At 62.1% G+C, this 56667-nt stretch carries 56 protein-coding genes and 2 pseudogenes (1 of these 58 only partly in view); 41 read left to right on the plus strand and 17 right to left on the minus strand.

From position 1 onward, the window contains the following. From AC5RT3_RS10625 to AC5RT3_RS10635, 3 genes are all read left to right on the plus strand, one after another. On the plus strand, nucleotides 1–534 hold a 534-nt coding region (locus tag AC5RT3_RS10625; RefSeq protein ID WP_494124106.1), incomplete at its 5' end, for a class F sortase. 53 nt (nucleotides 535–587) lie between these two features. Beyond that, on the plus strand, nucleotides 588–1235 hold the full coding sequence (locus AC5RT3_RS10630) for a hypothetical protein (protein WP_494124107.1): 648 nt from the start codon (nucleotides 588–590) through the stop codon (nucleotides 1233–1235). Nucleotides 1236–1297: 62 nt separating this feature from the next. Further along, entirely contained in the window at nucleotides 1298–1738 is a 441-nt protein-coding gene (locus tag AC5RT3_RS10635; RefSeq protein WP_494124108.1) for a cupredoxin domain-containing protein, read from the plus strand. Here the strand turns inward: AC5RT3_RS10635 and AC5RT3_RS10640 are convergent. After that, nucleotides 1725–2084: a sigma factor-like helix-turn-helix DNA-binding protein gene (locus tag AC5RT3_RS10640; protein ID WP_494124109.1), complete on the minus strand. Its 360-nt coding sequence runs from the start codon at nucleotides 2082–2084 to the stop codon at nucleotides 1725–1727. The two genes, AC5RT3_RS10635 and AC5RT3_RS10640, sit on opposite strands and share 14 nt — an antisense overlap. 318 nt (nucleotides 2085–2402) lie before the next feature. Here AC5RT3_RS10640 and AC5RT3_RS10645 point away from each other — a divergent pair, with 318 nt between their 5' ends. Continuing rightward, entirely contained in the window at nucleotides 2403–2582 is a 180-nt protein-coding gene (locus tag AC5RT3_RS10645) for a CsbD family protein (protein WP_494124110.1), read from the plus strand. 115 nt (nucleotides 2583–2697) lie between these two features. On the opposite strand, the gene AC5RT3_RS10650 is transcribed toward AC5RT3_RS10645, so the two are convergent. From AC5RT3_RS10650 to AC5RT3_RS10660, 3 genes are all read right to left on the minus strand, one after another. Further along, the gene (locus AC5RT3_RS10650) at nucleotides 2698–3249 is read right to left on the minus strand and encodes a hypothetical protein (RefSeq protein WP_494124111.1); all 552 of its coding nucleotides are present in this window, start codon (nucleotides 3247–3249) and stop codon (nucleotides 2698–2700) included. A gap of 354 nt (nucleotides 3250–3603) precedes the next feature. Continuing rightward, nucleotides 3604–4119: a hypothetical protein gene (locus AC5RT3_RS10655; protein ID WP_494124112.1), complete on the minus strand. Its 516-nt coding sequence runs from the start codon at nucleotides 4117–4119 to the stop codon at nucleotides 3604–3606. Between the two features lie 90 nt (nucleotides 4120–4209). After that, on the minus strand, nucleotides 4210–4776 hold the full coding sequence (locus AC5RT3_RS10660) for a recombinase family protein (RefSeq protein WP_494124113.1): 567 nt from the start codon (nucleotides 4774–4776) through the stop codon (nucleotides 4210–4212). A gap of 754 nt (nucleotides 4777–5530) precedes the next feature. On the opposite strand from AC5RT3_RS10660, the gene AC5RT3_RS10665 reads away from it, so the two are divergent. Then, on the plus strand, nucleotides 5531–5827 hold the full coding sequence (locus tag AC5RT3_RS10665; protein WP_494124114.1) for a hypothetical protein: 297 nt from the start codon (nucleotides 5531–5533) through the stop codon (nucleotides 5825–5827). Between the two features lie 548 nt (nucleotides 5828–6375). Here the strand turns inward: AC5RT3_RS10665 and AC5RT3_RS10670 are convergent. The 5 genes and pseudogenes from AC5RT3_RS10670 to AC5RT3_RS10690 all read right to left on the minus strand — a co-directional run. Further along, nucleotides 6376–7071 (minus strand): ParB family protein, encoded by a 696-nt coding sequence (locus tag AC5RT3_RS10670; protein WP_494124115.1) that lies wholly within the window; start codon nucleotides 7069–7071, stop codon nucleotides 6376–6378. Then, nucleotides 7068–7892: a ParA family protein gene (locus AC5RT3_RS10675; protein WP_494124116.1), complete on the minus strand. Its 825-nt coding sequence runs from the start codon at nucleotides 7890–7892 to the stop codon at nucleotides 7068–7070. The genes AC5RT3_RS10670 and AC5RT3_RS10675 overlap by 4 nt, the downstream gene beginning before the upstream one ends. 1527 nt (nucleotides 7893–9419) lie before the next feature. Continuing rightward, a complete protein-coding gene (locus AC5RT3_RS10680; protein ID WP_494124117.1) occupies nucleotides 9420–11243 on the minus strand; it encodes a MarR family transcriptional regulator in 1824 nt (607 codons plus the stop codon). Between the two features lie 236 nt (nucleotides 11244–11479). Next, nucleotides 11480–11950 carry a hypothetical protein gene (locus AC5RT3_RS10685; RefSeq protein ID WP_494124118.1) on the minus strand — a complete coding sequence of 157 codons (471 nt, stop codon included), beginning with the start codon at nucleotides 11948–11950 and terminating at the stop codon, nucleotides 11480–11482. Between the two features lie 52 nt (nucleotides 11951–12002). After that, nucleotides 12003–12123, minus strand: a pseudogene (locus tag AC5RT3_RS10690) (SDR family oxidoreductase); the annotation flags it as partial. 233 nt (nucleotides 12124–12356) lie between these two features. On the opposite strand from AC5RT3_RS10690, the gene AC5RT3_RS10695 reads away from it, so the two are divergent. The 3 genes from AC5RT3_RS10695 to AC5RT3_RS10705 are packed head-to-tail and all read left to right on the plus strand — an operon-like array spanning nucleotide 12357 to nucleotide 14174. Then, complete coding sequence (locus AC5RT3_RS10695; RefSeq protein WP_494124119.1) at nucleotides 12357–12809, plus strand: hypothetical protein; 453 nt, start codon at nucleotides 12357–12359, stop codon at nucleotides 12807–12809. Continuing rightward, complete coding sequence (locus tag AC5RT3_RS10700; RefSeq protein WP_494124120.1) at nucleotides 12810–13259, plus strand: hypothetical protein; 450 nt, start codon at nucleotides 12810–12812, stop codon at nucleotides 13257–13259. Nucleotides 13260–13262: 3 nt separating this feature from the next. Then, nucleotides 13263–14174: a hypothetical protein gene (locus AC5RT3_RS10705; protein WP_494124121.1), complete on the plus strand. Its 912-nt coding sequence runs from the start codon at nucleotides 13263–13265 to the stop codon at nucleotides 14172–14174. A gap of 8 nt (nucleotides 14175–14182) precedes the next feature. Here AC5RT3_RS10705 and AC5RT3_RS10710 read toward each other — a convergent pair whose 3' ends face one another. Continuing rightward, a complete protein-coding gene (locus AC5RT3_RS10710) occupies nucleotides 14183–15325 on the minus strand; it encodes an alpha/beta hydrolase family protein (RefSeq protein ID WP_494124122.1) in 1143 nt (380 codons plus the stop codon). 178 nt (nucleotides 15326–15503) lie between these two features. Here AC5RT3_RS10710 and AC5RT3_RS10715 point away from each other — a divergent pair, with 178 nt between their 5' ends. From AC5RT3_RS10715 to AC5RT3_RS10765, 11 genes and pseudogenes are all read left to right on the plus strand, one after another. Continuing rightward, complete coding sequence (locus AC5RT3_RS10715) at nucleotides 15504–16583, plus strand: CHAP domain-containing protein (RefSeq protein ID WP_494124123.1); 1080 nt, start codon at nucleotides 15504–15506, stop codon at nucleotides 16581–16583. After that, the gene (locus tag AC5RT3_RS10720) at nucleotides 16580–17089 is read left to right on the plus strand and encodes a hypothetical protein (RefSeq protein WP_494124124.1); all 510 of its coding nucleotides are present in this window, start codon (nucleotides 16580–16582) and stop codon (nucleotides 17087–17089) included. The genes AC5RT3_RS10715 and AC5RT3_RS10720 overlap by 4 nt, the downstream gene beginning before the upstream one ends. A gap of 41 nt (nucleotides 17090–17130) precedes the next feature. After that, complete coding sequence (locus AC5RT3_RS10725) at nucleotides 17131–18582, plus strand: MinD/ParA family ATP-binding protein (protein WP_494124125.1); 1452 nt, start codon at nucleotides 17131–17133, stop codon at nucleotides 18580–18582. A 36-nt stretch (nucleotides 18583–18618) separates the two neighbouring features. Beyond that, nucleotides 18619–19221, plus strand: a complete 603-nt coding sequence (locus tag AC5RT3_RS10730; RefSeq protein ID WP_494124126.1) for a DUF6668 family protein — start codon at nucleotides 18619–18621, stop codon at nucleotides 19219–19221. Between the two features lie 11 nt (nucleotides 19222–19232). Next, nucleotides 19233–19496, plus strand: a complete 264-nt coding sequence (locus AC5RT3_RS10735; RefSeq protein WP_494124127.1) for a hypothetical protein — start codon at nucleotides 19233–19235, stop codon at nucleotides 19494–19496. A gap of 27 nt (nucleotides 19497–19523) precedes the next feature. Beyond that, nucleotides 19524–20276, plus strand: a complete 753-nt coding sequence (locus AC5RT3_RS10740) for a DUF8175 domain-containg protein (RefSeq protein ID WP_494124128.1) — start codon at nucleotides 19524–19526, stop codon at nucleotides 20274–20276. A 109-nt stretch (nucleotides 20277–20385) separates the two neighbouring features. After that, complete coding sequence (locus AC5RT3_RS10745) at nucleotides 20386–21555, plus strand: TrbL/VirB6 family protein (protein WP_494124129.1); 1170 nt, start codon at nucleotides 20386–20388, stop codon at nucleotides 21553–21555. Next, entirely contained in the window at nucleotides 21542–23050 is a 1509-nt protein-coding gene (locus tag AC5RT3_RS10750) for an SCO6880 family protein (RefSeq protein ID WP_494124130.1), read from the plus strand. Before AC5RT3_RS10745 ends, AC5RT3_RS10750 begins: the two co-directional genes overlap by 14 nt. A gap of 26 nt (nucleotides 23051–23076) precedes the next feature. Continuing rightward, nucleotides 23077–24636 carry a helicase HerA domain-containing protein gene (locus AC5RT3_RS10755; RefSeq protein ID WP_494124131.1) on the plus strand — a complete coding sequence of 520 codons (1560 nt, stop codon included), beginning with the start codon at nucleotides 23077–23079 and terminating at the stop codon, nucleotides 24634–24636. Continuing rightward, the gene (locus tag AC5RT3_RS10760; RefSeq protein ID WP_494124132.1) at nucleotides 24633–26402 is read left to right on the plus strand and encodes a type IV secretory system conjugative DNA transfer family protein; all 1770 of its coding nucleotides are present in this window, start codon (nucleotides 24633–24635) and stop codon (nucleotides 26400–26402) included. Before AC5RT3_RS10755 ends, AC5RT3_RS10760 begins: the two co-directional genes overlap by 4 nt. A gap of 11 nt (nucleotides 26403–26413) precedes the next feature. Continuing rightward, nucleotides 26414–26854: pseudogene (locus AC5RT3_RS10765) on the plus strand (DUF4913 domain-containing protein). An 86-nt stretch (nucleotides 26855–26940) separates the two neighbouring features. On the opposite strand, the gene AC5RT3_RS10770 reads toward AC5RT3_RS10765, so the two are convergent. The 3 genes from AC5RT3_RS10770 to AC5RT3_RS10780 form a co-directional block, all read right to left on the minus strand. Next, nucleotides 26941–27273, minus strand: coding sequence for a histone-like nucleoid-structuring protein Lsr2 (locus tag AC5RT3_RS10770; RefSeq protein ID WP_494124133.1), 333 nt, complete (start codon nucleotides 27271–27273; stop codon nucleotides 26941–26943). A 711-nt stretch (nucleotides 27274–27984) separates the two neighbouring features. Beyond that, nucleotides 27985–28539 carry a flavin reductase family protein gene (locus tag AC5RT3_RS10775; RefSeq protein ID WP_494124134.1) on the minus strand — a complete coding sequence of 185 codons (555 nt, stop codon included), beginning with the start codon at nucleotides 28537–28539 and terminating at the stop codon, nucleotides 27985–27987. Between the two features lie 154 nt (nucleotides 28540–28693). Further along, nucleotides 28694–30169: a DHA2 family efflux MFS transporter permease subunit gene (locus tag AC5RT3_RS10780; protein WP_494124135.1), complete on the minus strand. Its 1476-nt coding sequence runs from the start codon at nucleotides 30167–30169 to the stop codon at nucleotides 28694–28696. A gap of 219 nt (nucleotides 30170–30388) precedes the next feature. Between AC5RT3_RS10780 and AC5RT3_RS10785 the strand changes: the two genes are divergently transcribed. From AC5RT3_RS10785 to AC5RT3_RS10795, 3 genes are all read left to right on the plus strand, one after another. Beyond that, nucleotides 30389–30973 carry a TetR/AcrR family transcriptional regulator gene (locus tag AC5RT3_RS10785; RefSeq protein WP_494124136.1) on the plus strand — a complete coding sequence of 195 codons (585 nt, stop codon included), beginning with the start codon at nucleotides 30389–30391 and terminating at the stop codon, nucleotides 30971–30973. A 51-nt stretch (nucleotides 30974–31024) separates the two neighbouring features. Further along, nucleotides 31025–31333, plus strand: a complete 309-nt coding sequence (locus tag AC5RT3_RS10790; protein ID WP_494124137.1) for a hypothetical protein — start codon at nucleotides 31025–31027, stop codon at nucleotides 31331–31333. A gap of 146 nt (nucleotides 31334–31479) precedes the next feature. Further along, entirely contained in the window at nucleotides 31480–32829 is a 1350-nt protein-coding gene (locus tag AC5RT3_RS10795) for an NtaA/DmoA family FMN-dependent monooxygenase (RefSeq protein ID WP_494124138.1), read from the plus strand. Between the two features lie 244 nt (nucleotides 32830–33073). Here the strand turns inward: AC5RT3_RS10795 and AC5RT3_RS10800 are convergent, their stop codons facing one another. Beyond that, nucleotides 33074–34270: a PucR family transcriptional regulator gene (locus AC5RT3_RS10800; protein WP_494124139.1), complete on the minus strand. Its 1197-nt coding sequence runs from the start codon at nucleotides 34268–34270 to the stop codon at nucleotides 33074–33076. A 115-nt stretch (nucleotides 34271–34385) separates the two neighbouring features. On the opposite strand from AC5RT3_RS10800, the gene AC5RT3_RS10805 reads away from it, so the two are divergent. From AC5RT3_RS10805 to AC5RT3_RS10850, 10 genes are all read left to right on the plus strand, one after another. After that, nucleotides 34386–35189 (plus strand): amino acid ABC transporter ATP-binding protein, encoded by an 804-nt coding sequence (locus AC5RT3_RS10805; RefSeq protein WP_494103648.1) that lies wholly within the window; start codon nucleotides 34386–34388, stop codon nucleotides 35187–35189. Then, entirely contained in the window at nucleotides 35186–35851 is a 666-nt protein-coding gene (locus tag AC5RT3_RS10810) for an amino acid ABC transporter permease (protein WP_494124140.1), read from the plus strand. Before AC5RT3_RS10805 ends, AC5RT3_RS10810 begins: the two co-directional genes overlap by 4 nt. Beyond that, nucleotides 35848–36519: an amino acid ABC transporter permease gene (locus AC5RT3_RS10815; protein ID WP_494103646.1), complete on the plus strand. Its 672-nt coding sequence runs from the start codon at nucleotides 35848–35850 to the stop codon at nucleotides 36517–36519. The genes AC5RT3_RS10810 and AC5RT3_RS10815 overlap by 4 nt, the downstream gene beginning before the upstream one ends. Before the next feature lie 18 nt (nucleotides 36520–36537). Beyond that, on the plus strand, nucleotides 36538–37392 hold the full coding sequence (locus AC5RT3_RS10820) for a substrate-binding periplasmic protein (RefSeq protein WP_494103645.1): 855 nt from the start codon (nucleotides 36538–36540) through the stop codon (nucleotides 37390–37392). Continuing rightward, complete coding sequence (locus AC5RT3_RS10825) at nucleotides 37389–38216, plus strand: SDR family NAD(P)-dependent oxidoreductase (protein WP_494103644.1); 828 nt, start codon at nucleotides 37389–37391, stop codon at nucleotides 38214–38216. Before AC5RT3_RS10820 ends, AC5RT3_RS10825 begins: the two co-directional genes overlap by 4 nt. Continuing rightward, nucleotides 38216–38566 carry a Zn-ribbon domain-containing OB-fold protein gene (locus AC5RT3_RS10830; protein ID WP_494103643.1) on the plus strand — a complete coding sequence of 117 codons (351 nt, stop codon included), beginning with the start codon at nucleotides 38216–38218 and terminating at the stop codon, nucleotides 38564–38566. Before AC5RT3_RS10825 ends, AC5RT3_RS10830 begins: the two co-directional genes overlap by 1 nt. Continuing rightward, the gene (locus AC5RT3_RS10835) at nucleotides 38563–39714 is read left to right on the plus strand and encodes a thiolase family protein (protein WP_494124141.1); all 1152 of its coding nucleotides are present in this window, start codon (nucleotides 38563–38565) and stop codon (nucleotides 39712–39714) included. Before AC5RT3_RS10830 ends, AC5RT3_RS10835 begins: the two co-directional genes overlap by 4 nt. A gap of 12 nt (nucleotides 39715–39726) precedes the next feature. Beyond that, nucleotides 39727–41262, plus strand: a complete 1536-nt coding sequence (locus AC5RT3_RS10840; protein ID WP_494124142.1) for an AMP-binding protein — start codon at nucleotides 39727–39729, stop codon at nucleotides 41260–41262. Between the two features lie 2 nt (nucleotides 41263–41264). Further along, nucleotides 41265–41699, plus strand: a complete 435-nt coding sequence (locus AC5RT3_RS10845) for a hypothetical protein (protein WP_494124143.1) — start codon at nucleotides 41265–41267, stop codon at nucleotides 41697–41699. A gap of 86 nt (nucleotides 41700–41785) precedes the next feature. Continuing rightward, the gene (locus AC5RT3_RS10850; RefSeq protein ID WP_494103639.1) at nucleotides 41786–42307 is read left to right on the plus strand and encodes a gamma carbonic anhydrase family protein; all 522 of its coding nucleotides are present in this window, start codon (nucleotides 41786–41788) and stop codon (nucleotides 42305–42307) included. 428 nt (nucleotides 42308–42735) lie between these two features. Here the strand turns inward: AC5RT3_RS10850 and AC5RT3_RS10855 are convergent, their stop codons facing one another. Next, complete coding sequence (locus AC5RT3_RS10855) at nucleotides 42736–43461, minus strand: GntR family transcriptional regulator (protein WP_494103638.1); 726 nt, start codon at nucleotides 43459–43461, stop codon at nucleotides 42736–42738. Between the two features lie 146 nt (nucleotides 43462–43607). Between AC5RT3_RS10855 and AC5RT3_RS10860 the strand changes: the two genes are divergently transcribed. The 7 genes from AC5RT3_RS10860 (at nucleotide 43608) to AC5RT3_RS10890 (ending at nucleotide 51189) form a co-directional block, all read left to right on the plus strand. After that, nucleotides 43608–44990 (plus strand): MFS transporter, encoded by a 1383-nt coding sequence (locus AC5RT3_RS10860; protein WP_494103637.1) that lies wholly within the window; start codon nucleotides 43608–43610, stop codon nucleotides 44988–44990. Next, complete coding sequence (locus tag AC5RT3_RS10865) at nucleotides 44987–46012, plus strand: L-idonate 5-dehydrogenase (protein WP_494103636.1); 1026 nt, start codon at nucleotides 44987–44989, stop codon at nucleotides 46010–46012. The genes AC5RT3_RS10860 and AC5RT3_RS10865 overlap by 4 nt, the downstream gene beginning before the upstream one ends. 62 nt (nucleotides 46013–46074) lie before the next feature. Then, nucleotides 46075–47286, plus strand: coding sequence for a D-mannonate dehydratase ManD (gene manD / locus AC5RT3_RS10870; protein WP_494103635.1), 1212 nt, complete (start codon nucleotides 46075–46077; stop codon nucleotides 47284–47286). Nucleotides 47287–47297: 11 nt separating this feature from the next. Then, the gene (locus AC5RT3_RS10875; RefSeq protein ID WP_494103634.1) at nucleotides 47298–48263 is read left to right on the plus strand and encodes a PfkB family carbohydrate kinase; all 966 of its coding nucleotides are present in this window, start codon (nucleotides 47298–47300) and stop codon (nucleotides 48261–48263) included. Between the two features lie 38 nt (nucleotides 48264–48301). After that, complete coding sequence (locus tag AC5RT3_RS10880; RefSeq protein ID WP_494103633.1) at nucleotides 48302–49717, plus strand: mannitol dehydrogenase family protein; 1416 nt, start codon at nucleotides 48302–48304, stop codon at nucleotides 49715–49717. Beyond that, nucleotides 49710–50339, plus strand: coding sequence for a bifunctional 4-hydroxy-2-oxoglutarate aldolase/2-dehydro-3-deoxy-phosphogluconate aldolase (locus tag AC5RT3_RS10885; RefSeq protein WP_494103632.1), 630 nt, complete (start codon nucleotides 49710–49712; stop codon nucleotides 50337–50339). Before AC5RT3_RS10880 ends, AC5RT3_RS10885 begins: the two co-directional genes overlap by 8 nt. A gap of 319 nt (nucleotides 50340–50658) precedes the next feature. Next, entirely contained in the window at nucleotides 50659–51189 is a 531-nt protein-coding gene (locus AC5RT3_RS10890) for an ester cyclase (RefSeq protein ID WP_494124144.1), read from the plus strand. 15 nt (nucleotides 51190–51204) lie between these two features. Here AC5RT3_RS10890 and AC5RT3_RS10895 read toward each other — a convergent pair whose 3' ends face one another. After that, nucleotides 51205–51675 carry a MarR family winged helix-turn-helix transcriptional regulator gene (locus AC5RT3_RS10895; RefSeq protein ID WP_494124145.1) on the minus strand — a complete coding sequence of 157 codons (471 nt, stop codon included), beginning with the start codon at nucleotides 51673–51675 and terminating at the stop codon, nucleotides 51205–51207. Nucleotides 51676–51861: 186 nt separating this feature from the next. Between AC5RT3_RS10895 and AC5RT3_RS10900 the strand changes: the two genes are divergently transcribed. Further along, on the plus strand, nucleotides 51862–53682 hold the full coding sequence (locus AC5RT3_RS10900; RefSeq protein WP_494124146.1) for a flavin-containing monooxygenase: 1821 nt from the start codon (nucleotides 51862–51864) through the stop codon (nucleotides 53680–53682). A gap of 185 nt (nucleotides 53683–53867) precedes the next feature. Beyond that, on the plus strand, nucleotides 53868–54644 hold the full coding sequence (locus AC5RT3_RS10905) for an SMP-30/gluconolactonase/LRE family protein (protein ID WP_494124147.1): 777 nt from the start codon (nucleotides 53868–53870) through the stop codon (nucleotides 54642–54644). Between the two features lie 137 nt (nucleotides 54645–54781). Here the strand turns inward: AC5RT3_RS10905 and AC5RT3_RS10910 are convergent, their stop codons facing one another. Then, on the minus strand, nucleotides 54782–56667 hold the 3' portion of the coding sequence (locus tag AC5RT3_RS10910) for a hypothetical protein (RefSeq protein WP_494124148.1). It continues 127 nt past the right edge of the window; only the last 1886 of its 2013 coding nucleotides appear in the window; its start codon lies off the right edge, out of view; the stop codon is at nucleotides 54782–54784.

The raw sequence follows: 56667 nt of genomic DNA on the forward strand, positions 1-56667 counted from the left end.
GCTCCCCCGGCTGCGTCCGCACCGGCCCCTGCTGCCCCCGCGGCGGTCCCGCCAACACAGGCGCTTCCGCCTGTCATGGCCGCGTCGGCCCCTGTCACCCTGACCATTCCCTCGATCACAGTCCAATCCGAGCTTATTCACTTGGGGCTGGAGGAGAACGGCTCCCTGAAAGTCCCGGAAGACACCGGAAGCGGAACACCCGCCAGCTGGTACGACGGCTCCCCCACCCCGGGTGAACGCGGCCCTTCAGTGATCCTGGGCCACGTCAACGCCCTGGGCGGCAACAAGGGCGTGTTCGCGGACCTGCGGAAACTCACCCCCGGCGCTGAAATCAACGTCACACGGGCTGACGGCAGCACCGCTGTCTTCACCGTTGACCGCGGCGCCCTCTATCCCAAAAACAGCTTCCCCACCCTCGAGGTCTACGGCAACACCGACACCGCGGAGCTGCGGCTCATCACCTGCGATGGCTACGACCCCGCCACCGGGGAGTTTGACGACAACTACGTCATCTACGCCACCCTCAAAACCTGACAACGCACCGCCGGTTCCCACTCATCGGGACGGCGGCAAGGACGGACAGAGTTATGAAACAGCGCAAGCCTTTGCTGGCCTCCCTGGCACTGACCGCCCTGCTGCTCTCAGGCTGCGCATCAGCGGCCAGCAGCTCCGTCACCGCACCATCGGAACTTTCCACACCGGCCCCCTCGGCCGCTTCACCCGAAACCGGGCACACCGGCGGTCACGGCGGCGGCCATCACGGGGACAAACCCTCATCCACCGGGGCCACCACCGCTGACGGGCCCAGCGACGCGGCCCTGATGGTCTGCGGGGACCAACCAAAGGACCGGCTCACCGCCATCCTTAACCTCGAGCAGGCCCCGCACACCATCAACGACTGGGCGGACAGCACCTTCACCTGCACCTACCACCTGAACGAAGGCGACCTGGTCATTTCCGTCCAGGAAGCCAAAGACCAGGCCACCGCCTTGAACTACTTCGATGCGATGCAGGCCCTGGCGAAAGACGCCACACCCATTGAAGGGCTCGCGACCCTCGGCTTCCCCGCCTACGAAACCGCCGACGGGTCAGCGGTCTTCCAAAAAGACAACTTCATCCTCCAGGTGGACGCGACCGACCTCCCAACAACACTGGGACCGGACGACATCACCCGAAACGCGCTGGCATACCAGCTCTCCACCACCATCCTCGCCTGCTGGATTGAACACCCCTGACACGCCGGCTTTCGCCGACCAAGGCAGCCGGCACACCGGCGGTTCCCATGAAAGGCTCATCCATGAAAGTAATCACTAGAAGCGGCAGCGTACTCGGACTAGCAGCAGCAGCCGTGCTGGCCCTGTCCGGCTGCGGGGGCATGTCCGGGTCCGGCACGACAGCGGCCCCCACACTGACGGAGCAGTTCCCGTCAGCCCCTGCTGCCACCGCCGAACCGGCTCCGACAGCTTCGGGCACGGGTTCAACAGCGGCGGCGGCGCCGGCCCAAATCCTGATCAAGGGCTTCAAGTACCAGGGTGGGGAAGCTGTGAGTCCCGGAGCGGAAATCACCGTCACCAACGAAGACATCGAAGCGCACACCATCACCGCTGACACCAATAACGCGTTCGACGTCAACACACAGGTCGGCACCACCACTTTCACCGCCCCGACCGAACCCGGGACATACCCCTACCACTGCAACTTTCACGGCAACATGAAAGGCACCCTCACCGTGAAATAGCATCCCTGGGGGTTACCCGTGATGGGTACTTTTTATCGGTGCCTGCCGGGTCCAGTGACTGGCGGAGGCTGCGGAAGCGGTCCTGGATGCGGGACTCAACCGCCGGCAGAGTCAAATTCAGGGTCCCGGCCACTGCCTTGTAGGTCTGCCCATGGAAGTAGGCCAGGGTGATCGCTTCGGACTGGGCGGCGCTGATCGTGGACAGGCTGGCCGGGATTTCCTCATCCTCCACCCTGCGCAAGACCAGCTCTTCGACAGAACCCTGCCCCAGCACCGTGCCCTCGCCGTGATCCCGAGAATCACGCTCAAGACAGACCTGCTCACGTTTCCAGCTCCAACTGTTCAAAGGGAAAGCACTTCACATCTCCCTGAACGGATCCCGGGAACCCTTTCAAAAGCACTGCAAATCAACGCGGGCCGTGCCCACCTTAAACCGATGACCGGATGCAGCCAATCAAACCCGTTACCGCCTTCCCCGCCCCGAATCCTCGTGCTGTCCGGAATTCGAGCAACCAAGGTGTGGCGGCGGAAGCGGTCCCCGGCGACTCACCGGGACACGATTGCTGTGGTGGCACTGGTCCGCCGCTGAAGGTGGGTGGTTACGATGGAAGTACCAGCCCCGCGGGGAGTCCCCGCCGGGGTTTCCGACCGAAGGGATAAGACCATGGGTTTGGGAGATAAGGCCCGCAATGCGGCTGAAAAGCTGCGCGGCAAGGGCAAGGAAACTGCTGGTGAAACCAGCGGCGATGACCGCCTGAAGGCCGAAGGCAAGGGCGATCAGGCAAAGTCGGACCTGAAGCAGGCCGGCGAGAAAATCAAAGACGCCTTCAAGAAAAGGGACTAGAAATTAGGACGCCCGGCTTCCGGAACCAAAAGGCGGAGCGGACCCGTCCCCAGCGGCGGAACCACGCCCCCCGGACCCGCCTTTTCGGGAAAGATCGGGCATTCTACGGACGGGGTCAGAGGTAGGCATTCTTCACCGAGGCCCCGGAGGTCGGCGTGCTCTGGGCAGTAACGCCGGAGCTCCCTGGATCGCGCTCTTCGGCCCCGTCCCCTGCCTCCGATTCGGTTGTCTGAGCCGCTTGTTCCCCGGTGCCCCTGAGGAGTTCCCGGAGTGCTACACCGCCGGTGGCGAGGGCGGCCGCCGCGCCCAGCAGCAACCTCATTCTCCGGCGTCCCTGGCTTGCCTGCTCCACCGGCGGAACAACAGCGGTGGGGGCCCTGCGGGGCGCTTTGGGTGCGACCCGACCCGGTCCTTTCTTCAGCCGTGGCGTCACCCTTTCTACCCCCACGCCCAGTTCCTCGGCCAATCGTCGCAACCTGGTCTGGGCCCGGGGCGAGGCCGCTTCCCGGCCTGTATCCAGTCCCGACACCGCACGCTGCAGCGCGGCAACGACTCCGGGGGTGGCCCACTCCTTCCCCCGCGCCGCCCGGGACGCCACGTTTTCCTGAAGATGGCGGACCTTGGATAAACGGTCCACGCGCTCCGGTGTGCGCTTTGACGTGTACACGGCTACCTCCCGAAAAAGTGAGCGAAATGTCAGCCAAGCCTACGACTCCTGCACCCATCCGGGAACAGGGATTTCCCGACTAAAACTCCGCTTTTGATCCGGTGTGAAAGTGGGCACAGTGACTCCCCTGCTGCCGCTATGCCTAGTCAATGTCAGGGGCTCCTGAGACACTGACTGTCAGGTTGTGCCGTGGCCGGCGCAGCTCGGCGCTGCGGCACAAAAGGGCCTCACTGGTTACGAGACAGGGAGCACTGGCCGTTATTCGCGCCTTGGTATTCGGACTTAGTGCTTGACACCCACAAGCGTGAAAGCCCGCCGCAGTATCCCCAAGCTTCCGTCGTTCTGATCGCGGTATCAGGACGATGTGGTGGGAACTTTGACCATTACCGGAGGTTTCCAGCTTTCGGCGCTGTCACCCTTGCCTGTACGGCGAAGGTCGCCGCTGATGATTGTCACTTCCCTAGTCCGGGCAGCTTCAAGCCAGAGGGCTGTTTCCGGTTCATCAGGGTCGACCTGCCGCGACCACACAAGGTTGTTATCTGCAACCAAGGAAATAAGCCCTTGGGTAGAAACCTGGCATCGTACGCTGCCATCGGCCAGCTGGGCTTTGAGAACAATGTCCTCAACATCACCGTTGCGCACAGGCCTGAAACCGCGTGCCAGCAGATCCTCCGCCATCCAAATACTCCGGTTCTGCTGTTCACCTATCTGCTGGTGGCCTGCCGTTAAGGTCAGAACCGCGTAGTGCAGAACCCCGAAAGAGCCTTCAATTCCGACGACAGTCAGCCGGGCGTCCGGTTTTTCCGTCCCGTGCAACCCCGTGTTCATGATCAGGCCCCTGCCGTTCTTGAAGGGCGTGGGCCCGTCCATGCTCCACACAATAGGCAGCAGTATCAGCAGGCGGAAGACGGTTTATCCATCGATGCGATAATTTGCGTGGATCTTGAGCTGAAAGCGCAGCTAGCCTTCGGAACGGGTTAGCGCCCTGGTCAAAGATGAAACACTGACGCTAAGCCGCTCAGCCGTTTCTTTCAGAGTCTTACCTTCCTTGCGCAACTGCCGGGCCGTTTCCAGTTTTCCCGGTGTCAACGAGCGCGGGCGGCCACCAAGCCGGCCACGCGCTTTCGCTGCGGCCAACCCAGCCTTCGTTCTTTCCGACAGTCGTGACCGTTCGTATTCTGCAAGGGACGCAAACATGTCAAAGATAAGCTTGCCGTGGGCACTGGTCGTATCCAACCAGGGCTCAGCCAAAGACCGAAAGCCTATCCCCCGCTGACCCAGCACCGTGACAATGTCGGCAAGGTCAGCCGTGCTACGGCCCAGCCTCGTCAGGTCCGCGACTAACAGCACGTTGCCCGGCTGCAAGTAATCCAGACAGTCCTTCCACCGCACCCTTGCCTGGGTAGCACCGGACGCGTACTCCTGAAAGACCCTGACTGCTCCCGCCGCCACCAATGCGTCAACCTGTGAATCGAGCGATTGACCGCGAGTACTGACCCTCGCATAGCCGATTATGTTCCTTGACACGTCAAAAACCCTCCACTCCCCCTTTTGACCGCCTTTCTTTTCGAAAACCAGTTTTGACTAACAGTAGAAGGGCTTTCGGAGGCAAATCAGGAGGCTGGCCGAGTGTCGGTCAGAAACGGTCGTTATTGACTAGGCCCCTGCTCCGACTCCGAACAGCCCGGGAACAAGTCCGATCGGCCTCTCCCCCATCTGCCGGGGACCACACACCCAACAAACGGTCAATTTGACGGCCCCGTTGCGTCGTGAGGGAGCCCAGCAAATTAGGTAAGAGTTCCCCTTACAGTAGTGTGCCAAGCCGAGTAGATTGAGCTGCCGGAGTCCTGGTGCAGTTATTTACTCGTATTGCGGGGACGCGCTTGGGGCCCCTGTCATGCCGCCCGATGTCGGGCTGGCGCCCTAATCTTTTTTGACGCATGAAGGTGACAGCCTTGTTGAAACACAACGTCTCGCTTGTCGCCGCGCTCCTCCTCACTGCGAGGCCAGCGCCTGAGAACTGTTAAAACGGTTCAGCGGCCTTTGCGCGACAAACCCAGCTTTCGAAAGCTCATCCCTTTCAACTGACCACTGAAATAGGGGGTTTTGACCGTTGACCCTCTCTTAATGGCCAGAGGATACTGAGATCAGCTCGCTTCGCTGGGACGCTGGATTACTACAATCAGCCAATCAATTTAGGGAATCACCATGCGTCTCATTCGAGCCCTGACCCGTAAATTCCTCAACGAGTCCCCAGCCACCTCAGTGAGGAGACACTGACATGAGACGGCTTACCCGGATCGCGCTCACCGGAATGGTGGGCCTCGGCCTCGCCCTTAATGCACAGCCGGCCTTGGCCAAGCATGACAACGGCGAGGGCGTGCACCGTCCTCGACCAATACCTCCTGCCGAACCGAGAGGGTTGTACAACAGCGGGCAGCTCGAGTGTACGGTGGAATACATCAACGGTGTACCGAACTTCACGTGTCCGTCTGCGGACAACCGCCCGGAGGAAGCTGCGTTTCCCCGCACCGGTCCGGGCAACCAATTCACCGGGGGCAATAACCCGAACGACTGATCCTGCTACGAAAGCCAACTGGACCGGAGACAAACGCTAGCCCGCGCGCAGAAGCCCTTCCCCCAGCAAAGGCGAAGCTGGCAAGAATTGCACTGCTGGATCCCACGCCCCTAGCAAGACTACTTACTGGAGGGTCTCCACGTATGGCTAAACCGGGAGGCGGGACGGCTGCAAAACGCTCATGAGCTAGACAAAAACCAGCGTTTTCAATTTGCCCGAAAAAGAAAGTGACAGCGGAGCTTGGTAAGCCACCGGCGCAAAGTTGTCCCCATGGTTCGCGAACGAGGCCCAAAAACGGTCGTTATAGAGCACCCTTGGAAACGGCTAAAAAGCAGGGTGCAATGCCACTCGTAGTCAAAGGCCGCCTCCACTTTGCCAGTGGAGCCCGGCCGGCCCGGGCGACAACAGCTACCACGAGGAGCGCTTCACCCGCCTCCTGATCGAGGGTGAAGCGAACGTCGACGTGATCGTCCATCGTCAACGAGACCCTTGACGAGGGCGCCTGGTAGTCCGGCCACTGGACCGGGCCACACCAGGACCCATCCCGCTTAGGTCTCCAACGGCCTGCCCCTGGGAACGCTTCCGGGGTCGGCAGTGAACCGGTCGCCGTTGTTGTACTGCTGTTCGAGTGCTTCCACTTCACGTTCGACGGCAGCGAGGATGAAATCGGACAGCGTCCTGTGGGCGGTCAGGTGACGGGTCGCCATGTACGCGGACCGCATTCGAGAACCGGACTCCATGGACTGGAAGAAGCTGGTCTTCCGGTACACCTTCTTCTCCGGTGCCGGCGGCTCCGGTGCCGGCTGGCGGAGCTGGACTTGCTGGGGCTGGTACTGGGCCGGCTGGTAGGCCATCGGCTGCTGTGCTGAGGGTGCCGGCTGGACATACGCCTGCTGGGGCAGGACGTATGCCTGCTCAGGCGCTGCCTGCTGTACCGGCATCTGCTGTTGCGCATGTTGGATCTGCTGGACGGGCGGCTGCGGGGCTGCAGGCTCCTGGACCGGCTGCTGCTGGGCTGGAGCTGCCGGCGCCTCCACCACTCGCTGCGCAGGTGTCGGCGTTTCAGGCTCGGGAGGTGCTTCGGGGACGGCTTGCAGTGCCGCCGGCATCGGGTCATCCGAGCGGGTCATGTCGGCGATAACGCTGGTACTGCGAGCTTTCTTCAGGCCGCTCTTCCTGCGCAGGCTGTCCAGAGCGGTTGGAGTGCCGCCCCTCTCCGGGGCCGGTCCCGGTCGTGCGCTCATGACTGTGCACCTTTCCAGATGTTGGTAGCCAGCTGCACCAGGTCCGCACGGTGAGGAGCCGCTTCCGATCCCCAGGAACGCAAGGGTTGGGACGCGGCCTGCGCCTTCGCGAAAACTTCGCGGTCCTGAAGCATTGGCTCCAGGACCAGCTCCCCGAAGTTGGCGTTTACTTTTTCGATCCAGTGCATCTGGTCGGCACGCTTCTTCTGTTTGTTGATGACAACGCCAAGAAGCTCGATGTTCTCGTTCAGGTTCTCCTGTACCTCGGAGATGGTGGTGACGATCTCCGAGAGTCCCTCTACAGAGGCGACCCGGGGTTCGGTGACGAGCAGCGCGTGTGTGGCGGCCGTCAGTGCGTTAACCGTCAGGATGCCCAGGGACGGGGCACAGTCAATGAGGACGATGTCGTACTCGTCGGCGACCCCCTTCAGGGCAATTCGAAGCCGGTGCTCCCGGGCCATCATGGAGTCACGTTCCCGGGATGCCAGGTTGCGCTCGGACGCGATCAGGTCCAACTGCGGGAAGTTCTCCTTCCTGTCGGCCCGGGGCTGCCAGGCCTCCCCCGCCGCCATGATGGCGTCGCCGGCAACGCCTGGCATGATCTTCTGGTTGTTCGACTCGTCACCATAGAGGACGTCATTGAGGGTGAACTCCGGGTCGGTCACGCCCAGCGCGGAGGTCACGTTGTACTGGGGGTCGGCATCGATGACCAGGACCTTCTTGCCCAAGGTCCGGGAGAAGACCTCAGCCAGGCCGGTCACTAACGTCGTCTTGCCGACGCCGCCCTTTTGGTTGCAAACGGCGATAATGATTGCCGACATGTCTGGGGGTACCTTCCGTTGCACTGCTTGTTCTATACGGCGCGGCCAAGAAGGCCCACATGTGGCGGGAACTCGTCAGGCCGGCATCCGATGACATCACAGTAGCCGGGCCGGGTTCTGGGGCCGGGGAGGCGCGCGGGAGTGTCGCGCAAATGCCACCTTTCACGTCAACTCCCTCATTGGAGCAAATAGAGCCATAAGCGCAGACCGCGCAAAAAGTATAAATACCACTATTCCCGCAAGAGATGGCATTTGCGGATATGTCTCTTGTCCCAGCATGTGCTACCAAAGTGCCATATGCGCATATAGTTCCATTATGCCCCGAGCAGGGGTAGTCGTTGGATCATCCCCAGGGCAGGAACCGCGCCAGAAACATAATGGATCCATTTGCGACGTACCTTTGTAACACAACCGTGCCAGGGTAACCCCGAGCGAAGAAAGACCTCCATACAAGGCATGCGCAATTGGTACCAATTCCCTTCGTGGCCTCACGGCTCCCCGGACGGAGGACCTCATTGCGACATAAGGTGACATTTCCGTAGAACCCAGCAATCGCCCGAGTTCGGTATTGGTGGTATTCGCTCCGATTGTAGTCCGGCACCAGCGCCGTGAAGCGAGAAGCATATGCGCAAACGCCTCCAATGCTGGCATGGGAGAAAAAGGTACGAAGCGAGCTTCTAGCGCAAAGGCTTCTATACTCGCATAAGGAGGTATTACTTCTAATGGCGGTATTTCCTCTCACGTCTCACGTGTCGCAAAAAGGGGAGTATGCGGATTAGGTGGTATTTGCGACCGCCACCTCACCCCAGCCGGTTCGTTCACCGACCGCACGCCAGGTTGGGGCCGCTGCGTGGACTAGCCAAGTCGCCGGCCAGGGGAAACCACCGACTTGCCCCACGATCATCTCCCGGCGTCGCCAGCCAGCACGCACTGGACCAGTTGCCCCCTCCCCGAGAGGCATGCGAATCGGAACGTCATCCTTTGGTCATTTACGACCGGCCCTCGGTCGCTTTATCTGCTGTCACGGGTCTTGCGGGAAAACCTCGCAAATGGTTCCTTTTGCGGTTCGCGCCAATGGTTCCATTTGCGGCCGGATGCTATCGGCACTGATCCGCACGCCCCTGTGCAAGGACCGTCGGAGTAGGGGAGAAGAGTGGATCACCGCACCCTGGCTTATCGGCCAGACGGCCCCGGAGGCGATATTGCGGTCCAAAGCGTCGGCAAGCGACTGTCTCTCCATTGCGGGGGAGGGGAGTCGCGCTCGAATGGTTCCATTCCGCTAATGCAACCATTTGGGGTTCGTGCCGGGGGAGTGAGGGAGGTGAGTCAGAGAAGCAGCGCCGGGGACTCTGGATTTCCGAACGCTTTGAGGTTGGATCAGAAGAGGGGGCAGCGGCCTGCCCGGGCCATGCCGCTGCTAAGCGCAAATGGTGCCTTTGCTCAAATGCCACCTTTTCGGATGCCCGGCCTAGTGCGGGGGAGGGGCGGACCAACTGCCAGAAACCCGTTGCTTGGGTCTGGCCTGAATCATCCTGTGCGTCGGAACGCTATATCGGAGAGGGTCCAGTCGTCAGGTGGGCCCTCGAAGGTTTCCCACGGGTAGTCGTCGTCTGGGGAGAGGAGCTCGGCGACGGTGTTGACGTTCTTGGCCAGCCATTCCCGCCAGATGATCCGGTCCTGACGGTACCGCTGGATCTGCGCCTCGACGGCCTCCAGGACGCCGAACTGTTCGGCGAGCTGTTTAAGCGACGTCCCTGCCACGATTGACCAGGCTCGGCCGGCTCCGCGGGCGATCAAATTCCACGCGGCCAGGACTTCCAGCGCTTCATGGACGGCGGACCTAGACAGCCTGGTAGCCCGCACGATGTCCGATGTTGACAAGGCGGGGGAGTGCTCCAGCGCTTCGTAAACGAACGCAGCGGGCAAGCCCAGCTCACGGAACACCGGGCGCAGGGCGTGGATCTTCCCTTTCTGCCAGGTCGCGTCCTCAGCTGCCGTTTTCAGCTCTTCGGGGACGGTCAGCATGTAAAGGTCGCCCTTGGTTCCCCTGGCTTCTTCCACCAGCGTGACCAGGGGATCTTTCTCGGCTCGCAACGCCCTGAGATGCAGGGCAACGGTGGTGTGGTCCAGGCCGGTGGCAACGGCGATGGACCGGATCCCAAATTCAACAAAGCGGGAAGCTGTCATATGGGCTGCCTCCCCCAGGGCCCTCAGAACCATCCGTCGCGCCATCCCAGTCCTGGATTCCTGGTAGTTCACCTCCCTGATCCTGAGGGCGTTGCGCCAGGTTCGGATGAACCGATGCTCTGCATCGGGATTTGAAATCCGATGGGACTCCTTAGGTCCTGCCGCCTGTGTAGTTGGCGGGCTTGTGGGGGATCTGCGGACATTGTTATTCGGTTCGTCATTGGCAGGATTTTTACTGAGGTAGCTGAGGGCGCTCATCCAGTCGCGGCGAAGGGACGGGAGCCGGTGGCGGGCCGCGTAGCGTGCGTAGAAGGAGGCCAGGCCGGGCCAGGTGCCTTGGAGCATCCGGCGTTCAACATCCACAAGGGCGAGGCCGGCGGCCGCGGCGCTGAGGACGATGGCCTGGCGCGCGTCGGAGTCTGAGGCGTACCTGGTGGTGTCGTACAGGCCAGTCTGGGCGAGGACCTGCATTGCCCGAGACATGCGACCGACTGGCTGCTCGGTGGCGGGTGCATCCCATGTCGCCGGGGTAAAAGTCTCCTCCAGACGGAGTGCCCTGACGGCTTTGATTTCGGCGCTCAAGTCCTTGGTCATGGCGGCCCATACGGAGGCGCTGTTGGGCCGGCGGGCGATGTCGTAGGCCATGGATAGGCTCATTGCGAGTTCCTGGTGGCCGCCTCGTTTGTGCGGTGAGCCGGGTGTTCGCATGCAGCCGTGGAGCAGGTTCTGGTGCGGGGTCTTGTCCAGGCTCCGGTACCGAGTACCCAGCGCTTCGACAAGATCCCGCGCTTCAGAGAACGTGACCCGCTGCGCCAGGGGGATGTAGACGTGGCGGCCGCCGTTGGGAGAGTAGTCCTCAATCCAGCGGGCTCCGACCGAGTGCAGCCATGTTTGGACAGCGCGGACATCGGCCTGAACCCCGTCCTGCCCTGCTACCCCCGAGTCGAAGTCAAGGAAGATCGCCGCACATGTGCCGTCTTTGCCGAAGATCCTAACTGCCGCAGGAACAGATGGAAGAGCCTCGGTGAGGTTTCGTTCGTGTTTTTGCGGATAGGACCTGCCTGCGTCCTTAGAAAGCCGAACCCGCGGCTGACCTGCGAGCACAGGTGCAAGGGCGGCCCACGCCTCTGCGGGGGAGCATGATGAGGAGAGGTTGCGCGACACGCCAGCGACAGATATGGCTGGCGACGCACACGGGAGTCCATGTACGATGAGAACAATCCTTTCGGGGAGAGTTGCTTGAGAGGCAATGAAAAGGGACCGATCTTGGCGGATCGGTTTTGTTACACAAATGAAGCCCTGTCAAGGACTTCCAAACGATTCGCGGACTGTTCGCCGGCAAGCATCCCAGTTCGTGAATCAGAAGCTTCGAAGGCCCGCCTCGTGCGGGCCTTCAACTTTTAAGAAGCTAAGCGGCCAAGCGGCAACTCCTCCTGCTGAACGATTGCGTGAAGCCTAGTGTTGGCCAGGCGTTCTTCGACCACATCGGACAGCCAGTCGCTGACGTACTGGTACCCCTCCGCTTTTGCAATTTCCTCCATTGCATCGGCCTTCGGGGTAGCGATGCGGAATCCGACAAATTTGCGGTCGCCCTTAGAGCGCCTGCCTGTACGAGTAGTTGGAGCCATCATCCCTGTCCTTTGAACTACGGCAACCGTGGCTGCCTTTACTTCAATAGAGTGGTCGAGCCGAATTCTTTGTGGCCCTAAGGAGCGAAATGCTGGACCTTTCAGCTCCTCTGAAACTGAAACTACCACCGAGAACTTCCACGCCTCGGCATTGAAACAGAAACAGTTCCTGGCGTGTTGAAACGGAAACAGCTCTGCGCGCCCCGGCGCTTGCCCCAACCGCTGGGCCGGGACGGCGTACATGATGGCATCTGCAACGCGACCTTAGCGTGGACAAGCTTTTCGTCTCTGTGACGTGGTAGCCGCCGTCGACGTGGACTATTTCGCCTGTGGTTGCTGGGAACCAGTCCGACAGTAGGGCTGCGCCCGGCCTTTGCCATAAGCGGCAGATCTGTTCTGTCCCCGCCCAAGGGTGCCCCCCATACCCCCTTCCGCGCTCTCTATGCGGTCAATGACTGCCACCGTGAAGTTGTCTAATTGTTCCTTCAAAAGCCCCAAGCAAGCGACAGACTACATACATGCTCCGCACATGTACAACTCATTGCCTGTACCGTCCGGAAGTCATCGGGTAACATTTTGAGTCAGCTGCCCGCCTGCTCTGTGTTGGCGGCCTACACAAGTGGCTGAGCTTGGCTAAGGAGCTGTATAGATGGCAAATGGGGGCCGCAGCGTGTTTCTTACGCAGCAACAGAAGAAAGAGCGGCTAGCCGATCGCATGGGCATCCTGGTGGATATCTGGGAGGCAGATAACAACACTGCGCTCACTTACCCTCATGTCGAAGAAGCACTTTCCGCCCACGGAATCCACCTGTCACGGACACGGTGGTCCTACTTGATCAATGGCACTGGCAGCCTGGTGACAGATCAGGAACTGCTGAAGGGCATAGCCGAGTACGTTTTTGCTGTACCAGCCAGTTATTTGTGTGATCTCAACAGTGAAACTCCTCCTGAAGTAGAAGCTCGCATGGAGTTCCTTGTGCAGATGCGGAAGCTAAAAGTGAAGAACTTTGCGGCGCGAAACCTGGGGGCCACCTCGCCGGAAATGCTGAGGACGATCACCAGGATTATCGATGCATCGATAAACGGCGAAGAGGAAGAGTGAATGGTTCTCCCGCCGGTCGTGGAAAAGGTCCAGGAGTTATGCGGAGATGGCACGACGTCGATGAGAGAAGTTGTCGAGCGCTTGGCCGTGATCTGTGAGAAGCCGATCAATCTGATCGAGTACAAGGAGTCCTGGGGTGCGCTGACGGCCTTCAAAGCCGAATTTGAAGATCGCATCAACGTCTATTTCCCGCCGCAGAAGTCCCGGCAATACAAGCTCCACTGCATCTATCACGAGCTCGGACACATCTATCTGGAGAGCTTTCGCCTTTCCCTGGCTCTGCCGGATCTCTCTGAAGAAATGCTGAGGGAAACCGCGGACGCAATTAGTGTCACCTGCCGGTCCGTCCCGAATCATCCTGTCGAACGGTGGGTGGAGGATTTCGCATTCGAGATGTCGAAGAAGACCCGTGCACGCAGTTCGTCCGAGCCTGATCCCTTCCTCAGCTAGACCATGAAACTGTTGCTCTTCGCACTGCTGAGTGCCCTATGCCTCCTTCGGATCCCTTCGGCGGTGAAGGTGGCAGAATCCCGGGCGTCGTGGCTGGCATCGATGTTCGGCCTCGCGGCGCTCTATGTCCTGGGAACGGTTACACCGCTGGTGGTTATCGACAGCTACCTCGGTGGCGTCAACGTGACGAACCTGCTTCAAGCCATCTTCGCGCTACTAGCGATCTTCTTCTTCAACGACAGCGTGCGGCGGTTAGCGAACGTACCAGTCAGAGGGACTTACTACGCTCCATTGCTGAGCATTCCCATCATGATTGTCAGCTTCGCCCTGATTGAGGACAAAGCTCCAACCTCTGCGGACTTCATTGATTTCCGCATGGACCAGCTCGCAACTGCCACATACAGCGGCACGTACATGCTCGCGTTGTTGTTCACCGTGCTCAGGATCATCTACATGCTTCGGCACAAGGCGAGGGGCCTGTATGCAACATTCTCAGCAGGGCTGCTCGTCGTTGCGGCGGCTTGTTCGTGCCACATTGCATACGTGGTGCTGTTCCATTTCTCGCCCTGGGACGACTTCGCCCAGGCGGTCGGATCTTGGTTTGACCGCCTTTTCTATTTAGGCCTCTCGGTGACGGCTGCGGGGTGGCTGATTCTTTTCCTGTCGAAGCAGCTCCCGAGGCTGCGGCTTTGGATGATCGATGCTCTCTGGCTTACCGCGTTGAGGATCCGGTTTAATGCAGATCAATCCCGCGTCAGTCCGACGTGGGACCTTTTCAATGAAACGCTCGAAAATGGGGTCTACAAAAGCCTCATCGTTCTCCACAACTACCAGCGGGGGAACATGACGACGTTCCCGGAGTCTGTTGAGGGCAGAATCAGCCACATTGAGGCCAAGCTGGACGCGCAGACCTAGCCCCTTGCTCAATTCAAGATCGTTTTGCTGATCCAACTCGTGAGTTCGTTGGTGAAGATACGAGGCGAGGCATTCCACTCCTGGGTATGGTGCGCCTCAGGTAAGGGAATCAGGGTAACGGTGTCAGGATTCGCGCGTTGGAACGCAGCCGAGATCTCCCAGGGAACCTCTTGATCTGCGCTGGAGTGCAAGACCAGCGTCGGGACTGCCACCCGGTTAGGCACGTCGACCCATTCAAGTGCATTGAAGTTGATCGGTTCCTCCAGCCCGAGCATCCTCGCGAATGGGGGAGCCTGCAGCAGGGACATGACAAGGCCGGCCCCGACCGCCGGCACGCCTGCCCGCGCCGCCCCCGCTGTGATGGTCTTACGCCAGCTCGTGACCGGCCCTACCAAGACGATCCCGACGATCCGGTCCCGGTAGGCGCTGCGCTCCGCTGTGAGCAGTGCGATCGTCCCACCCATTGACCAGCCCGAGAGGATGATTCGCCTCGCTCCATGAGCCACGGCGTAGACCACAGCGCTTTCCACGTCACGCCATTCGGTTTGCCCAAGGTGGCTCGATTCGGCCTGTGGCGGGCTGACCTCCAGGTCGCTGCGGAATGAGGGCACCAAGGAGGTGAATCCCAAGGGGCTGAAGGCGTGGACGTCCCGGAACATGATCGAGCGGTCGGTCCAGCTGCCATGGATATGGATCACCCATGTGTCCGCGTTCTTACCTTCGAATAGCCATGCCGGCGCCGCACCGTAGACGGTGGGGATGTGTACCTCTTCAAACCGCCCGGCCACCGCAGAGGGTTCAAAGAACACGTCGGGGGTCCAATCGACCACCGGTCCCAAAGTCACCGGCCCGGACCCCGTCGGATAAATTCGGCGCTCCACGAACTTTTGATCCTCGTCGATCAGGGTGATCTCGCCGACCCTGGTGTAGCGCTCGGCCGCAGGGTCGAACACGGCGAAGTCGCCGTGGGCTTTGGTGTAGTCATCCAAGTCGATGCGGACTCTGCGGCCGTCATCTGTCAGCTCGGCGCGACGGTAATCCTTTGGGCCCCGTCTCACGATTTTGCGGGCCATGATGATCGCGAATCCGAATAGTGAGCCCGCGGGTACGAGGAACGCCAGGCAGGCAAGGGCATGCCTTGTCGTCAGCATCAGGTCTCACCCTCCAGCGCCGAGCCAGGAAGAGGAACGGAACCCAATCATCGTAACGTCGCCTCCAGCCCTAATACATGCACAATGCGGGCCCACTACAGGCTTTATACATGTTCACTACACGCATATACTATTTTGAGCGAGCCAGTCGACGGCTGGGGCTCGAAGGGGGATTCACATGCAGCGTAGGTCACTTGGCCTCACGGCGCTGATCGTGGTCCCCGGCATCTTGATGGGGCTAGTCTTTTCCATCCTCTTACTCTTTGCCCCGGCAAAGCCCGCGGCTGCCGACTGTGGCCCGACCGTGTCAGTGGTTATCAACGGCGACACGAAGGTCTATGGCTACTCCCAGGAGCAGTTGAAGAACGCAGCGGCGATCCTGGGAGCGGGCAAGGCGCTGAACCTTCCCGTCAAGGGCCAGATGATTAGCGTCATGGTCGCCTTGGGCGAATCGGGGCTGCGTGTTCTGGACCAAGGCGACGCCGCCGGGCCGGACTCCCGTGGGTTGTTCCAGCAACGCGACAACGGCGCGTGGGGCTCCTATGTAGACCGTATGGACCCAACCACCAGCGCCACGAACTTCATCAAAGCCCTACAGAAGGTCGAGGGCTGGGAACTCCTGGAACCGACCCTCGCCGGCAACAAGGTCCAGCGCAACGCAGACCCATACCACTACCAGAAGTACTGGCCCGAGGCCGTCAAGCTCGTCCAGGCACTCTCGGACGGGAAGTTCACCCTCGAAGGCAACGACTGCGCCATCCCGGGCCAGTCCGGTGCCGGGGATGACTACCCGTGGAAAGACTCTCCAACCTGGATGCAGGTCGGAGCTAGCACTGCCGCCGCATCACCGCTGGGCATGTTCTACCGCGAATGCGTGGACTTCGCCCTGTGGCGGGTGAACCAGCAAATGGGGTCCACCGGCGAACCGTTCAAGTTCCTCAACGGCAACTTCCGCCCCGACGGGCAGGGCCTTGGTTCGGCCCTGACGTGGAAGGCCGGCTGGGACGCCAAAGGCTGGGCCACTGGCGCCACACCTCGGGTCGGGGCGGTCGTCTGGTACGCACCGGGAACCGGGGGATCGGACCCCACCTTCGGTCACGTCGCTGTGGTCAAGGAAGTCAAGGACGACGGGACCTACGTCGAAGAGGGCTACAACGGCAACCCGCCCCCGGACGATCACAACTACTACACCCGGACCGTCAGCAGCGATGTCCCTTCCGCGTTCCTGTACCTGCCCACCCAAGAGGAGAAGAAATGAAGAAGCCCCTGGCCCTCATCGCAGTCGCCCTGCTCTGCGCCGCGTGTGCACCGGCAGCGAACACCGCACCTGCACCGGCAGAATCGACCGTCACGCCTTCCGCGCCGGTTTCGCTGAGCGCCAGCAGCGGTCCACAGGCTCCCGGGGGCACGGTCCCGGCCACGATCGGCATTACCTGGGATCAGGCCAGCAAGGACGCGGCCGTGGATGTCGCTGAAAAGGCCATGGCGGACTTTGCCCGCCCTGGTGTGGAGGAAAAGCAGTGGGCCAATGAGCTTGCCCGCTGGCTGACGCCCCAGGCCACCGCCGATTACTCGGCTGTGGACCCGGCCAACATTCCCGCCAGCCGCGTCACCGGCCCGGCGACGCTGAGCGTCGATGAAGCCAACGGCTACGGGGTTATGGCAGCGGTGCCCACCGACGCCGGGACCTACACGGTGCAGCTGCTCCGAACGGGCAAGGAATCCCCGTGGAAGGTCCACCGATTCACGCCCCCCTCGTCCTAAGCGCCGGAACTCCCCATCCCACACACGTAAGGAAGAAGCCCATGAGCAGCACATCAACCAAGGTCCTGGCCTTTCCAAACATCAGCGCCATCGTCCGTGACAACGGAACCGCTGAAGTCGTCGTCGCGGGAAACTCCCGCATCGTCCCTGCCGGGGAGTCCCTGCAGGATCTTCGCAACAACGCCCTGGCCCTCGTCGTGGGCGAGGCACAGACGTTGAACCGTCCGGTCAGGGTCCAGATCGAGGATCCCGAAGGGCACGGTGAACTGATCGTGCACCCGGACAACAGGATCGAATCCCTCTCCTACGAGGCTCGCCCCGCCCGCCGCCGGGCAGAAACACCGGAACCCGCGGCCCAGACGCCAGCTCCCACAGTCGTTGACACTATGTCGGCTCCCGCACCTGAGTCTGTGGTTGCTCCGGCAGAGCCCCCGGCTGCCACCGTCGCCGCGGTGGACCGCCAACCATGGCCGCCCAATCCCGTCGCGTCAGAGACGACGCCAGCGCCGGGAGTTGCCAGGGAGGAAGCACCGGCGACCCGACGCAGCTTGAAGGAAACCTCATTCCTGGTCAGCACCCCGGTTCTGGAACCGGCCACCCAGGGCTGGCGGGGTGCGCTCACGCGCCTTGGCTTCCGGATGGACCCGTCCGCCGAAGAACTCTCCGAGCGGGAGGATATCCGCACGGTCAGCCAGCACTGGCCCCGTCCCCGGACCATTGCGGTGGTCAACCGCAAGGGCGGTGCGAACAAGACCCCCACGGTTGTCATGCTCTCGGCGATCCTCGCCCGCTACAGCGGGGCCGCGACCGTCGCCTGGGACAACAACGAGTCCCAAGGCACGCTGGGATGGCGGACCGAAAAGGGCGCCCATGACCGGAGCGTTCTGGACCTGATCGATTCCTCGACCGAACTGCTCTCCCCGGCAACGAACGCCGCCGAGATCGCCAAGTTCGTCCACCACCAGACCGCAGACAAGTTCGACGTCCTTCGCTCGGATGAAAACGAGGAAGGCGACCACGAAGTCACCGCCGAGGAAGTCGACATCGCCCACCAGGTCCTCACCCGCTATTACCGGCTGGTGGTCATGGACTCGGGTAACACCGCCCGGGCGGCTAACTGGCGCAGGATGATCCACCACACCAACCAGCTCGTCGTTCCTGTGACGGCCATCGAGGACCGCGCCGAAGCCGCCCGGCTGACGCTGCAGACCCTCGAATCCCGTGGCGGCCACGACGCCGAGCTGGCCCGTAACGCCGTCGTGATCGTCTCTGAATCCACCGACGCCAAGCGCGCCGTGTCAGGGGATGCCTTGAAGCGGGCCAAGGACGAGGCCCAGCGGATTGCGGCCGGCTTTGAACCGTTCGTCAGGGCCGTCGTGAGGATTCCCTACGACCCGGCGCTGGTCAACGGACCCATCCGCTATGAAGCCCTCCAGCCCGCCACCCAGCGGGCATGGCTGGCGGCCGCGGCCGCCGTCGCCAAGGGCTTCTAAACCCACCGACCATCCGGACTTTCGAAAGGAGGAACCATGCAACAGTCCCTGAACCCCTGGATCACCAGCCCCGGCACCGAAACGGCGGAAGAGGAAACACCGGATACGTACATGCCCCCACCGGCAGTCATTACTGCGCCGCTGAAAGGAATGGTTGAACCCGACGCAGCCGACAGACTGGCCCTCCGCACCATGACCGGTTCCGCCGAATTATGGATCATCGGCGCACACGGGGGAGCAGGCGAAAGCAGAATTGCTGACCTCCTCGGTGCACGCGCCACCGATCACTGCTGGCCGGTCCTCCAGGACGGAAGCGAGCCACGGGTGCTGCTGGTGTGCCGCGCAGACATGCGCGGCCTGACGGCCGCCAGGAGCGCACTGACCCAATGGGTGTCAGGTGCCACACCGGAAGTCGACCTGCTCGGCATGGCCGTCCTTGCTGACGCACCGGGGAAAACTCCCAAAGCACTCCGGGACTTCACTTCGATCGTCGGAGGGGGAGCGCCCCGGCTTTGGACCCTGCCCTGGGTGGAAGCCTGGCGGCACGGGGACATCACGGCCCCGTCGTCCCGCGAATTTCAACGCTTCATCACCGATATGGCCGCCTTGGCCACCGCCACCACATCACCCACCCACTGATAGGTCTCACCATGAACTACGCACTTCCCGCCGGCGTCATCCCCAACCCCACTCCCACCATCCCTGCAGAAGCAGACGGGCTGCTCCTGGTTCTGAACTGGGCCTCCGGCATCGGCCTGGTCCTCGGCGTCCTAGGCGTGATCATCGTCGGCATCGGCATGGTCATCCAGCTCCAGCGCGGCGAAGGCGCACAAGCCATCGGCAAACTCGGTTGGGTCCTCCTGGGCTGCATCATCATCACCGGCGCTGCTGGCATCGTCCGTGCCTTCGTCTAAGCCACCACCAACAACGGGAGCTTCACCATGAGCCAGTCAACAGAGAGCACCACCGCAAGCAATCCGTTCACCAAACCCGGTTTCATCATTGCGGCCGCGCTGGTGGTGGCGCTAATCGCAGCAACCGTCATCATCTTCCTTCTCCCCAAAGGCCAGGGAAACGCACAACCGGCCCCTGCCCCAGTAGAAACCGGCGGCTTAGCCTCTGTCAGCCCCAGCGCTTCAGCTGGGGCTGACAAGAGCATCTGCGGGCTTCCCGCATCTTCGGAGGTGGCGCTGGGCTCAGCACCAAGTTCAAAGTGGGAGCTCGTGGGCCGAACGGCGGCCCCGACTGATCCCAACACGATTGGCCCAGGAGTAACCGGCGAAAACGGCTTCCGTTCTTGCTTCGCGCAGTCCCCAACAGGAGCGCTCTATGCAGCTGCCAACATGGTGGCGCTCGGTGGCCTGAGCGATGAGGGAATTCAGAAGGAACTAATTGAGAAGCTTGTGGTCCCCGGTCCGGGGCGGGATGCAGCTCTAAGGGACATCCGTACTCCGTCCAGTGCAGATTCCTCGTCCATCCAGATCCGCGGGTTTGTCATTAAGGCTTATTCCACCACTGCGGCTCACGTGGACCTGGCCTTCTCAACGCCGACGGGCGAGTACGGCCACGGCGTTCTTCCGCTCAAGTGGATCGACGGCGACTGGAAAGTGGAGATTTCCGATGCTGGTGAACTCCTCAACGACGTCGCCCAGGTTAGCGACTTGGGGGGATTCATCCCTTGGTCGGGAGCCTGACATGGACAAAGAATGCGGATTGATTGACTGGAAGTGCTCGACTCAGCAATTCATTGGTGGAATCACAGATGACGCTATCGGCAACTTGGCCAAGGCCATCATGGAGGGCATGAGTCAGATGGTGACGACTCTGTCTACCTTCTGGGTTTCAATGCCCACCGTGAACCTGGTCAGCGAGGATGGCAGCACACCAAGCCCTGTTGTTGCTGCGGTCAATAGCGAGTTGATGCCCTGGACGCTGACGCTGGCAGTTCTTGCCGTCATCCTCGGCGGCATCCGGATGATCTGGGAACAGCGCGGGGCACCGCTCAAGGACCTGCTCCGTTCGCTGCTCACCCTCACCCTGATGTCGGGCCTTGGCCTTGGTGTCATCTCAATTCTGGTGATCGCCGCCGACGCATTCTCTGTCGCCATCATTGAGCGTTCCACGGACGGCAAGGGATTCGCTCAGTCGATGAACATCCTGGTCATGACAAACCAGACTGAGGTCGGCGTGTTTATTCTGATTGTCCTGGGCCTGATCGGATTGATCGCTTCACTGGTCCAGATCGTCCTGATGGTGGTCCGGAGCGGCATGCTGGTAATCCTGGCGGGCATTCTGCCTACCACCGCCGCGTTCACGAACACCGAGATGGGCCGACAGTGGTTCCAGAAAGCAGTCGGCTGGACCATCGCGTTCATCCTCTACAAGCCGGCAGCGGCCATCGTGTACTCGGTCGCATTCCTTCTCATGGGCACCGGTGAGGGGCGCGACGCGCTGGTTAAGTCCATCACGGGCTTCACGTTGATGATCGTTGCCCTGTTCGCGCTTCCGGCGTTGATGCGGTTCGTCACGCCGATGGTTGGTGCTGTTGCCTCGGGCAGCGGAGCGGCGGCCGGGGCTGCCGTTGGTGCGATGGCCACCGGTGCAGTGTCCCTGGGCCGGAGCGGCAGCGGACGAGGAAATGCCGCACCTACCCCTGCGACCACAAGCACTACAGCCAGTACGCAGAGCACTCACGCCGGGGATTCGCCGAAGGGCAGTGACGGAGCGCCTGGTCCTCGGGGCGGGGGAGGCCAGCCCACCCCCGGCGTTACGGGTCCGGGCGGAGCCGCTGGCGCTGCAACCGCCGGCAAAGCAGGCACCACTGGAGCCGCGGCAGGGGCAAGCGGCGGGGCAGCAGCTGGCCCGGCCGGTATGGCTCTGGCCGCCGGGGCGCAGGTGGCTACCAAGACGTCTCAGGCAATCGAAAAGACCGCGCAGGATTCAACCGGGGAGGGCCCCAGTGGCAGCAATTAACTCCGAATACAAGGAACCGTCCTACGGCAACTGGCGCGTACCGCGCTCCGCCGGCCTGGGCAACCTCGGCGCCATCGGCACCGGGATTGTCATGGCCGGACTGTTGATGGGCATCACCACCTTCGCGATTTGGGGCCTGTTCCCGGGGCTCGCTGTCCTCTCCCTCGCCGGAGCCAGCGCCCTGTTACTGACGGTCAAGGACAAGCACGGCCAGTCCGTCGTAGACCGCTTCGGCACCCGCATGACCTTCCGGCTCTCCAAGTCCACTGGAACGAACCTCTACCGCTCCGGCCCTTTAGGTGTGACGGAGTGGGGCATGTACCAGCTCCCCGGCCTGGCCGCGAAGTCGACCCTCTACGAGTTCGCCGACTCCTACAAACGCCCGTTCGCCATGCTGCACGTACCGGCCACCAGCCACTTCACCGTCATCTTCTCCACCGAACCCGATGGAGCCTCCCTGGTGGACCCTGAGCAAGTCGACGCGTGGGTCGCCAACTGGGGCGGCTGGCTCGCCGGCCTGGCCGACGAAGCAGGACTGGACGCCGCGGCCGTCACCGTCGAGACCGCACCCGATTCCGGGTACCGGCTCCGGAACGAAGTCGAAATGAACATCGACCCGAACGCACCCGAATTCGCCCAGGCCATTCTGCGCGAGGTCGTTGACACCTACCCGGAGGGATCGGCCACGGTCCGCGCCTGGGTGTCCCTGACCTTCAACGCCGCCCTGCGGTCCGGGTCAAAGAAGCGCACCCCCGAAGACGTGGCCCGGGACCTCGCCTCCCGGATCCCAGGCCTGTCAGCCCGGCTGCAGTCCACCGGTGCCGGTATCGCCCGTCCGATGTCGGCGCAGGAACTCTGCGAGGTCGTCCGCGTTGCCTATGACCCTCCCGCTGCGCTGATCATTGATGACGCCCACGCCGCCGGTTCCCCGGTGGCCCTGACCTGGGGCGAGGTCGGCCCCACCGCCACGCAGGCGAACTGGGAGGACTACCGCCACGATTCCGCGTTCTCTGTCTCCTGGACGATGACGGGCGCACCCCGCGGGTCCGTGAACTCCTCGGTCCTTTCCCGGCTGCTGGCACCGCACGGGGACATTGACCGCAAACGGGTATCCCTGCTCTACCGTCCGATGGATTCCGCGAAGGCTGCAACCGTGGTCGAGCGCGACCAGAACAACGCCAACGTCCGCATCACCTCCGGTACCCGGCCCAGCGCCCGCGCACTGGTCGATGCCCGCTCCGCCGTGCAGACCGCCCAGGAAGAAGCCCGCGGCGCCGGCCTGGTGAACTTCGGCATGGTCGTCACCGCCACAGTGACCGACAAGGAACGGCTGCCTGATGCCGTGGCCGCCATCGAACAGACCTCCGGCACCGCCCGGGTGCTCCTTCGCCGCGCCTACGGCGCGCAGGACACCGCCTTCGCCGCCTCCCTGCCGCTGGGACTCGTCCTGCCCAAGCACAGCATGGTGCCCTCCGAAATCAAGGACGCTCTCTAATGGCCCTCAGAGACCTTTTAACGTCAATGACAGTAAAGCCAGCAGAGGGCGCGCCAAAGGGCAAAGCCGGGAAGCAGCCGCGCGAGGCCGGCCCGGGTGCCCGCGGCTGGTCCGGACCTGGTGGCGGCATGGCCCAGCTCGTCCCGTCCGTAAAAGAGTACCGGGGAACCACTGTCCAGGTCTGCGGTCTGTGGCCGTTTTCCTCCGGCGCGTCCTCGCCCATGATCGGCGTCCCGCTCGGCCGTCACGAGGAAACCCAGGCCACGGTCTGCTGCGACCCGATCAGCTGGTTCCAGCGCGCACGCCTCATCTCCAACCCTTCCGCTTTCATCCTTGGCAAACCCGGGCTGGGAAAGTCCACCCTGGTCCGGCGCATGTTCCTGGGCCTCGCCGCACAGGGCGTCAACCCGCTGGTTCTCGGGGATCTGAAAGGTGAGCACGTTAAAGCCGTCGAAGCTCTCGGCGGGCAGGTCATCAAGCTCGGCCGCGGCGTCGGCTACCTGAACATTCTCGATCCGGGCCAGGCCGTCGAGGTCGCCCAGCTCCTCGAGGAACACGGCCACCACGATGCCGCCACCCGGGTCCGGGCCGACGCGCACGGCCGCAGGCTGAACATGGTCGTCTCACTCATCACCATCAGTCGGAGCAACCCGCCCACCGACCAGGAACAAACCATCCTGGACCGGGCCCTGCGGGTCCTCGATGACCGATTCGACGGCATCCCGGTCCTGAAAGACCTCTTGGACGTCATCGTCTCCGCCCCGGATGAGCTGCGGCAGGTCGCGCTGGACCGTGGCGACATGAACGTCTACCTGCAGGAAACCCGGGCGCTGGAAGCGACCCTGCTGGGCCTGACCGGGGGAGGGAAGCTGGGAGAAATCTTCTCCCGACAGACCACCAACCCGATGAAGCGGGACCGCGCCGTCGTCTTCGACGTCTCCAGCATCGACGAGACCGAAACCGACCTCCAGGCAGCCGTGCTGCTCGCCTGCTGGTCCTACGGATTCGGAACGGTCAACGTCGCCAACGCCCTGGCAGACGCGGGCCTGGAACCACGGCGGAACTACTTCGTCGTCCTGGACGAGCTGTGGCGTGCACTGCGCTCCGGCAAGGGCATGGTCGACCGGGTGGACGCCCTGACCCGCCTGAACCGGTCCGTCGGCGTTGGGCAGATCATGATTTCCCACACCATGTCCGACCTGCTGGCACTGCCGGCAGAAGAGGACCGGATGAAAGCCCGCGGATTCGTCGAACGCTCCGGCATGGTGATCTGCGGCGGCCTGCCCGCCTCAGAGATGCCGCTGCTGACCTCCGCGATCCCCCTGTCCCGGCAGGAGCAGCAAAAGCTCATCTCCTGGCAGGACCCGCCCGCCTGGGACTCACGCGGCCTGGACGTCGAACCCCCGGGCCGGGGCAAGTTCCTCATCAAGGTCGGCGGCCGCCCGGGCATTCCCGTCCAGATCGGGCTGACCTCCATCGAGAAGAACGACGGCCTGAACGACACCGACACCCGCTGGCACGCACCGGCGGAAACGCTCATGGACCCGGCAGCACCAACGCTGCCGACAGAAGGAGGCGCGCTGTGAGTGCACCTAACCGCAAAGGAATGGGCCTCGAAGATGCCCTGCTGGTCTGGCTGGCCATCGGCGCCATCGTCATCTTCGGCGGCGGCACCTACGCCGCCGCCCACCTCGGGTCCTGGATGGCCGGCATCGACGCCCCGCCTGCCCACCCCATCGACCTGGTCGCCGGACTCATCAAGGGCAAGGTGCCCTGGCCCAGCCAGTCCACCGTCGCGGCGTGCCTTATGGCCGGCCTGATCCTCGTTCTGGCCATCGTCGTACTCGTGGCATGGCGGAAAGGCGCATCCAAGCGCGCCCGCGTGGATAAGGCCGCCCGCTACCTCGGCCGCGGCAAGTCCCTCGCCGCGTTCTCCGAAAAGGGAGCACAGGCCAAGGCAGAGCGGCTAGGTGTAAAGGACACCCCAGGGATCGTCGTGGGCAAGGTCGTCTCCACCGGCCAGAAGTTCGTCCAGTCCTGGGAAGACCTCAGCCTCGACATCTGGGGACCCCGAACAGGTAAGTCCACCTCCCGGGTGATACCCGCCATCCTGGACGCACCCGGCGCCGCTGTCTCAACCTCGAACAAGCGCGACGTCGTGGACGGCACCCGTGGCGTCCGCGAGGCCACGGCCCCGGTATGGGTCTTCGACCCACAAAAGATCGCCCAGGAAGAACCGGACTGGTGGTGGAACCCGCTCTCTTACGTCACCGACGAAGAAAAGGCCTACAAGCTCACCCAGCACTTCTCGGTCGGCTCCCGGGTCCCGGGGTCAAAGCCGGACGCCTACTTCGATCCCAAGGCCGAGGACATCCTCTCCTCGTACTTCCTCGCGGCCGCCCTGGGCGATTTGCCGATCACGCAGGTCTACCTGTGGGTGACGGAGCAGGTCAGCCAGGAACCCATTGAAATCCTCCGGGAGCATGACTACGAGCTGCAGTACAAGGGCCTGGAGTCCACGCTGAAGCTGGCTGACAAGCAGCGCGACGGTATCTTCGGCACCGCAGAGAAGATGATCCAGTGCCTCAAGAGTCGGAACACTCTCCGCTGGGTCGCCCCGGCCGGCGGCGCAACCGTGGCCAGTGATGCCCGCCGGCAGTTCGACCCGCACGCCTTCGCTGCCTCTCAGGAGACGATCTACATCCTCTCCAAGGAAGGGGCCGGCTCAGCCGCCCCGCTCACCACGGCACTGACCGTGGCCATCGCTGAGGCGATGGAGGAACGCGCCGAGCGCAGCGGCGGCCGACTGCCCAAACCGGCCCTGTTCGCCCTGGACGAGCTGGCAAACGTTGTTCGTTGGGCCGGCCTGCCGGACCAATTCAGCCACTACGGCTCCAAAGGCCTGATCGTCATGGGCATCCTGCAGTCCTGGTCTCAAGGCGTCGAACTCTGGGGCGAAGCGAACATGCGGAAAATCTGGTCAGCCGCGAACGTCAAGGTCTACGGCGGCGGCGTCGCCGAAGAAGGGTTCCTCCGCGCACTCTCGGACCTGATTGGGGACTACAGCTACATCAACGTCTCCGTCTCATCAGGGAAGTCCGGGTCCAGCCGCTCCCGGCAGGAGAGCAAGGAACGCATCTTCGACGTCTCCAACCTCGCAGAGCTGGACCGCGGCCGCGCCGTCGTCCTCGCCTCCGGTGCACCCGCCACATTGGTCCGGACCATGCCCTGGTACACAGGCCCCCACAAGGAAGCCGTGGAAGCATCCATCAAAAAGTACAGCCCCCAGCCAGAGGAAGAACCAGTACCGGTAGCAGCGGCGCCGGCCGCAAATCCATGGGTGACCGGGTAGGGGAGTAGGGCATGACTATCGAGATTGGCCGGTTCAGTGAAGCTCCCAGCTCGGACGTCGAGGACACTGGCGCTAAGGCCGGGGAACAGCAGAAGCCCCCGCAGTTGGTCTATGGCTCTGCCGAAGAGTTCCTGCACGAGCAGCTGCTCCCCACTTACGTCCGCGACGTTGACGGGCGCGCAGCGAAATGGTGCATCGAATGGTACTTCCACCCGGAAGCTGTTTCCCGTGTGGAATCGCTGTGGCGGGCCTGAGAACACCTCAGACTCGACGGAGCCACCGGCATCAGCGTCTGGTTCAAAGACCACGCGGACCACCACATGAGCGTGCTCCTCGACCCACGCGGACCGTTCTACAAATGCGACATGCAAAAACACCGGGACCCCGAACACCTCGAACCCAAAAAGGCTCCGGACGGCTGGTTTCCCGACGTGAGGACTATCTCTGCCTAAAAGACTAGATGCGGGCTTGTGTAGGGGAAAATAAAAAATCAGGGCCGGAATCAGTAATGAATTCCAGCCCTGATTTTTTCTTGACTCTAGTGAGCCGCTTCGTACTTCTCTACAACTTCCGCTTGAATACGACCACGCGTATTCACTGGTATGCCGTTCTCAGCCGCCCACATCCGTACCGCTTTGGCGTCCGGGCCACCGTGCGAGGAGGACTTAGTCCGGGCTGCCGGACGGCCTCGCCCGCCAGCTACCTTGCGGCCAGCGTCGGCAAAGCGCGCCAATGCTTCACGGAGTTCGCTAGCGTGTGCCTCCTTGAGGTCAATCTCGTATTCACTGCCATCTAGAGCGAAAGATATCGTTTCGCTAGCTTCCGAACCGTCAATATCATCTTCCAGCAGAACGACTGTCTTTTTTGCCATGAAATAAGGCTAGCAGCCTATTGAACAAGCAGATCACGAGAGCATCAGAACCTTAAGACAAGGCCTTCAATACTCGAACTGAATGGGAATTAGGAAAGCGGGCACACACACGTCGTAACGGCAAGCAGAGAACCGAGCAGTCCACAGTTGGGGTCAATCCGGGTTATCCACGGCTGGAATCGGGAGCCATTGAGGTAGCTCCCTCAGCAGCCGTAGCGGTGGATAACCCATCAGGATTGTCCCCGGCTGTGGGCAGCGGAACTGACTGTGCAGACAATCTCTGGACAATTGCGCAACAGGCTGTTGCACAATTGCCAGGCACCCGCCCACTCGAGCTCACCACCAGGGCCGGCTGTCAGGTTTAAATCTGAGACTGTTCGCTAGGGATGTGCAGGAACTGCCTTTCGGACCCTATTCTGACGCTCATTTCGTGTCCGCCTGGCGTCAGGTTGGGGTGTGCCCGAACTAGACTCGTCTCGATCACGCACCGGCACGGCGCTGTTCTCCACGTGTTTTCGGTGACCTTTGGTGAAAGAGCACGAACTTCGACACCTCGTCGGAATCGGCGCGGCACACGTCGGCGATACCGTCGCCGTCAGCGTCGGTTCACTGTACTTCCTTTTCTAGCGGGGGCAGGAAGCTCAGGTTGATCCTCTACATGAAGAGAGGACCAATCATCCGGTGGACCCGCGCATGTCTCGGAGCTGATGGTTATGCAGCGAGCTGACGTAGCTGGCTGCCGTAGAACACCAGGGGATTGGTGTCCATGTTCCGGTGCAAGTTATGAACTCGTAGGAGTACAAGGGCGTGGTCGCCGGCATCCACTTCGGTTTCGAGGCTGACCTGGAAAGTGGCGGAGGATCCTGTCAGCAATACAGCCCCGTCTTCGGTCTCATACCAGTCGATGTCGGTGAATCGTTCGGCTGAGGGGCGGGAAAGCATCTTGACCTTATCGACGTGGTCGGCGCTGAGGATGCTGATGCCCCATCGTGTGGTGTTGCGAAGAGTGGGCCAGGTCGTGGAGGTTAGGGCGACGTTGACTGAGACGAGCGGTGGGTCCAGGGACACGGAGGTGAACGAGTTCGCCAACAGGCCCACCGGATGTCCGTCGACGATGGCAGCGACGAGACTGATCCCGGTTGGAAAGGCACCTGTCACCCGCCGCATAGCCTGAGCGGTGGGCTCAGCCATCTCTTCCCGCACGGCGGGCGCGCTCACGCCAACACCGCTCTCGTGAACCATCGGATTGTTCGCTGAGTCCTGCATGTTAACCCTTACTCGTCTTCGGAGATACTCTCCGCGTCCAGTTCTTACTGTCACTGCCACGAGTCACCGCCAGCCTTTGGACGTGCATTGCACCGGAAGCTCGCACGTGGCAGGCGCCCCGCAGCTGTGCCGGCAGTTGTGCCGGCATTTCCGGCTAATGCCCCACTGGGAGATCAGTAGGGACCGATCCTGCGCGACGGGGCAGGAGGAGCGCCCCGGCTGCCGAGACCAGGGTCAGGAGCAGTGCGGTGATGAACGTCGCTCGCATGCCTTCCAGTGATACGCCGGCACCTGCACTCTGGGCACCGGTGAACAAGGTCAGGACGGTTATCAGGACTGCGATGCCGGCCGCCCCGCCCAGCTGCTGCAGGGTGTTCAGGGCGGCGCTGCCGTGGGGGTACAGGTGGCGTGGCAGGGAGCCCATGGCGAGTGTGAACAGCGGTGTCCACATGAACGCGAGCCCGATGCTGATCAGCAGGTGCAGGGTCAGGAGGATGCCGATAGCTGTGTCCGTGGTGACGGTGCTCAGCAGTGCCCAGCCCGCGGCGGCCATGACAGCTCCGGCGACCACCAGCAGGCGAGGTCCGACGCGCTCGTATACCCGGCCGACGGACGCCGCGGTGATAGCGATCGCGGCCCCTCCGGGGATGAGCAGCAACCCGGTCTCGAGCGCCCCCAACCCCAGGACGTTTTGCAGGACGAGGGGGAACACGACGTTGAGTCCGAACGCGGTCATCACCATGGCCAGGAAGATGCCGGTAGACAGGCTGAAGTCACGGTGAGCGAAGACGCGCATGTCGAGCATGGCCGCGTCCCGGCGCTGCAGGCGCCACTGCCGGGCGACGAACGCTGCCGTACCCATGACTCCGACAGCCAGCGCCACTGCGGCAATCAGCAACGAGGATCCACCGTGGGACTCACCGATCGTCGACAGCCCGTAGAGCAGGGTGCCGAACCCGATCGCGGCGAGGATGAGGGAGAGAACGTCGATTCTCACCGCCGTCGTCGGATCGAGGTTGCGGATCTTCCACCCACCGAGGACCAGTGCGAGGACTGCCAGCGGCAGCACCAGCAGGAAGATCCAGCGCCAGCTCAACTGCGCGACGACGATGCCGGAGATGGCGGGGCTGATCGCGCCGGCGAAGGCCGGGACGGCGGTGGTGACCGCCATCAACCGACCGCGTTTGCCTTCGGGTGCCAGTCGGATCGCGGTGGTCGTGAGCATCGGCAACAGGACCGCGGTCCCCAGCGCCTGAACGATCCGGCCAATGAGCAGAAGTTCGAAACCCGGTGCTACCGCGGCAATCACGGTTCCCAGAGTGAACAGGCCCATGGTCGCGAAGAACAGTGCTCGTAGCGTGAAGCGTTGCATCAGGAAGCCCGAGGAGGGAATGATCACGGCCATCGTCAAGGCGTAAGCCGTGGTGAGCCACTGACCGACACTGGCGGTCACCTTCAGCTCGTCCATCACCTGCGGCAACGCCACGCCCATGGCGAGTTCACTCAGGATCATCACGAAGGCACTCAGGGACAGGACGGTGATGACCACGATTTCATCGGGGCTGAGGCGCTCCCGCGCTGGTGCTGGCGTAGTAATTCCCGCCATAGCGGTGTCCAGGTGTTGACTCATGCCGGATCCGGCCCTTCTCGTAATACGGAATTCAAGATACGGAGCCACACTCCGCTTTCTTGGTGAGGCTACGGGACGGGATGACCTCTCGTCAAGGAGACAGTCTCCGTTTTGTTGGGGGGAGGCGCTCTGTTTGGTTTATGCGGGGTAGGGCTGAGGCTGCCGCCTTGCGCCTCCCATGTAAAGGAGGTAGTCTCCGTTTTGTCGAAGGAGCTGACGATGACTGCAGGGACAAGCGCCCCACGCACCCGCGCTGACAAGGAGCGCAACAGATCGCACATCCTCGAGGTTGCCCAGGAGTTCTTCTCCGAAGAAGGTGTCGCGGGGTCACTGGACACGATCGCGAAGCGGGCAGGTGTGGGGCCGGGAACTTTATACCGGCACTTCCCGACTCGCGAAGCGCTGATCGCGGCGCTTCTTCAGGCCCGGTATGACGAGCTCTTTGACCGTCGGGACCTGATTGAACGCGATGAGCCGGACACTGCCCGTGCCCTGGAGCGGTGGCTCGAAGCGCTCTATGACTACTCGACCGCCTTTGACGGGCTCCCCGAGCCGCTCCGCGTCGCCCTGTTCGAGGAATCTTCTCCCTTGGCGACCACGTGCGAAAACTTCATCACGGCCACGGAAGGATTCCTCGTCGCGGCGCAACGAGAGAACCGCGCGCAGTCGTGGGTTCGGGGCCGTGACCTCTTCCTGGGGGTGCTGGCTACGGCATGGGTCAGCGGTGCCGTTCTTGCGGATGACTCCTCGGCGACGGTGCTGCGGGCCGTTCATAAGTCCGGCTGGATGATTCCCAACCCCTAGCGAAAGCCCCGGCGAAGGCCGGCATGGCCGAGAGGACCGAGATGGTCGAGCTTGACTGCCGACGACCGGGCGGTACCCGCGCCTTCGTGGAGAAGGTGCTTCAGTTACCTACCCACCGTCCTGCACTCGGGGGCCCTGTGCCTAGACATCAATAGCAAGACCCTGGTCCTGGCCACAGCCGAGGGCCGCGCGATCCTCGACGCAGGTGCGCCCTCACCCCTGAACGGACCGGCCGCCCCACCAGAAGCCCCCGCCGCACTGCTGGCCTGGTTGGCAAGTGCAGAGAACACACACGAGACCGGGCAGGTCATCTTCCTCGACGGTGGCGCTGAGAGCATCCACCGCCCCGAGTCCATCTAGCCGCGCATGCCCTTCGCCTCACGAACACCGGGGTGGCCCGTCACCTAACGACCATCGCTTTGCAAAACGGAGATGTTCTCCGTATTCTTTTCTTGAGTGACCTTGTGATTTTTGGGGTCAGATCCAGCCATAAGAGAAGGACGGCCATGAACAACAATCCGATGCTGCTCGGAACGGTGTTGGGGACAACGTATGGGGCTCACCCGGGGGCGTGGCGGATGCCCTGGGCTGACCCCAACGCCTACACCGACCTCGAGCCTCACGTGCGTGCTGCACAGATCGCTGAGCGCGGCGGGCTGGACTACCTCTTCTACCCCGACCGCGTCTTCATCTGGGGTGACCTGGAGTCGGGGCCGCCCATCGTATCGATTGACCCGGTCATGTTGATGGCCGCCATCGCTTACGCCACTAACAAGGTCGGCTTGGTCCCTTCCATGTCCACCTCTTTCAACGAGCCGTACGGCATCGCACGCCAGCTCAGGGCGCTGGATATCATGAGCCGCGGCCGCGCCGGATGGAACCTCATCCCCAGTTATGAACCAGAGGCCTTCGCCAATTACGGACGTCCTGTGCCCTCACGCGATGAAAAGTACGGACGGCTTCATGAGGTCGTCCAGGTAACCCAGGCGTTGTGGGCGAGCTGGGGAAGGGAGGCCGGCAGCCCGGACAAGGTGAGCGGACGGTTCGCTGACACATCGCACATTCAGCCGATCAACCTGCAGGGTCGTCAGGTCGGCTCACGTGGACCACTCCAGATCCCGCCGTCGGAGCAGGGTCAGCCGGTGATCTTCATGCCCTTCGCCAGCGGCGCCGGCATTCAGGCCGCGGGCATGTATGCCAACGGCATCATCGCCGGACCATCGTCCTTGGAGGAATCTCGAGCCCAGAGGGACATGATTCGCTCCGTGACCGAGGCTGCCGGCCGCAACGCGGACGAGGTGAAATACCTTGCCTTCGTATCCTTCGGGCTCGGCGCGACCCAGCAGGAAGCCGTTGAGCGGCGGATGGCCCTGGAAGACGCCGCCGGTATTGAACAGCGCATCGCTCAACTGTCCAGGATGCTCGGCCTGCGTCTGGACGCAGCCGATAGGGACAAAGCGCTCACAGATGCTCAGGTCCGGGCGCTACGACCCAGTTCCGGATCGCAGCTGGCGGACCGAGCTCTCAGACTCGCCGGCCAGGGTCTGACGCCACGCGAGATCCTCGGACACGGAGTCCTCGACCTCAATCCGGGTCTCGTCGGAACTGCGGAGCAGGCCGCCGACATGCTCCAGGAATGGATGGAGGCAGGCGTCGCCGACGGTTTCTCCGTTGTGGTCGATGACCTGCATGACGGGTTCGATGATTTCGTCGACCATGTCGTGCCGATCCTGCGCCGACGTGGCCTTCGACCCGACGATTACCAGGGCTCCACCCTGCGCGACCACCTCGGTCTCCCCGAACAGCTCGGCCTCGATCCCCGCCTGGCTAACGGCAAGGCAGATGAAAGCCACTGAACAGAGGATGCGTAGCGCGACTCGACACAGCCATTGGTAGCTCCCTGAGAGCAGTAGGGGGTGAATAACCTATGAGAATTTTCCCTGGCTATGGGCGGGCGGGCCGGACCTCAAACGTAGATGACTCCCGGGCGTTCAAGGAAAAGGCCAGGATCCGTGTGTCAGCTTTGGGTGTAGTCCAGCTTGTTAGGATCCGCTTAACTTCACCCTGTCAAAGGTCCTTCCAAATAGTGCGGTCATGTGATTAGTGCTGGCCGCCTAAGCCGGCGAGATCCGATAGGACGAGAGCGAGGTAGAGGGAGGTCCGACGCCAGCCGTCTTCGAGGGCATCGCCTATGTGGCCCCGGCACCGGTCGAGACGGTAATAGAGGGTGGTTCTGTGGATGTTCAGTTCAGCGCAGGTTCTTTGGGTGTCTCCGGCCCAACGCATGTACATGAGTAGAGTCTCGGAGTTTACCGTGCGGCCTTCAGCGAGCAGAGCTGCGGCATCTGCACTGATCTCCTCTATGGATCGTTGGGTCCATGGGATGTGGCGAAACAGGACAAGGGCGCCCAGGCTGTCATAGTTCGTCCGATGTGGGGCTTCGGGGACCCTTCCGGCGATGCGTGCGGCGTATGCCGCCTCCAGATACACGTCCCGGAGGCCGTCTTTCCAGTCCAGAGTTTGGGAACTGCCGACCGCCCGGACCCTGATGTGATTGGGGCCGTGCTTGAGAGCGGCTTCAATACGATCGACTAAGGCGCGGTGCTTGGTGTCGCTGGATACGAGGACTATCGCGCCATCGACGATGCCTAGAAGTGTCGGTTGATCGAGGGCTCTTAGTGCGGGGGCAACCATCTGCGCGAGATCGGTTCGTTCCCCTGCCGTTTCTGCAGGGAGGGTTTCCTCCAGTTCAAAAACTGATACGACCAACCGCTTGAACTGCTCAATGGCGTGTTCGCTGACCAGTTCGGCTACTGCATATCCTGCCGTCACCGTGTCTGGGTGAATGAGCCGTTGGAGGTGGCGGCTCTGTGCGACGAGAACGTCAATTCCTGGTGCTGTGGTAGCCAATAGCGCATTCCGGATGTCTTCCGCCGCTGCCCGGGCATACGAATACTCCGTGGTGGTCAGTCCCGATTCTGAATCCAGGACGATCCACAGGAAAGCGATGTTTCGTCCGTTGGCCTCAATCGGGATGCACATCCGGGGCCGCAGGCCGGGCAAAAGCCCGCCTTCGAGCACGAAGGGATCCGCCCTCGTGAGCATTCCTTTTTCGTGGAGCATACGGACGACCGGCGTTGGTGTTCTCCGGCGCAGGATGCTCTCCACGCGGTACTGGTCGACGTTTGGGTCCTGTGCTGATGCGGCTAGCAGGTTCAGGTCAAAGTCATTGACTGCAACGGGTTTTCCGAGTTGGTCGGCGAGTTCGGCTACGACGGTCTGGAGGTCGAGGGGCATGGGACAAGTTTCCTACAAATGTCGGAAATAGTCTCAACAGCCCACTCATGCGTGTGGCTCACATCACTCCTAGACTCTAAGTAGGCGACCGCCAAATCGGAGAGGTAAGTCAAAGGTGACTTTGAAGATGCAATTTGAAAAGCTCGCAGGGCACGTGGGAACTACGGCGATCCAGGTGCAACAGTTGAAGAAGAGCTACGGCTCGCTCGAGGTGTTGCACGGCATCGATCTCGAGATCAACAAGGGCCAGGTTGTGACCCTTATCGGTCCCAGCGGTTCCGGAAAGAGCACTCTCATCCGGTGCCTGAACCTTCTCGAAGTGCCGAACTCCGGGACCATGAAGATTCTGGGACAGCCGCTTTTTGAAAACGGCAAAGTCGGGCTAAAGAAGTCGGATCTGCAGAGGTACCGGACGAAGGTCGGAATGGTATTTCAGTCCTTTAACCTCTTTCCCAATCTTTCGGCCTTGCAGAACGTTTCGCTGTCCCAGATCCACTCCCTGGACCGCACCCGGGCCGAAGCTGACGAGCGGTCCGCCCAGCTTTTGACCTCCGTCGGTCTCGGTTCGCGCATGCACCACATGCCGCTGCAACTCTCCGGGGGGCAGCAGCAGCGCGTGGCGATTGCCCGCGCGCTGGCCATGGACCCGGAGATCATGCTCTTCGACGAACCGACCAGCGCCATTGACCCGGAACTCCGCGTTGAGGTGCTGCAGGTGATGAAAGAGCTGGCGGGCGCCGGTATGACGATGGCGATCGTCACCCATGAGCTGAAGTTCGCGCAGAAGATCTCTGACAAGGTGCTCTTTCTCGCCGACGGCAGCATCGTTGAGGAAGGCACCCCGGAGCAGCTCTTTGGCTCACCAGCCCATGAGCGCACCAGGCAGTTCCTCGCGGCGGTGGAAGAGACCGAGCTATGACGTGGGTATCGGACCTTCTGGCGGTCGTCCCTGCCACGGTCCTGATTTGGGCCTCCTCCATCGCTATGGGAGCGCTTCTCGGTGTCGCGGTTGCTGCGGGAAGGAGCAGCCGAAACTCTGCACTGCGGATCATCGCAACCGTCTACATCGAAGTGGTCCGTGGTATTCCCACCCTGGTGTGGTTGTTCATCGTCTTCTTCGGACTTAACACCTTCGGATTCAGCCCAACGGCAGTCTTCAGCGCAATCCTGACGCTGGGCGTCGTCTCGTCCGCGTATACAGCCGAAATTTACCGTTCGGGGTTGAATTCGGTTCCTGCTACCCAGCGCGAGGCCACCGTGGCGCTCGGTTTGCCGCAGCACATCGCCCTGTCCAAGGTCGTAGTCCCGCAGGCCAAACCGATCATCTTCGCCGGGCTGGGTTCCTTCGGCATCCACCTGCTGAAAGAAACAGCCCTAGCTTCCCTGATCGGAGTCGTGGAAATCATGAACGTCGCTAACTACCTGGTCGAACGTGGAGCCAATGGGCTCAGCGTCTTCCTGGTTGCGGGTCTCATCTATATCGTCCTGTGCCTGCCGATTGGCGGCCTCGCCGCCCTTCTCGCACGACCGGCCCGCGTGAAGGCGACCACGGCAGACCAGAAGATGGCGGTATCGCGATGACATACTTCCTGGACCTGATTCCGGGTCTCGCCACTACCTTTGGGCTTTGGCTGATGATTCTGGCCATCGGGCTTCCGGCCGGCCTGATCTTCGGTTATCTCCTGGGCGCAGGGAAAGGCGTCGTCCGCGCCGTTGCGCTCTTCGTTGTCAACGTCGCCCGCGGTTTTCCTGGCCTGGTGACCCTTTACTTTGTCTACACCGGCCTACCGGAGCTGGGAATCTTCCTCTCCAACTTCGCCGCAGTGGTCGCCGCGTTTTCCTTCACCACCATGGGATACACGGCCGACATCTTCCGCTCAGCCATACAAAGCGTTCCCCGGGCACAGTCGGAAGCAGCCACCGCTCTCGGTCTCAGCTTCTGGAAAATCCAGGGACTGGTCATCCTTCCGCAGGCACTGAAAACAGTCATTCCTGCGCTGCTGGGCTTCACCGTCCTCGTCCTCCAGGCCACCTCTTTGGGCTACTCGGTAGGTGTCAAAGAGCTGACAGGCCTGTCCTACAACATGGGATCCATCACCTTCGATTCCCTCTCCTACATGCTCGCCGCCGGCACCATCTACCTGGTCCTCTGCCTGGGAATCTCCCAGCTGGCCGCCAGGACCAGCAGCCGCCGACCGAGTTTCCGCCGCCGCCTCCCGGCGGCAGTATCAGCCACCCTTTCCAAATAAGACCACGGAGTGAACACCATGAACACATCACTGCGCGCCATCCAAGTACTCCTTGTCGGTGCACTGGCCGCGTCGGCCACAGCCTGCGCTTCCAACGCCCCCAGTACCGCTCCTGCCGCTGACTGCAAACCCGTCGCGGAATTCGACACGATCGTTGACGACACACTCACCGTCGCTGCGGTCCAGCAGCTGCCCGGGATCAATGTGGACGTCAACACTAAGGAGATCACTGGCCTTGACTCTGTCCTGCTGACGAAGTTCGCGGAGGAGAATTGCCTGCGCCTTGACGTTCAGCCACTGGCGGGAGCAGCCGCTGTCGCTGCCATGACCGAGGGCAAAGCCGACGTTGCCGGCGGCGGCTGGTACAAGACGGCCGAGCGCGCCAAGGTCCTCGGCCAATCAGAAACCCTGTGGTACGACCAGGCCGGCATCGTGTCCAAAACCGGTCTGGCCTCCATCGACGAGCTGGCAGGCAAGAAGGTCGGCGTCGTCGGAGGCTCCCTCTTCGAGAAGCCGCTCGGTGAAGCCATTGGCGCAGAGAACGTGGTGTCCTATCAGTCCATCGATGCCATCTTCAAGGATCTGGAGTCCGGACGCATCGACGCCGCCCTGGGCGCCGGTGCCACACTTGCGATCCAAATCAAGGACCGTGGCAACTCAGAGCTGAAAATATCAACCCTGGATCCGAACCCGAAGTACGAAGTTCTCACCAAGCCCGGCGAGCCGAACTACCCCTATACAAAGTCGAACGAGCAGCTCGGCGCGGCCCTGAATGACTTCATCAAGCGAGCCAAAGAAGAAGGGCTGATCAAGGACGCCCTTGCCGAATACGGCATCACCAGCCAGACAGCCCTGGAAGGACCGTCGAAGTGACGGCAGCAGCAGGCATCGACACGACCGCGTCCAACGCCTTGCTAGGGCTGACAGTACTGGTCACCGGGGGAGGAAGCGGCATTGGTGCAGGAATCGCTGCGGAGATGGCTAAAGCGGGAGCAACGGTGGTGGTCAATGACTACGACGAGCGTGCCGCGAAAGAGGTCTCTGAGGAACTTGTCGCCCAGGGCTACCTCGCGCACGCCGTCGCCGGGGACATCACCGACGACGCCACCATCCGGGCTTTGATCGAGGAATGCCAGCAAATTGGTGGCGGGGTTGACGTCCTGGTTAACAATGCCGGCATTACCGGCAAGCAACACTTTGAAGACATCGATCCGGCGACCTGGAACCGGGTGCTGTCCGTTAACCTCACCGCGCCGTTCGCGCTTTCTGCAGCGGTTATCCCTGGGATGAAGCAAAAAGGCCAAGGCAGAATCATCAATATCGCGTCCATCGCCGGCATCCGCGTCAGCGTTCTTGGCGGCGCCGCCTACACCGCTTCCAAAGCTGGCGTTCTGGGGCTGACGAGGCACCTGGCGAGCGAGCTCGCGCCCGACAACATCACGGTCAACGCCATCCTGCCCGGTGTGACCCTGACACCCCTTGTTGAAAAGGCCACCGATACAGCGGGCAGGACTGCGATAGCAGCGTCAGTTCCCCTTGGCCGCATGGGCACACCGCAGGACATCGGACGCCTTGCCGTTTATCTTGCGGGTGAAGACAGCTCCTACATCACGGGCGTTTCCATCCCCATCGATGGCGGTATAACCGTGCTGCCAGGGGACTACACCGAGTACCGGCAGTCGAGAGGCGAGAACTGATGTCCCTCACCAGCAATCACACCCCGACTGATGTGCAAACCATCCCAATAACAGCCTGCACTCATTGCCGGTTCCGCAGCCCGACCCCCGCTGCCTCCTGTCCGCTCTGTGGCGAGGCTACAGAGCAGCGGGAAGTCGAAGCGATCGGAACGGTCTGGTCCCACACGCTTGTCCATCTGCCCCACGGAACCAACACCACCGGCTACCGGCTTGTCTACGTCGACCTCGACGACGGCCCCCGAATTCTCTGCCAGCAAGCACCCGATGAACCCCCGGTGAAGGTGGACGATCGCGTCCTGATCGGCTCCGGCAGCGAGGACACCTACTTGATCAAGGAAGTAACACGGTGAGCATCACCGAACCGATCCTCACCGGAGTGGGAACAAGCAACTTCGGCAAGCAACCCTTCTCAGCCGAAGAACTCGTCACCCAGGCCATCCAGGAAGCCCTCCTTGCATCAGGGGTCACGGCCCGGGACATAGACGCCATCTACATCGGCACCGTTTTTGCTTACCCGGGTACCGCACACCGCGCCCTCCGAGCAGCCGGATTGGCTGGCGTTCCCATCATCACCGTGGAAAACGCCTGCGCCAGCGGGACCCTGGCCGTCCACATGGCAGCGCAATCCGTGCGGTTCGGCGAAAACTCCACTGCACTGGCCGTGGGCTTCGAGAAAATGTCTGACTGGATCAAGGGCCCCATTCCTACCGACACCAAGGACAGGGAAGCCATCCAGGGGATGCAGCTGCCTTCAATGTATGCCATGACGGCGACCCGATATATGGAGAAATACGGGGTCACCGCCGAACAGCTCGCCTACATCTCCGTGAAAAACCACGCGAACGCCATGCAGAACGACAGGGCCCAATACCGCGGCGACTACACGATCGAGCAGATCCTCGGCTCCCGCCCCATTTCAGATCCCCTGACTCTCCTGCAGTGCAGCCCCATTTCCGACGGGGCAGGAGCTGTTGTCATCAGAAGCAAAGACGTGGTCGATCCAGGGACGCAAGGAGTCAAGGTCCTGGCATCAAGCTTCCAGAGTGGAGCCATTTGGCCGTCCCCGGACTCGGACAAGGTCTGGAACTGGGAACTCATCGACCGAACAACCCGGCGGACTCTTAAACAAGCCGGCCTGACCAACAACGACATTGATGTCTGCGAGGTCCACGACGCGTTCACCATTGGGGAAATCATCACCGTTGAAGCGATGGGATTCTGTGAGGAAGGCGAAGGCGCCGCGTTTGCCGAAGAAGGGCACACCTCCATGGGTGGTCAAGTCCCCGTCAACCCCTCCGGTGGGCTGCTTTCGAGAGGGCACCCCCTTGGTGCAACAGGACTTGCGCAGGTCGCCGAAATCTATTGGCAGCTCACGGGCAACGCCGAAGGGCGCCAGGTCCCCTCGGCCCGCCGCGGCCTCGTCGAAACGATGGGCGGCAGCGCCAGTGGCCTCAGCGGCAACGGATGCGTCGTCACCGCCTTTGAAACTCTGACCTAGGAAGAATCACACATGCACGCCCTTGAAGACCCCTGGATCATCTACTCCAAGAGCCTGACCGATAACGCCACTCAGCCCGCCATCGTGGCCGGAGACGACGAAATCACCTATGGGCGGCTTCACGCCGCCGCAGCCTCACTGTCCAACGCACTCGACGAGGTTGCCCGACCGCAAACCAGTGTCTCAGTGCTTCTGGGGATGCTTCCCGAATTCATCGCCGCCGACCTGGCCATCCTCCGCTCCAACCTGGTCAAGGTCCCGCTCAACCCCATGCTGTCCGCCTCGGAAATGAGCTACATCATCGAGCACTCCGAGAGCCCAATCCTGCTCACATCCTCGAAGCTGGACAGCGGCTACCTGGACAAGGTCGAATCCATCAAGAATGACCGTCCCGACCTGGTGGTTATCGACGTCGACCTGGCGGAACTTAAGACCAATGAGCCGTTGGACAGCCACCGTGTCAACGCGAAGGGAAGTGACCGCGCCGCCATTTATTACACCGGCGGAACCACCGGCCGCCCTAAAGGAGTTGTGCACTCGCGTGCGTCGGTCGCTACCAACATCATCGCCCATATCCTCGAAGCGGAAGTGACATCGCGCGATACTCTGCTGCTTTCAACCTCGTTGTCGCACTCGGCAGGGGCATTCGCAGCTGCAGGCATCGCACGAGGAGCAAAAACGGTGCTCCTGGACAAGTTCTCCCCACAGTCGTTCAGCGACACCGGTACCCGGCACGGGGCAACGTTCGCCATGGTCGTTCCCACCATGCTGTACCGGCTGATTGATTTTCATGCCAACGGCGGAGATCTCCCCAAGCTCAACACACTCGTCTACGGATCGGCACCCGTCACCCCTTCCCGGCTCAAGGAAGCGATCGATGTGTTCGGTCCGATCCTCATTCAGCTCTTTGGACAGACCGAATGCCCCAACTGGGGAACCGTTCTGACAAAAGGCGACCACGCTCTTGGGCTGCAGGACCCGACCATTCTGAGCAGCTGTGGAAAGCGCAGCCTCTTCGCTGACGCCAAGGTTATCGACGAAAACGATCACACCCTCGGCCACGGGCAAACGGGCGAGATCTGCCTCTCGGCGCCTTTCAACATGGACGAATATCTTAAAAATCCCGAGGCTACAGCGGAAACTAAAATCAACGGATGGATCCATACCGGTGACATCGGCCAGTGGGATGAACGCGGATACCTCTACATCAAGGACCGCAAGGCAGACATGATAATTACCGGCGGATACAACGTCTACTGCTCGGAAGTCGAAGCCGAAATCCAGAAAATCCCCGGCGTGGCACAAGTCGCAGTCATCGGTGTGCCCGACGAGGACTGGGGCGAAGCTGTCTGCGCCGTCGTGGTCCCGACGCCCAACAGCCAGATCACCGAAAATGACATCCTGTCCCAAGCCCGCACCCTGCTCGGGAACTACAAGCGGCCGAAGAAAGTTCAAATCATCGAAGCCATGCCCTTGACCCCGTTCGGCAAGGCCGACAAAAAAGCCCTCCGGGCCCCTTACTGGGCCGGCCGAGCACGGGCCATCTAGTAATGATCCGACATCAGGAAGTCCAAACCGCCACGGGAACGACAGCAACCCTCGTGGACTCGATCTCCTTCGTCACAGAAGAGGACACCGGGGCCGTCATCGTCTGTGCCTCACACGGCGGCGCCAGCTCCGGGGAATATGCGAGCAAGTACCGCCTGGGCCTAGTGGTATTCAACGACGCCGGAGTCGGCAAGGACGAGGCCGGAATTCAAGCGCTCACCCTGTTGGCCCAGCATGGCACCGCGTCCTGCGCAGTCAGCCATAACAGCTCACGGATCGGCGATGTCCTCGATCAATGGGAGAACGGCGTCATATCGTGCTCCAACCCCCTCGCAGAAGACACCATCCGCCCGGGAATGACGGTACAGGCAGCCGTCGACGCGTGGCTGATCAAGCACCCTGTGTCAAAGTCCGGACCCTCAACCACCTCTGCGTGATTGAGGAACGAACCAACAGGACGACGCACGATCACTGGGCCCGCGGAGGAATCCGGGTCCAAACGGCACAACGCCAGGAGCCCCTTATGAACATTTCAATGGGCGACCGCCGCCCCAAAGTCGCGGACACCGCCTGGATCGCTCCCACCGCTGTCCTCATTGGTGACGTCCATCTAGGGGACAACGTCAGCGTCTGGTACGGAGCAGTCCTACGAGCCGACGGCGCAGGCATCACTGTAGAAGCTGGCTCCAACATCCAAGACAACTGTGTCTTCCACAGCGATCCGGGGATGCCCGTGCACATCGGTACAGGTGTGAGCATCGGCCACGGAGCAATCATCCACGGAGCCACAATCGAGGATCACGTTATCGTCGGCATGGGCGCCACGGTGATGAACGGAGCACGCATAGGCGGAGACTCCCTGATCGCGGCCAACGCACTGGTCACGGAGGGAAAACAAGTTCCCTCCGGGGTTCTCTTCGCCGGAGTTCCTGGAAAAGTAGTTCGGAAGCTTTCCGAACAGGAAACTTCAGCTATACGCAACAACGCGGACAAATGCCACGAATTGGCGGACACCCATGCCTCGTCCCTCCTGGCTCAGGATTGACGCACCGACAGACTTTAGTGGATACCCCAAAGCGAATTGTCCCCGGCTGCCGGCGGCCAGGTAGCAGTTGCTATGCGTTACTGCTTTTTGAGCGGCTGCTAGAAACCCACGACGTCAGGTTGGAGTGTGGCTCTATCTGACTGGATAGCTGAGGGTTGCGTCGAGTAGGAGCTGAAGCCGGAATCCCAAGGGCATCAAATTTGCCAAGGCGTTGGGCCAAATAGCAGAGGGATCCCTGCATGCCCCTTTGGCGAAGGGTTCGGGTTTGCTGACGGCACTGTCGTTCACCTCACGAGCGTCTGCGCGAGCCGCGACTAGAGGCCAGAGGCGGTGGCCCCTCGCCCACCGCTTTTTCATTCGCCGAAAACAGGCCTCCTTTAAGCTGGCAGTCGCCAAGTACAGCGGAGATGCCTGTTTGTTCTACTTGGTCAGGACAGACGCGCCACGCTTCGGCGGCTGGGCCGGGCGAGGGTGCCGTCGGAGAAAAGTTCTGGGGTGGTTTCCTGGATCCGCTGGACGTCCTCGAAGACCCCCCGCAGGTGCAGGCGCAGCGAGCTGTCGGCGTCATCGAGGTTGTTGGTTTCCAAGGCATCCACTACTGCGGTGTGTTGTTGGATCAGAGTTGCGATGGGTCTGGTGTCCAGCAGGCTCAGGCGTCGGGCGCGGTCAAGGTGTGCCTTGGCTGAGTTGACTGCAGACCAGGCGGACTCATGCCCTGCAAGGCGCAGGAGCTCGCGGTGGAATTCCTCATCGAGACGGAAAAACTCCTCGACGTCTTTCTGTGCATCGGCTTCCGTCTGGCTTTTGAGTATCAGTCGTAACCCGGCAAGGCCTTCATTGTCCACGGCCAGGTCCCGCAGGGAGGCGCATTCGATGGCCTCCCGCACGAACTGGGCTTCCGAGACGCGGCCAAGATCCACCAGAGAAACAAAGGAGCCAATTTGGGGGAAGACCTGGATCAGGCCCTCTTCCCGAAGCAGGATCAGGCTTTCGCGGACCGGCGTGCGGCTCACGCCCAGTTCCTGGGCCAGCTCATTCTCTGAGAGCGGCTCGCCGGGGGGCAGCTGGAGGGAGATGATGCGGCGCCGGATCGTCTCCAGCGTTTTGTCCCTCACGGACAGCCGTGGAGCGGCGCCTCTTTTCTCGGTTCCCATGAACTCATTCTAAGTGGTTGACACACTAGAATGGTAGTGCTTGTATGGTAGTAGAATAGGTGCTGCCGGTCACACCGCCGATGCCGGCAAACCTTCCCCTTTTCGAATCTCCCCTTCGTTTTTCATCGCCTGCAAAGGAGCATCAGATGACTGAGAGCATCTCGCCGCCCGTAACCAAGCCGGAGGCAAAACCCACCAAGGAATTGGCCAAAGTCGCCGTATCCGGTTGGCTGGGAACTGCCATGGAGTTCATGGACTTCCAGCTGTATTCGCTGGCAGCAGCCATCGTGTTCAACAGGCTCTTCTTCCCCGACGTTAGCCCGGTCATTGGCCTGATCGCCGCAATGGCAACCTACGGCGTGGGCTACGTTGCCCGTCTTGCGGGTGCCGTCTACTTCGGCCGAATGGGCGACAGGATCGGCCGCAAGAAGGTCCTCTTCATCACGATCGCCCTGATGGGCGCTTCCACCACGCTGATCGGTGTCCTCCCCACCTACGCGATGATCGGCATCTGGGCCCCCATCCTGCTGGTGGCATTGCGCCTGGCACAGGGCTTCGGCGCCGGTGCTGAGATCGCCGGCGCAACCGTGATGCTGGCCGAATTTGCCCCGGCCCGCCGCCGCGGCCTCATCTCCTCCCTCGTGTGCCTGGGCACCAACTCCGGCACCCTCGCCGCCTCTGCCATCTGGGCAATCCTCGTCTCCACCCTCTCTGAAGAGGACCTGCTGAGCTGGGGCTGGCGCATCCCGTTCCTGTTCAGCTTCGTGCTCATGCTCTTCGCCGTCTGGGTCCGCCACCACGTCAAAGAAAGTCCCGTCTTCGAGGAGCGTGCCGACGTTGTCGACGGTGTTGCACTGTCCAAGCGCGAAATCGCCGCCGCGGAAGAGCTCGCCAAGACCAGCACCATCGAAGCCGCCCTGCACCAGCGCAAGGGCAAGGCCTTCCTGATCGCTCTCGGACTGCGCTTCGGTCAGGCAGGCAACTCCGGGCTGATCCAGACCTTCCTCATCGGTTACCTCGCCACCGTCCTCCTCGTCGACAAGAGTGTAGGCACCACTGCCATCATGTACGGCTCGCTGCTGGGCTTCCTGACCATCCCGGTCATGGGCATGCTCGGTGACCGCTTCGGCCGGCGGCCGCTCTACCTGGCGCTGAGCGCCCTCACCGCACTGTTCGCCATCCCCATGTTGATGATGGTCACCAGCGGCAACACCACACTCATCACCATCGCGATGGTTGTCGGCCTGAACCTGGGCGTACTGAGCCTGTTCGCCATGGAGAGCGTGACCATGGCCGAGTTCTTCGGTGCCCGTACCCGCTTCACCCAGCTCGCCCTGGCTAAGGAAATCGGCGGCATCCTTGCCACCGCCATCGGCCCCCTGCTGGCCGCAACACTCACCGCAATCACCGGACACTGGTGGCCCCTGGCAGCGATGCTCATCGCTTACTCGCTGATCACCCTCATCTCGGCCTTCGTGGGTCCCGAGGTCCGTGGCCGCGACATGGTCCGCTTGGAAGACGCAGTATGAAAGCCGTCGTTGTCCATGGCGCAAACGATCTACGGATCGACGAACGGCCCGAGCCTGTAGCCGGCCCCGGCGAGGTAGTGCTCGACGTCGAATGGGGAGGCATCTGCGGATCGGACCTTTCGTACTGGCGCCACGGCGCCTCGGGGACGGCGGCGCTGAAGTCACCGCTTGTCCTCGGCCACGAAGTGGCAGGACGGATCGCCCAGCTCGGCGACGGTGTAAAGAACCTCGAGGTCGGCCAGCCGGTTACCGTCCACCCCGCAGAACTGGTGGGGGACGGCATCTTGCCGGACCGCCTGGCCGGGCGCACCAACCTGTACCCGCAAATCCGCTACTTCGGATCCGCCGCCTTTGATCCGCACACTGACGGCGGCTTCAGTGAACGGAAGCTCGCCAAAGCTTCCCAGATACGGGTGCTTCCCGACGGAGTGGACACGCTCCGCGGCGCCCTGGCCGAACCGCTCGCCGTCGCAATGCATGCAGTCAGCCGTGCCGGTGACCTTACCGGCCGTGACGTCCTCGTCAACGGTGCCGGGCCCATCGGCTCCCTGGTGGTGGCAGCGGCAAAGTACGCCGGCGCCAGGACCGTCATCGCCGCTGACATCAACGACGCGGCGCTGAAGATCGCTAAAGCCATGGGCGCCGATGAGGTCCGGAACGTTTCCGGTGGTGAAAGCCTTCCCGAGGAAATGGAGCTGGTGTTCGAAGCGTCCGGCATTCCGGCAGTGCTGGGCGCTGTTCTCCGCGCCACTGCACGCGGTGGCACCCTCGTCCAGGTCGGAAACCTTCCGGGCGCGCCGGCACCGGCCGCCTTGGGCGACCTGGTCACGCGCGAGATCACCTGGATCGGTTCCTACCGCTTCGCGGACGAAATCAGTAACGCCCTTAGCGCCATGGCCGGAGGCCTGGACGTATCCCCGGTCATCACGCACAAGTTCGGGATCGAACAGGCAGCCGAAGCCATGAGGGTTTTTGGCGATCCTGCTGCCGGCAGCAGCAAAGTCATGCTCAAGCTCAGCTGAGCCACAGCTGACAGTTCCGGCCAATACAACTTCTCCACCATCAACATCCAAAGGACCAACCAGTGAAGATCACCGACGCACGGGTAGTTGTTTCGTCGCCCGGACGGAATTACGTCACCCTCGTTATCGAAACCGAGGACGGCATCACCGGCATCGGCGACGCCACGCTCAACGGCCGCGAGATGGCGGTGGCGTCGTACCTGTCCGAGCACCTGTGCCCGATGCTGATTGGCCGCGACGCGCGTCGGATTGAGGACGCGTGGCAGTACTTCTACAAGGGGGCTTACTGGCGTCGTGGCCCGGTGACCATGACGGCGATCGCCGCCATCGACGTCGCGCTCTGGGACATCAAGGGCAAGGCAGCGGGCATGCCCGTCTACGAATTGTTGGGCGGTGCGGCCCGCGAGGGTGTCATGGTCTACGGCCATGCCAGCGGCTCCACTCTGGAGGACCTTAGCGCCGACTTCCAGCACCACCTGGACCTCGGCTACAAGGCCATCCGGGTCCAGGCAGCGGTGCCTGGACTGGACAAAACCTATGGCATCGCGCCGGTGGACGGGAAGCTGTACGAGCCTGCCAGCGGCAACGTCCCGCAGGAGGACACCTGGGAGACGTCGGCGTACCTGGACTTCGCACCCAAGATGATGGCTCACGTCCGCGAGGAATTCGGCTACGGCACCCATGTCCTGCACGACGTGCACCACCGCCTCTCCCCGATCGAGGCCGGGCGGCTGGGCGCTTCACTGGAGCAGTACCGGCCGTTCTGGATCGAGGATCCCACACCGGCAGAGGACCAATCAGCGTTCCGCCTGATCCGCCAGCACACCACCACGCCCATCGCCGTCGGTGAGGTGTTCAACTCCATCTGGGACTGCCAGCAGCTGATCACCGAACGCCTCATCGATTACATCCGCACCTCCGTTTCGCACGCCGGGGGCATCACGCACCTGCGCAGGATCTTCTCCCTGGCGGATCTGTACGGTGTCCGTTCGGGCTCCCACGGTGCAGGCGATCTGTCCCCTGCGTCGTTCGCCGCAGCCCTCCACGTGGATATGAGCATCCCCAACTTCGGCATCCAGGAATACATGGGCCACCGGGAACCGGCCAACGAAGTGTTCACCACGTCCTACACGTTCAACGACGGGTACATGCACCCCGGAGACGCCCCTGGCATCGGGGTGGAGTTCAACGAGGAAGCCGCCACCCGCTTCCCCTTCGACCCCAAATACCTGCCCATCAACCGGCGGCTCGACGGATCGGTGCACGACTGGTGAACGACGCAACAATGCATAGCGCGAACCAGCCGTTCGACGTCGTCGTGATGGGGGAGATCCTCGTTGAGGTGGCCACAGACGTGGCCTTTGGGCACGGCGTGCCCGCCCAGCTCGGCATCTCCGGGGACGCCCTGAACGTCGCCGCCGCCGCAGCCGCAGCCGGCGCCCGCGTCGGGTTGCTGGCGGTACTGACCGACGACGACCTAGGCAAGGCGATCGCCGCGCGGATCGTTGAACTCGGCATTTCCCCCGACCTCCTAAAGTTCCGGCAAGGCCAGCAGGGCGTCTACCTGGTGCACAGCGATCCCGACGGGCAGCGCGAGTTCTCCTACGCCCGCAGCGGCAGCGTGGGATCCAGCCTTGGACCCGACGACGTTGACCCGGCAGTGTTTTCAGCCGCCGGCGCCGTTGTGGCAGGCGGTATCGCCTGCGCCATCTCAGACTCCTCCCGGGCCGCGGTCCTGAAGGCCGCTGCACTGGCAAAACGCTTCGTGTTCGATCCCAACTTCCGCCCCCGCCTCACGTCCGCAGAGGATGCGGCGGCAGTCCTCCTCCAGCTCGCACCGCGGACTTTCCTGGTGACGCCGTCCTTTCCGGGCGAAACATCTGCACTGCTGGGCTGCTCCACAGCGAGGGAGGCAGCAGCCAAACTCCGGAGCCTGGGCGCAGCGAACGTAGCGGTCACGTGCGGAGCCGAGGGTATCCAGCTTGAAGGCGAAGGCCAGAACAGTGCATGGATTGACTCGATCCCCGCCCCAGCCGTCGTGGACCAGACCGGGGCGGGGGACTCGTTCGTGGGCACGCTGACCGCGCGGATGGTCCTGGGAGACGCACTCCCCGTCGCTGCCCGGTACGGTGCGGCGGCAGCCTCCTTGGTCGTCGGCGGCAAGGGCGGGACGGGATACATCCCCACCTTCGAACAGACCCACGCCCATGCGGCCGGATCCCCCGAAGGAGCACTGTCATCACACGCCTAAGCGCAGCCTCCCTCGCCAGCGGCAAACACCAGCCGCGGGTGCCCACAGGCACCTTCCAGCCCGGCATTGTGCACCTGGGCCTTGGCGCTTTTGCCCGGGCCCACACCGCCGTCTTTACAGAAAACGCCATGCTCGCTACCGGCGCGTCCGACTGGGGAATTATTGGGGTGACCCAACGCTCCGATACTGTCGCACGCCAGCTAACACCCCAGGACGGGCTGTTCACCGTTGCCGAGCGTGGCAGCGGCGCCGCACCGCTCCGCGTTGTTTCCAGCATTGTGGAAGCCATCTCCGGCAGGGACAACCCGAAAACTGTCGTGGACCGGATCGCCGCACCCGCCACGCAGGTGGTGACACTGACCATCACCGAAAAGGGCTACCGGATTGATCCCCACACGGGATCACTCAACACCGCAGATGAACAGGTGCAGGCCGACCTTGCCGGCCACCCACCCCTGACGGCGATCGGACAGCTTACCCGGGGAATCCAGCAGCGGGCCCGCAACGGGGCAGGGCCGCTCACCGTCGTCTCCTGTGATAACCTCCCGGGCAACGGGGAGCTGACCGGAAACCTGGTCCGCGCCTTCGCCCGAGCCCTGCCCGAAACGGAAGCAGGGCCGCTTCTGGCATGGCTGGATGCAAACGTAGCGTTTCCCAGCACCATGGTGGACCGCATGGTCCCGGCCACCACCAGCGCCGACCTTGACGCCGTCGAACGTGAACTTGGGCTGCGCGACGAGGCTGCTGTGGTGGCTGAACCCTTTATGCAATGGGTCATTGAGGATAACTTTGCTGGGAACCGGCCGGCCTGGGAGGAAGCCGGCGCACTGTTCAGCAACGACGTCGCCGCGTGGGAAGCAGCCAAGCTGCGATTGCTCAACGCCAGCCACTCATTGCTCGCCTACCTTGGCCTTGCCGCGGGCAAGGAGACCATCAGTGATGCCGTGGGAGAGGACTCCTTCCGCACAGCATGCCGGCTGATGCTGGCCGAGGACGGCCTCCCCACCATCAGCCTGCCCGACGGCCTGGATGGTGAAACCTACTGCGCCCAGATTCTGGAACGCTTCGCGAACCCCGCCCTCGGACACACCACAGCCAAAGTCGGCAGCGACGGCTCCCAGAAAATCGGCCTGCGCCTACTGACCACAATCCGCGCAAACCTCGATGCCGGCCGGGAGCCCCGATGGGCTGCCCTGGCCGTGGCTGCATGGATGCACCATGTTGCCTCCACCGGCACAGAGGAGCTGAACGACCCCCTCGCCGCCGAGCTTCAGGACGCCCTTCCCGCCAACCGGACAGCGGACACCGTCATCCCGGCGCTCCTCGGCTGCCGCAGCGTCTTCGACGCCGGGCTCGCGGCAGACAGCACCTTCACGGGACTCCTCACGCACTGGTACCGCATCATTGATACCCAAGGCCTGGACGGCCTGAGAAACGAGATTAACCATGACTAACGCCAACAGCGTCCTGCACATATCACCCGTCATCCCGGTCGTAACCATCGATGACCCGCAACACGCCGTTCCCCTTGCCAGGGCCCTGGTCGCCGGCGGGGTCCCAATCATCGAACTCACGCTCCGCACCGAAAGTGCGCTCACGTCACTGAAGCTCATCGCCAACGAAGTGCCCGAAATCCTCGTCGGGGCAGGCACCGTACTAACGCCCGGCCAGGCGGACGCGGCGGTCACCGCCGGCGCACAGTTCCTCGTCAGCCCTGGCGTGACACCGTCCCTGCTGGATTACATGCTGACCCTCGGAATCCCTGTCCTGCCCGGCGTGGCCACCGTGGGCGAGACGATGGCGGTGCTCGAGCACGGGCTGGACACCATGAAGTTCTTCCCGGCCGGACCAGCCGGTGGCCCGGACTATCTCGCCGCCATCGGCGCTCCCATCCCGCAAGTCCAGTTCTGCCCAACCGGTGGTATCAGCCTCGCTTCCGCACCGGCCTACCTTGCACTGCCCAACGTATCCTGCGTCGGCGGCAGCTGGCTCACCCCCCGCAGCGCCATCGAAAACCAGGACTGGCAGCAGATCACCAAGCTCGCCGAGGAGGCTGCGTCCCTCCGGACGGAGTGATGCGGGATAGCGATTTTAGAAGAAAGTCAAGACATGCGGACCTCTTTGTCACGTTGAGGTGTACTTTAACTGTCCTCACCGGCGAGGCAGGTTCTTCGGATTCAGGAGTCCCGCTACGCAAGGGACCGTCGTTGCCAGAACTTTGAACGGCTGCCGCCTTACGGCTTTACGGTACAGATGTCGCCGGGAGGACCAATTTTCCGCGTCAGTCTCGGAGCATTCAGATTACTCTCAGGCTGGATGGTTAGCATCAGGCTAACCTTTGAAGGCTGCTCAGTCTTTCAATAGGGGAAAAGTCACCGATATTGAATGAGGAGCCATGACGGAACAGCCGCTTGATCAAAAGTTTCGACGTATCATCGCCGCTATTGCGGAAGGGAATTTGGATTCGCTAAACAGTCTCGTCCGGTATGACGTCATCGACCACAACCTCATTGTGGCCCAAGGGGACGGCCTTCCCGGCCTCAAGTATTGGGCGCGTACGCTACGAGAAGCCATCCCCGATCTTCAGGCAACGGTTCAGGACACGGTGATGGAGGACAGCAAAGTCGCAGCCCGCGTACGGTGGACAGGCACCCACACACACCGGCGCTTCCTTGCCCTTGCCGCCTTCGGACCTCTGGGTGGAGTTCGATTCCTTCTACATCCTGCATTTCGAGGACGGTATGGCAGCGCAATGGTGGGACGGAACAGATACCCGCGAATCCGTGAGCTTTGGCCGTTCCAAAATAAGTCTGCCCCCGCACCTTCGAACCCGTTATCCGCACGACGCGGCGTGAAAATGTCGGCTCCTAAGCCAGGCGTACTGGCATGGAACCTTCTTGACAGCCATCGAAGGCTGCCGAACTAGTTCCAAGGCGGAGAACTAGGGCGCGGATTGCGCGCCCAGGATGCGCAGTTCCCGAGACAAAGCGCTTAAGCCTGTTTCCAGCGCTCGGAGCTCGTCCAGGCTGAGCCCGTTCAAAACGTTTCCACCGAGTTCAGGACGGGCGGCCATCAGTTCACGGACGACGGAGCGGCCGAGGGCTGTGGCGTAAATCCGTCGGACTCTCTGGTCCTCGGTATCGAACGTGCGCGTGGTCAGGCCGGCGGCTACAAGGCGGTCTACGAGTTTCGACATGGACGCCATTGAGACGCCAAAGGTTTCGACGAGGCCGCCGCTGGTTGCGCCGTTCTCTGCCGTCACGATGACGGAAAGGACTTTCAGTTGCTGAATCGTCAGATCCGTAGTTAAGAGCCGCTGAAGGACCATGGGGATCGAACGGACCGCAATGGCAATAGTCAGTGCGTCAATACTCTTTTGTATCGACTCGCGGTCGTCTCCTGGGTCGGGCATGTGCCCACGATACAGCCCTAATCGCCACCACTTTCGCAATTTACTTAGCCTGAAGCTAAGCTTTATTTGTATTCGATACGGAGTCGTGTTGACGCGCAGGGGCCGCTGGGACGGTGCCCGGGGATGCGGGCACGGCCCGTTCCCGCGCTGGCTCGGCATAAGGCACTAGTGAAGCGAGGACGCCCCATGACCACCACCAAGGACAAACCGGCAACAGGTGATACACCGGACATTGAATCGGTGCGGGACAAGTACCGTGTGGAACGCGACCGCAGGGTTCGCCGGGACGGGCTGGGCCAGTACCGGAGTGCGGCTGGGCAGTTCGGGTACTACGCCAAGGACCCCTACACGGAAAAAATTGATCGCGAACCGCTTACGGACAGGGTGGAGGCGCTGGTCATCGGTGCTGGCTTTGGCGGACTGCTTACGGCTTCCCGGCTAAGGAAGGACGGGGTCGAATCGATACGGCTCATGGATGAGGCCGGTGACGTCGGTGGCACGTGGTACTGGAACCGGTACCCGGGAATCCATTGCGACATCGAATCGTATGTGTACATGCCGCTGCTGGAGGAAGTCGGGTATGTCCCGAAGTGGCGGTACGCGCCGGGCGAGGAGATCCGACAGCACGCCATGGCCATCGCTGAACGGTTCGACCTGTACCGCGATGCGGTGTTCCAGACCCGGGCGACCGGGCTGACCTGGGACGAGGAAGCGGCGGAGTGGATCGTTGAAACGGACCGGGGCGACCGGTTCCGGGCACGCTTCGTGATCACCTCATCGGGAACGCTGACGCAGCCAAAGCTTCCCGCCATCCCCGGAATCGAGACATTCCAGGGACACACTTTCCACACCAGCCGCTGGGACTACGGTTACACCGGCGGCAGCGCAGACGGCGGACTGACCGGTCTTGCGGATAAACGCGTCGCAGTTGTCGGCACCGGCGCCACCGGCATTCAAATCATCCCCCACCTGGGACGCGACGCAGAGCAACTGTTCGTCTTCCAGCGCACCCCTTCCACTATTGATGTCCGCGACAACCGCCTCACGGACCCGGACTGGGCGTCTTCACTCAAGCCCGGGTGGCAGCGGGAACGGATGGACAACTTTTTGTCGGTCCTGGCAGGGGAACCGGTGGAGGAAAGCCTTGTCAGCGACGGCTGGACGGCTACAACCCAGCTGCAAAGAAAGATTCTCTCCGGGGCGGTAGATGACAGACTGTCCCCCGAGGAACGTGAACTCGAGGACGAACTGGCCGACCTGGACACGATGAACCGTCTCCGCGCACGGATCGATGAGGTGGTTGCTGACCGGCGGACCGCTGAGCTGCTCAAACCGTGGTATCGGTATATGTGTAAGCGCCCGTGTTTCAGCGATTCCTACCTGCAGACGTTCAACCGGCCGAACGTGACCCTTGTTGACACCGCAGACTTTGGCGGCATTACTTCCATGAGCGAGGACGCGGTCATTGTCGGCGATACGGAGTACCAAGTGGACTGCGTCATCTTCGCCACCGGGTTCGACGTCGGTGTCTCCGGCGTCGTTTCCGGAACACTTCCCGTGGTTGGCCGCGGTGGGCGTTCGCTGCTTGAGGCGTGGGCGCGGGGACCCCGGACCCTTCACGGGTTTTATGCGCATGGGTTCCCCAACCTGTTTCACCTTGGCGCTCTTCAGAATGCCAACTCGGTAAACTTCGTGCACCTCCTGCAGGAGCAGGCCGAGCACATCGCTGCGGTCATCTCCCGGGGACGGGCTACAGGATCCTGCGTCATCGAACCCACTGAGGCCTCTGAGGAGGCCTGGGTGCGGACCGTAAGAGAGACAGCATCCGACACCGCCAAGTTCCAGGCCGAATGCACACCCGGATACTACAACGGTGAAGGAACCCGAACGATCACCGGCGCGTCCTTCAGCCCAGGCCCGGTTGTCTTCCACCGCCTGCTGCGCGAGTGGCGCGAAGGCGACATGAGCGATGTACTCGAACCCGCACGGGTTGGGGCATCGCGGTGAGCTCAACAGCCCCGAGGTCACCCAAGCCCAGGGAGATAGCGGCGTCGCTCATACTTGTCCTCGCCCTGGTGGGATGCACCCCAGCAGGGCCTCCAGTTCCGGCCGCCGCTGCCCCAACCCGCACCTCCGCGGAGCAAAGGGCAAAAGAATTCGTTCAGGTCACTTCAGTCCACCAGGCCACGGGAATGACACTGCTCGAAGGCCCCACCTTCGGGCCGGACGGGCACCTGTACGTTGTCGATGTCACGGCACCTCCTGGCGCCCCCAAAGTCTTGCGCGTTGACGTCGGAACAGGAGAAACCAGCACTGTCTACACCGACCAAACGAGTGCGTTTACCTCCGCTCAGTTCAGTCCGCATGACGGACGCCTGTACCTGACAGATTTCAGGGGCGGAACAGTCCAAAGCATCACCGCCGACGGCAGCGATCCACAAGTTCTTTTCTCGGGCCCTGTCGAGGGGACGCCGATGAACCCGGACGACATCGCCTTCGACGAGGAGGGAAACCTGTACATCACGGACTCAATCGGAGCACGGGATCCCTACTGGAAGCCCCAGGGCCGCCTGGTCCGCATTGAGAGGAACAGCCGCGAGGCTACCGTTTTGGCCCGGGAGTTGCCCGCCCCGAACGGCATCGCCTTCACACCGGGGTTCGACGGACTCTTGGTCAGCCACAATACCGCCAACCGCATTGACTACGTCATTCTCGATGAGAACGGAACCAGCGTCCTCTCAGCCCACCCCGCAATTTACGTCAACGGCGGCTCCAGCCAGATTGACTCAGCCGCAGTTGACGCTGACGGCAACCTTTACATTGGCCTGCACAACCGAGCAGCCATTCTTGTGTACAACCCACAGGGGGAACAAGTCTCCACGATCTCTATCCCCACGGACGGGACGGTGAAGGCCTGTCATCGGCGACGAACATTGCCATCAAACCCGGCACAAGAAGTGCGTATGTGACGGCAAGCGGGGAGGCGAGAGGACGGATTTTCACCTTCGAGGCCCTGGCAGACGGCATCCAACAATCGAATGGGGGATAGCCACGGCCAGAAGCGCCCACCGCGCCACTCCCGGCGACGCCTCAGGTTTCGGGGTAGTCAGCTGACGACGATGCGTGCGCGTGCCAGATTTTCGATCCTTGCCCAGGGGGAGCTCGGGTCACCTTCTCCCTGGGCAGTCACCCGGGCGGTGATGAAGTAGGTGCCAGGCGTGGTGAAACGGGCCGTTTGAGTCAGGTCAACCCGGGTCTCCGGCTGGATCCTTTCTGTTGTGTCGTAGACGCCGTCGCCGTCGAGGTCCCATTCGACTGCGACGATCTCCCCCGAGTGGGGAGGCGTGTCTGCTGTTAGTCTCAGCAGAACAGCTGTCCCCGGGGAAACCTCGGCACGGGAGCGCGAGTTCGCAGTTAGCTTCGCGACCGGCTGCACACCGCCTCTTTCGGCAGCAGTAAGCGGCACGGTGACTTGTCCGTCCACAACTTCATAGGACGTATCTGCTGCGGGGGCTTCATCCTTTTCAACCCATGCTGCCAGCTGCCGCAAAGCTTCCTGCAGGACACCAATGTAGGGGATGGAGCGGGTGGGGTGTTCTTCCTCAGTTCCGCTGTCCCCGTGGAGGCCATGGTCCACGTACCACAGGCGGAAACGGTCATCGAACTGCTCGCCCAGGTGTTCTCGAACCTTGCTTGCATACCAGTCGGCCTGCCAGGGAAACGCCTCCCGGTCCAGCAAGCAGGCGACGACAATCATTTTGCCTTCGTACTTCCCCGTTTGGACCGTTCCTGAAGCACCCTTGGCCAGCATCGGTCCGAGGAGGAACGGTCGCTGTGGATAGCTGGGCGAGCCGTCCGGGTTGCGGTACTGGTCCCACACGGGGTACTCCGGGCCCGGTACTTGGTGCCGGTGGTAAGTCTGTGCGGCAAGAATGTTGCTGTTGTCGATCTCGACGGTGTCGCCTGGCTTGAGGGCATCCAGTGACGATCCTGCCTCTGGGTTGCCGATCGTGGCAAGATCGGCTTCGACGCGGTCGAGGAAAATACGAGTGCCTTCTGCCGGGCCGGAAGTGACCACCAGTTCAGCATTTTGGGTGTTGATAGGTGCGTTGGAGGACAGGCGAACAGCAGTGACCTGCCCGTGCGCCGTTTGCGGACCTCGGAACGCCTGGTCCACGCCGCCCCGCGGCCCATGACGCCTGCCGACAGATGCTCCCCGGATAAGTCCAGCGACTTCAGTAGTCCACTGCAATCTGTCACGGTGGACAGAGGCCTCCGGATCGGCGCCCAGGTAGCCCGGTGTCGTCCAGAACTTGGTGAAGTACTCGGGATCGATGGTTAGTAGCCCGGCAAATAGGGCCCCGAAGGCGTGGGTACCCATGGTGCGGTGGCCGAACCACGATCGCGGGGGGAAGCCCATCTTGGTGACTTCCGTAAGTGCGTCCTGTTCCTCACGAGTCAGTTCCAGCGCCGGCTCGCCGCTTGCGCCCACATCATAGGCGTCGTCAATGACGTCTAATTTCTGACGAAGGACGCGTTGGGCATGCATGCGGACGGTGAAGACGTTGGGCAAGGCCATGGGGCTTCCGATGACGTAGGGAACGAAACCGTCCCATACTCCGGTAGTGTTTTCCGCTCCGCCGATGGTGCGGAAGCCTCCGCCGCTGCCGCCGTAGGCATAACCGAACGGCCGGTGTCTCCCATAGATTTCGGCGGCCAGGATGCGGGAGTAGTCTGCCGCTGCGGCGTTGGCGCGATAGGCGGAGATGCTTGGGTCGTGGTCCTGTTCAGGACGTGAAGAGTCTTGACCGCCCCCATTGGTCTCAACGAAGTAGGCGCCGCTGGAGAAAGCAAAACTGATCTTGTCTTCGCGCCCAACCGCTGTCTGGGCCAGGTTCTCGCTGTCGGGAACGGGCGTGATGTGTTGGAAAAAGCGACCGTCGTAGTCATGTGCTGGTGGGAAGTAGATCGAGAAGCGTGTGCCAGTCCCTT

Source organism: Arthrobacter sp. Y3221159, from assembly GCF_059089885.1.

Coding starts and splice junctions, on each gene's coding strand:
- AC5RT3_RS10700 (WP_494124120.1), top strand. CDS start 12,810: ATGGTTCTCCCGCCGGTCGTGGAAAAGGTCCAGGAGTTATGCGGAGAT.
- AC5RT3_RS10655 (WP_494124112.1), bottom strand. CDS start 4,119: ATGGACGGGCCCACGCCCTTCAAGAACGGCAGGGGCCTGATCATGAAC.
- AC5RT3_RS10695 (WP_494124119.1), top strand. CDS start 12,357: ATGGCAAATGGGGGCCGCAGCGTGTTTCTTACGCAGCAACAGAAGAAA.
- AC5RT3_RS10715 (WP_494124123.1), top strand. CDS start 15,504: ATGCAGCGTAGGTCACTTGGCCTCACGGCGCTGATCGTGGTCCCCGGC.
- AC5RT3_RS10705 (WP_494124121.1), top strand. CDS start 13,263: ATGAAACTGTTGCTCTTCGCACTGCTGAGTGCCCTATGCCTCCTTCGG.
- AC5RT3_RS10810 (WP_494124140.1), top strand. CDS start 35,186: ATGACGTGGGTATCGGACCTTCTGGCGGTCGTCCCTGCCACGGTCCTG.
- AC5RT3_RS10795 (WP_494124138.1), top strand. CDS start 31,480: ATGAACAACAATCCGATGCTGCTCGGAACGGTGTTGGGGACAACGTAT.
- AC5RT3_RS10645 (WP_494124110.1), top strand. CDS start 2,403: ATGGGTTTGGGAGATAAGGCCCGCAATGCGGCTGAAAAGCTGCGCGGC.
- AC5RT3_RS10685 (WP_494124118.1), bottom strand. CDS start 11,950: ATGTACGCCGTCCCGGCCCAGCGGTTGGGGCAAGCGCCGGGGCGCGCA.
- AC5RT3_RS10745 (WP_494124129.1), top strand. CDS start 20,386: ATGAGTCAGATGGTGACGACTCTGTCTACCTTCTGGGTTTCAATGCCC.
- AC5RT3_RS10905 (WP_494124147.1), top strand. CDS start 53,868: ATGACACTGCTCGAAGGCCCCACCTTCGGGCCGGACGGGCACCTGTAC.
- AC5RT3_RS10785 (WP_494124136.1), top strand. CDS start 30,389: ATGACTGCAGGGACAAGCGCCCCACGCACCCGCGCTGACAAGGAGCGC.
- AC5RT3_RS10770 (WP_494124133.1), bottom strand. CDS start 27,273: ATGGCAAAAAAGACAGTCGTTCTGCTGGAAGATGATATTGACGGTTCG.
- AC5RT3_RS10830 (WP_494103643.1), top strand. CDS start 38,216: ATGTCCCTCACCAGCAATCACACCCCGACTGATGTGCAAACCATCCCA.
- AC5RT3_RS10740 (WP_494124128.1), top strand. CDS start 19,524: ATGAGCCAGTCAACAGAGAGCACCACCGCAAGCAATCCGTTCACCAAA.
- AC5RT3_RS10635 (WP_494124108.1), top strand. CDS start 1,298: ATGAAAGTAATCACTAGAAGCGGCAGCGTACTCGGACTAGCAGCAGCA.
- AC5RT3_RS10725 (WP_494124125.1), top strand. CDS start 17,131: ATGAGCAGCACATCAACCAAGGTCCTGGCCTTTCCAAACATCAGCGCC.
- AC5RT3_RS10815 (WP_494103646.1), top strand. CDS start 35,848: ATGACATACTTCCTGGACCTGATTCCGGGTCTCGCCACTACCTTTGGG.
- AC5RT3_RS10890 (WP_494124144.1), top strand. CDS start 50,659: ATGACGGAACAGCCGCTTGATCAAAAGTTTCGACGTATCATCGCCGCT.
- AC5RT3_RS10780 (WP_494124135.1), bottom strand. CDS start 30,169: ATGAGTCAACACCTGGACACCGCTATGGCGGGAATTACTACGCCAGCA.
- AC5RT3_RS10895 (WP_494124145.1), bottom strand. CDS start 51,675: ATGCCCGACCCAGGAGACGACCGCGAGTCGATACAAAAGAGTATTGAC.
- AC5RT3_RS10775 (WP_494124134.1), bottom strand. CDS start 28,539: ATGCAGGACTCAGCGAACAATCCGATGGTTCACGAGAGCGGTGTTGGC.
- AC5RT3_RS10820 (WP_494103645.1), top strand. CDS start 36,538: ATGAACACATCACTGCGCGCCATCCAAGTACTCCTTGTCGGTGCACTG.
- AC5RT3_RS10865 (WP_494103636.1), top strand. CDS start 44,987: ATGAAAGCCGTCGTTGTCCATGGCGCAAACGATCTACGGATCGACGAA.
- AC5RT3_RS10675 (WP_494124116.1), bottom strand. CDS start 7,892: ATGTCGGCAATCATTATCGCCGTTTGCAACCAAAAGGGCGGCGTCGGC.
- AC5RT3_RS10800 (WP_494124139.1), bottom strand. CDS start 34,270: ATGCCCCTCGACCTCCAGACCGTCGTAGCCGAACTCGCCGACCAACTC.
- AC5RT3_RS10845 (WP_494124143.1), top strand. CDS start 41,265: ATGATCCGACATCAGGAAGTCCAAACCGCCACGGGAACGACAGCAACC.
- AC5RT3_RS10670 (WP_494124115.1), bottom strand. CDS start 7,071: ATGAGCGCACGACCGGGACCGGCCCCGGAGAGGGGCGGCACTCCAACC.
- AC5RT3_RS10730 (WP_494124126.1), top strand. CDS start 18,619: ATGCAACAGTCCCTGAACCCCTGGATCACCAGCCCCGGCACCGAAACG.
- AC5RT3_RS10860 (WP_494103637.1), top strand. CDS start 43,608: ATGACTGAGAGCATCTCGCCGCCCGTAACCAAGCCGGAGGCAAAACCC.
- AC5RT3_RS10850 (WP_494103639.1), top strand. CDS start 41,786: ATGAACATTTCAATGGGCGACCGCCGCCCCAAAGTCGCGGACACCGCC.
- AC5RT3_RS10735 (WP_494124127.1), top strand. CDS start 19,233: ATGAACTACGCACTTCCCGCCGGCGTCATCCCCAACCCCACTCCCACC.
- AC5RT3_RS10720 (WP_494124124.1), top strand. CDS start 16,580: ATGAAGAAGCCCCTGGCCCTCATCGCAGTCGCCCTGCTCTGCGCCGCG.
- AC5RT3_RS10630 (WP_494124107.1), top strand. CDS start 588: ATGAAACAGCGCAAGCCTTTGCTGGCCTCCCTGGCACTGACCGCCCTG.
- AC5RT3_RS10840 (WP_494124142.1), top strand. CDS start 39,727: ATGCACGCCCTTGAAGACCCCTGGATCATCTACTCCAAGAGCCTGACC.
- AC5RT3_RS10875 (WP_494103634.1), top strand. CDS start 47,298: ATGCATAGCGCGAACCAGCCGTTCGACGTCGTCGTGATGGGGGAGATC.
- AC5RT3_RS10710 (WP_494124122.1), bottom strand. CDS start 15,325: ATGCTGACGACAAGGCATGCCCTTGCCTGCCTGGCGTTCCTCGTACCC.
- AC5RT3_RS10665 (WP_494124114.1), top strand. CDS start 5,531: ATGAGACGGCTTACCCGGATCGCGCTCACCGGAATGGTGGGCCTCGGC.
- AC5RT3_RS10885 (WP_494103632.1), top strand. CDS start 49,710: ATGACTAACGCCAACAGCGTCCTGCACATATCACCCGTCATCCCGGTC.
- AC5RT3_RS10755 (WP_494124131.1), top strand. CDS start 23,077: ATGACAGTAAAGCCAGCAGAGGGCGCGCCAAAGGGCAAAGCCGGGAAG.
- AC5RT3_RS10855 (WP_494103638.1), bottom strand. CDS start 43,461: ATGGGAACCGAGAAAAGAGGCGCCGCTCCACGGCTGTCCGTGAGGGAC.
- AC5RT3_RS10900 (WP_494124146.1), top strand. CDS start 51,862: ATGACCACCACCAAGGACAAACCGGCAACAGGTGATACACCGGACATT.